The sequence below is a fragment of the Cupriavidus sp. DB3 genome (assembly GCF_020418465.1).
Taxonomy (GTDB): Bacteria; Pseudomonadota; Gammaproteobacteria; order Burkholderiales; family Burkholderiaceae; genus Cupriavidus; species Cupriavidus cauae.
Genome location: NZ_JAIZPL010000011.1, coordinates 1 through 40,507 on the forward strand (window position 1 = coordinate 1; position 40,507 = coordinate 40,507).

Consider the following 40,507-nt stretch of genomic DNA (forward strand, 5'->3'; position numbering starts at 1 on the left):
CTACCCGTGTGAAAGTAGGTCATCGCCAGGCTCTCCATCCCCAGAACACCCCAGATCTCCCAAGGTCTGGGGTGTTTTGCTTTGCGGCGGCGGCGACGGCTCCAACGAAATTCACTCCGGGCCGACTTAAAAAGCCATAAAAAAAGCGGCCACACGGGCCGCTTTCATGCCATCTACCGCCTGATCAAGCGCCGCAGCCGTGCTCAGCTGCCTTGGCCAGCTCTTCGGGCGGTACGTCGCGCACATGCGTGGCCACCGACCAGCGATGGCCGTACGGATCTTCGAGCTGGCCGTAGCGGTCGCCCCAGAACATGTCCTGCACCGGCATCGTGACCTTGGCGCCGGCGTCGACGGCCCGGGCCACCGCCGCGTCAACATCCTCGACGTACAGGTGCAGCACCACCGGCGTTCCCTTCAATGCCTTCGGTCCCAGGCTCTGCCATTCGGGCATTTCCTCGGCCATCATCACCGGCGAATTGCCGATGCGCAGCATCGCGTGCATCAGTTGGCCTTGCGGCGTGGTGAGCCGGAATTCCTCGACCGCGCGGAACGCGCGCTTGTAGAACTCGATCGCTTCCAGCGCGTTGGCGCAGACGATATGCGGCGTCAGCGTGGGCATCCCATCGGGAATCGGCTTGACTTGCGTTTGTGCCATCTTGGTTCTCCTGTCTAATCGTATTGCTCGTACTGTTTGAACTCTTCGAACTGTTCCAACTGTCTTCGACCGTCTTTTTGCGCGTGATCGCGTCGTTATTGCATCGTTATTGCATCGTTATTGCGTTTGGGACTGCTGTCGCTGCTGGATGGGTTCCAATTCGCGGAAGCGCTCGATGCCCTCGCTCGGCGGAAAGTCCTCGAGGTCGTACAGCTGCCGCACCTCGATCTCGCAGTGGTTATCGTCGGTTTGCGGATTCGGAAAGCGCCGGGTCCATTCGAGCGCTTCCTCGCGCGACTTGACCTGGATGATCGTGTAACCGGCGATCAGCTCCTTGGTCTCCGCGAACGGCCCGTCGGTGACGGTCCGTTGCTGGCCCTGATAGCGAATTCGCCAGCCCTTGGCGCTGGGTTGCAGCCCGGACGCATCGACCAGGACGCCGGCCTTGGCCAGCTCCTCGTGATAGGCGGCCATCTCGCTGATGAGCGCCTCCTCCGGCATCACGCCGCTCTCGGTCTTTTGCGTGGCTCGGACCAGAATCATGAAGCGCATTGCGGTATCTCCTGTCGGTAGATCAGTCTAGGCATTGCGACGCCGCTCAGGGCTGCAGTTCGAACAGCGCCTTGCCGCTCTCCACGTCGAAGGGCGCCGAGAAATGTTCGTGGGCGATCTTCCAGCCGTCGCCGGTATTGCGCAGCCCGACGGTGACTCGCATCCACGAGCTCTTTTCGGTGCCGTTTTCTTCATGCCCGCAGCGCAGCAGATAGTGGCCGTAGCCAAACTGCTGATCGACGAACAATCGCAGCTGGTTCATCTCGAACACCATCGGCCCGGGGCACATCTCCATGCATGCGGCCCAGTGCTTGCCGTAGGCGTCGACGCCCTTGAACTGCAGCTGCATCACGGCATCGAAGGCGACGATGTCCGGCGTGTAGTGCGACACGATGCGCGGCACGTCGCGGGCGACCGCGGCGTCTCGCCAGGCCGACAGCATGGCGCGGATCTGGGTCTCGGCGGCGGTCTGGGATTGCGGGGCATTGCTCATCTTGAGTCTCCTGAAAGGAAAGGCGGATAGCGGGTTGGAGATGCGAGGTCGTGGTCGGGTCCGGCCGTCACTGCGCGGGCGGCGTACTGCCGACCGCCAGCGACATCACCGGCCGCACTTCGATGCTGCCCAGCCGTGCGGCGGGAATCCCCGCCGCCGCGTGCAGCGCCTCGTGCAGGCCTTCGGCCTCGATCAGATAGAAGCCCGCCAGCTGTTCCTTGGTTTCCGCGAACGGCCCGTCGGTGAACGATACCTTGCCGGCGCGGACCCGCAGCGTGGTGGCCGTCGTCGCGCTTTCCAGCGCTTCGCCGGCCAGGTACATGCCGTCGCGCTCGAGCGTGGCGCGCAAGCGCAGGCACTGTTCCACCAGGCTGCGCCATTCCGGCTCGGGCATCGCTTGCAGGACACGCTCGTCGGTATAGATCAGGCACAGGTATTTCATCGTCGCCGCTCCTCGGATTCGGTGGCTGTTCGGACTTCCTGTTACCTAGTCGTACGGCGAACGCGCCGATCGACAATGCCCCGCAAAAAAATTTACGTCCCGCTTGCGCCAGGCAATTCGCGGATCGGCCGGATCTCGACGCTGCCATGCCGCGCCGGCGGGATCTTCGAGGCGACCTGGATCGCCTCGTTCAGGTCGGCGGCCTCCATCAGATAGAAGCCGGCCAGCTGCTCCTTGGTCTCGGCGAACGGCCCGTCGGTGACGGTCACCTTGCCGTCGCGCACGCGCAGCGTCTTGGCGGTCTCGACCGGCTGCAGCGCCTCGCCGCCGATGTAGTGGCCGCTGCTGCGCACCTTGTCGCCGAAGCGCAGGCATTCGCCGACCAGCGAATCCCATTCTTCGGGCGGCATGCTGTAGACCTGCTTCTCCTGGTAATAGATCAGGCAGAGATATTTCATCTGGGGCTCCTCGGTAGGGTGGTGTTGGCGGGCCAGCAAGCGGCGCGGCAACGAAACAGCAACGAAACAGCAACGAAACAGCAACGAAACAGCAACGAAACGGCACGGAAAATCAGCATAGACGGCGCCGGCGACGACGCCATGACGCCGGCAGGGCCATGGCCCTGTCAGTGGATAGTCGTTCGGGATCGGGCGAAATCGACAGAGGCGTCCGACAGAGGGAATCGAAAGAAACCATCGGCAGAGGCCATCGACGGCAGACGAGCCTGCCGCAGTCGCGCTCGCCCCCTCTATTGCGGCAGCGCAGCAAGCCGGCGTTCGATGAAGCGCCGCTCCGGGCCCTGGCGGACCAGTTCGAGCACGGTCCGATACGCGTCCCGGGCATCGGCGTAGCGGCCCAGGCGCCGGCACAGATCCGCCCGGGCGGCATGGGCCAGGTGGTAATCGCCCAGATCGCCACGGGCCAGGATCGCGTCGACCAGCTGCAGTCCCGCCTCGGGACCGTCCCGCATCGCCACGGCGACCGCACGGTTCAGTTCGACCACGGGCGAGGGTTGCAGCGCCAGCAACACGTCATAGAGCGCGACGATCTGCGGCCAGTCGGTCGACGCAGCGCTGTCCGCTTCGGCGTGTACCGCCGAAATCGCGGCCTGCAGCGAATACGGCCCGAAGCGGCGCGACGACAGCGCCCGCTCGACCAGCGCGGTGCCCTCGGCGATCAGCGCGCGATCCCAGCGGCTGCGGTCCTGCTCGTCGAGCAGCACCAGTTCGCCGTCGGGCGAGGTGCGCGCGGCCCGGCGCGACTCGTGCAGCAGCATCAGCGCCAGCAGTCCCATGACCTCGGGCTCGGGCAGCAGCTCGAGCAGCAGCCGCGCCAGCCGGATCGCCTCGCCGGACAGGTCGTGGCGGGTCAGCTGATCGCCGGAGCTGGCCGAATAGCCCTCGTTGAAGACCAGGTAGACCACGCGCAGCACGCTGTCGAGGCGCTCCGGCAGGTCCTGGCGGTCGGGCACCTGATAGGGAATGCGCGCGTCACGGATCTTGGCCTTGGCGCGCACGATGCGCTGGGCCAGCGTCGACGGCGCGGTCAGGAAGGCGTGGGCGATATCCTCGGTGGTCAGGCCGCAGACCTCGCGCAGCGTCAGGGCGACCTGGGCGTCGGGCGCCAGCGCGGGGTGGCAGCAGGTAAAGATCAGGCGCAGCCGGTCGTCTTCCAGACAGGTGTCGTCGAAGAGCTCGTCGAAGGCGCGCGTCGCGCTCTCGTCGACGATCGCTTCGACCTGTTCGGTGACGTCGTCGAGCGGGCGAAAGCGCGCGTGGCGGCGGATGCCGTCGATGGCCTTGAAGCGGCCCGCCGAGATCAGCCATGCGCAGGGATTGGCGGGCACGCCGTCGCGCGGCCATTGTTCGAGGGCTGCCTTGAAGGCGTCGTGCAGGGCTTCCTCGGCCAGATCGAAGTCGCCCAGCAGGCGGATCAGCGTGGCCAGCACGCGGCGCGATTCGGCGCGATAGATCTCGCCGACGGTGGCCTCCGACGCCGCAGGGGCGTGTTTTTCCGACGGTGTGGCGGGAGTTTCGGACGGTGCGGCGATGGGATCTGGCATCGGTCGTTGTCGGCGAAGCCGCCGCGGACCGCGGCCGGCAGGCGTGCGCTGGCGCACGGGCATGCCGATTCTGCGGCGGATGAGTGCCGATGGCAAGGCGAGCCGGGCCGTTGTAACAAAGTGCCACAGGGCAGGGCGGTGCGCCGGAGAAGCGCCAGTCGAACAAGGCGTGCCGGTGACCCGAATGGAACCGCAATCGGGCTCCATTCGGACGCCTGTCGTGTTCAAACCGCGCGGGCATGGCTCGTGCTTGATATGGCGGCCGCGCGCCGAGCCGAGCGCGCGCGAAAACGAGGAGACGCGAAGCCATGGAACGAATCCGGCGCGACTGGCGTGACCATCCTGTCCGGCTGCTGCTCGGCCTGACCATCAACGGCGGCGGCCTGGCGGTGCTGCTGACCCGGCTGCTCGCCGATGTCTGAACGGCGGCTCCGGCGCGGCCGGCATGGGAGGCGCCATGCCGCCTGACACGACCCCGCCGCCGGACGCCGGCGCGCAGGCCGCGGGGCCGGTCGGCACCTGGCGCCGCCCGCCTGGCGGCAAGCTGCATTGGCGCCGTCTGCTGGCCTTCCTGGGGCCCGGCTACCTCGTCGCGGTCGGCTATATGGACCCAGGCAACTGGGCCACCGACCTTGCCGCCGGTTCGGGCTACGGCTACGCGCTGCTGTGGATCGTGCTGATGTCCAGCCTGATCGCGATGCTGCTGCAGACGCTGGCGGCGCGGCTCGGCGTGGTGTCCGGCATGGACCTGGCGCAGGCCTGCCGGCAGCATTCGAGCAAGCGCTCGGCGCTGGCGCAATGGCTGCTGTGCGAGCTGGCGATCTGCGCCACCGACCTGGCCGAGGTCATCGGCACCGCGATCGCGCTGAACCTGCTGTTCGGCATTCCGCTGACCTGGGGCGTGGCCGCGACGGTGCTCGACGTGCTGCTGATCCTCGCGCTGCAGCAGCGCGGCTACCGGCAATTGGAAGCGGTGGTCATCGCGCTGCTCGCGGTGGTGTTCCTCTGCTTTGCGATCAACCTGGTACTGGTGCAGCCGCAATGGGGCGACGTCGCGCGCGGCTTCGTGCCGAGCACGCGGGTGCTGACCGACACCAACATGCTGTACATCGCGATCGGCATCGTCGGCGCGACCGTGATGCCGCACAACCTGTATCTGCATTCGTCGATGGTCGGACCGCAGCGGATCCGGCGCGGACACGAGAGTATCGCCACCACGCTCGCCTATTACACGGTCGACATCATGCTGGCGCTGGTGATCGCCTTCTTCATCAACGCCGCCATCCTGGTGACCGCCGGCGCCGTGTTCCATACCGGCGGCATGCACGAGGTCAACGACCTGCGCGCCGCCTACCAGCTGCTCGGGCCGCTGACTGGCACCGCGATCGCCAGCGTGCTGTTCGGGGTCGCGCTGCTCGCGTCGGGACAAAGCTCCGCGGTGACGGCGACGCTGGCCGGGCAGATCGTGATGGAGGGCTTCGTCAAGCTGCGGCTGCCGGCGTGGGCGCGGCGGCTGCTGACGCGGGGCATCGCGGTGGTGCCGGCGATGTTCGTCGCGCTGGCCTACGGCGAAGCGGGCATCGGCCAGTTGCTGGTGCTCAGCCAGGTCATCCTGAGCCTGCAATTGCCGTTCGCGGTGGTGCCGCTGATCTGGCTGACCAGCCGCCGCTCCGTGATGGGCGCCTACGTCAACAAGCCGTGGGTCACGGTATTGGCGGTGATTGCGGTGACGCTGATCATCGGCATGAACGTGACGCTGCTGGCGACGACCGTGTTGCCATAGCCGGCGGGACCAGACCCGCGCGGTAGCGCCCGCCGCAGCGTCCATAAAAAGAGGCGGCCATTGCGGCCGCCTCGTTCTTCATCACCACACATCCGCGGCAGACGGCCGATCAGGCCTTGCCCGGCGGCACCTTTGGCGACCCGGATGCTGCGCCGCCCGCACCGCCCGCGCCGGGCGCGCCGGTGTCGGTCGGCAGCTCGGCCTCATCGACGCTGCCCAGGTCCGCGCCCGTCACCGGATCGCTGTTGACGTCCGATTCGGTGCGCATCGCCGCCGCTTCCACCGCGCTGGCCTGGTTGGGCTCGAGCTGGACTTCGGGCATGCCGCTGCCGCCATCGACCGCCGGCGTCGGACTCTCGACGAACTCGAAGGTCGAATCCGAATTCCACGGACCGCGCAGCGCGTCGCCCTGCGACATCTTGTAGTAGACGCTGGCGAACTCGGGCATTGGCGGCGCCTTGCCCGGGGGGAAGCTGGGCTGGATCGAATACAGCGCCTTCTCGAACGACTTCTGGTGCGACACCTCGCGCGTCATCAGAAAGCCCAGGGCTTCCTGCACGCCGGGGTCATCGGTAACGTTGATCAGCCGCTCGTAGATGATCTTGGCGCGCGCCTCGGCGGCGATATTGGAGCGCAGGTCCGCGGTGGGCTCGCCGATCGTGTCGATATAGGCCGCGGTCCAGGGCACGCCGCCCGAATTGGTCAGCGGCGGGCCGCCGCCATACAGCAGTTGGGTTACGTGGCTGTCGTTGCCGGGGCCGGATAGCGAGCGATACAGCTCGGCTTCCTGTTCGATGCCCTCGGCAAGCTGGCCCTTGGCCCCCTTGTTGAGCATCGCGACGATCGAGCCGATTACCTCCAGATGGCTCAGTTCCTCGGTTGCGATATCCAGCAGCATGTCCTTGCGGCCCGGATCGTCCTCGGCCAGCGCCTGCGTGAAATAGCGCAGTGCGGCCGCCAATTCGCCCTGCGGACCGCCGAACTGCTCCAGCAACAGATTGGCCAGACCGGGATCGGGCCGTGATACGCGTACGGTGTACTGCAATCGTTTGTTGTGCATGAACATGGGGATCCTCCGATCTCGGTCAACGGAACTCAAGCAGGGACTCAAGCGGTACTTCACTCCGCATGGGCGTGGGTTGCGCTGCAATGCCCATGCCCGGAGCAAGGATCGGTGGGACGAAACGCGGTCGTGAGTGCCTGCCGCCGGAAGAGGCGGCGCGAGAGCGGGGAAGGAGACGGGGTCCTATCGTAGTCGGCGTGCGGTGAAATTAGGCAAACGTGTAAAACTTTCGCTTATGGCGCCGGACCGGTCGGAGGAATGTCGCAGGCGTGCAACGCGCATCGGGGAACCGCACGCCGCGCATCGGGCATCGGGCAGTGCCGACCACCGCAACGCCAACCCGCTCACCGCGCGGCCTGCGTCACCGGCAACGCCTTCAGATGGAGATAGAGCGCGGTCAGGTCGGTGTCGCTCATCTTGCGCAGGCTTTCGAACGGCATCACCTTGCTGACCTCGGTGCCGTCCGGCCGCACGCCGTTGCGCATCATCTCGATAAAGCGCTCCGGCGTGCGGTAGCGCAGCATCACGGCGCCCGGGCGCAGGTCGGCGGCCGGGGGCCAGTCCGGCGGCGCGCCGGGAATCTTGCCGCCGGCCAGATCGGCGCCGTGGCAGCCGATGCAGGCATTGGCGACATAGGCGCCATAGGCGGCGGTCGGCGCCGGCTGCAGCGGCGGCGACGGCGGGCGGGCGTGGTCGATCTTGGCCGCCGCGTCCTGGATCATGCCGAAGCCGTAGAGCACGCGCGCCATCAGCGGCAGGCGGATCTCGGTCATCCCGCTGAGCAGCGGCGGCAGGCTGCGCATATAGGCGACCAGCGCGGACAGGTCTTCGTCGCTGAGCTGGTTGTAGTCCTCGCTCGGCATGATCATCAGCGGCCGGCCCGATGGCGCGACGCCGTGACGGATCGCCAGGACCCAGTCCCGTTCGCGGTAGCGCGCGATATCGGGATTGCCGGCCGTCACGTTCGGCGTGCGCACGAACATGCCGGACGGGTCGTTGATCATCACGCGGCCGCGGCCGTCGGCGCCGTGGCATTCCATGCAGCCGCGCGACTCGTAGAGATACTTGCCGCGCGCGAGGGCTTGCGCGTCATCGCGATAGGCGACGGGAACCGCGGGCACGTGCACCTGCCGTTGGGCCTTGCGTTCGGCGAGCAGGATGCCGGTCGCCAGGACCAGGCCGGCGGCGACGATCAGCCCGGCGATCGTCCAACCCGCAATACGGATCACGCGCTTCATCGTCGCCCCTGTCGATGCGGAAAAGGCGATTTTGCGGCGATGCCGATGGTGGCGGTATGTGCGTGAGCGCACCGAGAGCGATGCGGGCACGATAGGCCGTGCGGCGCGTGACGTGATGCAAAAGCGAAAACCAGTTGGTTTCAGCGGTAGCGGCTTTGCGGTCAGCGGGCAAAGATGGCAGCCCCCATGACCTCAAGGAGTTGCCATGCCGTTCGTTTCTTTCGTCCCCGCCCAGCGGCCCATCGACATCCCGCCGCCAATGCCGCAGGCGAAGTCCCCCGACCAGCGGTTGTCGATGTCGCCGGAGGATGCCGCCAATGCGCTGCTGATGAACCTGCTGCTCGCCAACCTGAACGCCAACGCCTTCGCGCCGCGGAGATCGGCGCCGCTGCAGATCAATGCGATCGTGCTGGTCGACCAGGCCGGCAGGCTGTCGGCGGCGATCGTGGTGCTGTGGCCGGCGCGCAATCCCGAGCCCGAACCGACGCATCGCGATGATCGGCAAAGCGAGCGCGCCAAACAGCAGCATCATCGGCCCGAGCCGGCGTACAGCGCGCCGCCGCGGCAACGGCCAGAACCCGCGCACAGCGCGCCGCCGCGGCACCGGCCCGAACCCGCGTACAGCGCGCCGCCGCAGGGGCCCGAACCCACGTACGGCGCGCCCCCGCCGCCGCGGCCCGAACCGACGTATAGCGCGCCCCCGCCGCATGGCCCGGAATCCACGCACAGCGCGCCGCCGCCGCAGAAACCCGCCGCTTCAGCAAACCCTTACGCGCCCGACGGATGGAGCTATGACCGTCTGCCGCACGAAATCCTGGGGCTGAATGCCGGCGAGACGGATCTGGCGAAGATCGGCAAGGCGTTCCGGGCGGCATCGCTGAAGGCCCATCCCGACAAGGGCGGCAGTCAGGAGGCGATGCAGGCCGTCGGCGCTGCCCGGGAGTTCATGCAGGCTCAGGCCGAACAGGCCACCGCCGGGTCGGCTGCCCACTGAGCTGCCCAGAATGCTGCCCAATAAGTTGCCCAATAAGCAGCCCAATAAGCAGCCCAATAAGCAGCCCACCAGGCGGTAGAGACCGCAGGCGCCCAGAGGCGCCACCAACTGGCCCGTCCAGCGCGATATGCGGGGCGGGCCGGTTTCCTTTCTGTCCACCTGCGTTTAATGCCCCCGTTTAATCCACCCGTCTAATCCACCCGCTTTAACGTACCGGCTTTAATCCACCCGCTTTAATCCACCCGCTTTAATCCACCTGCGCGCCGGACGACTTGACGATGCGCGCCCACTTGTCGATATCGCCCTTGAGCTGCGTGGCGAACTGCTGCGGCGTGGCCGACAGCGCTTCGGCACCTTGCGCACCGAGCTTCTCGCGCAGCGCAGGGTCGGCCAGCGCGGCCTGCATGGTCTGGGCAAGCTTCTGCGTGATCTCCTTCGGCGTGCCCTTGACCGCGAACAGGCCGACCCACAGATCGCCGCTATAACCCGGCACCGTCTCGCCGATGGCCGGAATGTCCGGCGCGAACGGCGAGCGCCTGGCCGAGCTGACGCCCAGCGCGCGGACCTTGCCCGCCTTGATGTGCGGCAGCACCAAGGGCAGGCTGGCGAACGCCATCGGCACCTGGTTGCCGAGCACGTCATTGAGGGCCGGCGCCACGCCCTTGTACGGGACATGCTCCAGCTGGATGCCGGCCATGCTGTTCAGCATTTCGCCCAGCAGATGGTTCAGCGTGCCGTTGCCGGCCGAGGCAAAGCGATACTGGCCGGGCTTGGCCTTCGCCATTGCGATCAGTTCGGGCAGCGTCTTCGCCGGGAAGGCGGGATTGACCACCAGCACGTTCGGCACGGTCGCGACCAGTGCGATCGGCTCGAAGTCCTTGATCGGATCGAACGGAACCTGGCGGTACAGCGACGGGTTGATCGCCTGCGTGCTGCTGATGGTCATCAGCAGCGTGTAGCCGTTCGGCGTCGCGCGCGCCGCGAACTGCGTGCCGATATTGCCGCCGGCGCCGGGCCGATTCTCGACCACGACCTGCTGGCCGAGCCGTTGCGACAGGTCGGCCGCCACCAGCCGGGCCACGATATCGTTGGTCCCGCCCGGTGCCTGCGGCACGATCATCTGAATCGGCTTGCTGGGCCAGTTGTCGGCCTTGGCCGGCGTGGCGCCGAGCAATGCCACCGCGGATACGGCGCAGGCCAGGGCCTGGCGAATGCCTTGCATGAGATCTCCTCCTTGTTGTCGCGTTGCTGTCACGCAGGCGGGGCGCGGCGGCAACTGCCATCGGCCCCGTCCAATGCGCGAGCGACTTTACCGAAGGAGAACCCCGGCGGGAAATTCAATCTGCGACTACGGCCATAAGCGCCGCTTATCGCAGCATGGCGCAGCATTGGCCGCCGACCTTATTGCTCCAGGAACGGCAGCGCCCGCGCCAACAGAGCGTCAGGCGCTTCCTCGGCAATGTAGTGCCCGCACGGCAACGGCCCGCCATCGACATCCTCCGCCACCCGCTGCCATTCCTGCAGCGGCTGGAAGCAGCGATGGACCACGCCCTGTTCGCCCCACAGCACCAGCAGCGGCATCGTCAGCTGCTTGCCGGCCTCGCGGTCGGCGCGGTCGTGTTCGAGATCGATGCCGGCCGCGGCGCGATAGTCCTCGCAGACGCCATGCGCGGCGCCGGGCAGGGCGGCGCAGCGTTCGTACTCGCGCAGCGCGCGCGGATCGAAGGGGCTCAGACCCGCGCTGCGGCCGCCCATCAGGTCACGGATATAGCGCGACGGATCGGCCTCGATCAGCCGCTCGGGCAGGGGCGCCGGCTGGATCAGGAAGAACCAGTGCCAGTACGCGCGGGCGAAGGCCTCGGTGGTCTGCTCGTACATGGCCAGCGTCGGCGCGATATCGAGCAGCACCATCCGCTCGACCGCGGCGGGATGGTCCATGCCGAGCCGATGGGCCACGCGCGCGCCACGGTCGTGCGCCAGCACGCGAAAGCGATCGAAGCCCAGCGACTGCATCACGCGCAGCGTGTCGCGCGCCATCGTCCGCTTGCTGTAGTTGCCGTGGTCGCCGGTGCCGGCCGGCTTGGACGAATCGCCATAGCCGCGCAGGTCGCAGGCCACCACGGTGAACCGCTGCGCCAGTGCCGGCGCGACCTTGTGCCAGATCGCATGGGTCTGCGGATGGCCATGCAGCAGCAACAGCGGCGGCCCGTCGCCGCCGACGACGGCATGGATCGTGACCTCGCTGTCGGTCTCGACGTCGATGCTGCGGAATTGCGGAAAGAGGGAAAGGTCCACGGCGCGATCTCCGAACGGGAATCGCGCCATTCTAGTGCGTCGGCACCGGGGCATTGGGCGCCTGCCAGGCAACACAAGGCTAACTGGCAGGAAATAACGGCCGACCCCCGCCGGCATAACGGCGCCGCCGCCCCCCGCCCGGCCGCAGCCGAGCCACAGGCTCAGCCTCAGCGTCAGTCGCAGCCACTGCCGAGCCGCAGCTGCAGCCCTAGCCGCGGGAGCAGCCGCCGCTGCCGCGCGCCAGCCGCCGCAGCCGCGCCATCAGGCCGCCAGCACCTCCGAATTGACCAGCCGCAGCGTCTGCGGATGCGTCAGCGGAATCTCCGCCGCGCGCAGCCGCTTCAGGATGTCGAACAGCAGATCGCTCTTGGTGCCGCCGGCAATGCGCGGGCTGGAGACGAAGCCCGTCACCGTCAGCGTGATGCCGTTCGGCGCCAGTTGGCTGAAGGTCACCGACGGCGCGGGATGGTCGAGGATGGCCTGGTTGTCCGCGTAGGCGGCCAGCAGCATGTCGCGCACTTCCTCCGGGTCGATGTTCAGCGGGAAGGTCAGCGTCAGCGAGGCCACGCCGAGCGTGCTGTTGTTCATCGTGACATTGCGCACGCTCTGCGAGATCAGCTGCGAGTTCGGCACGATCATCGTCGAGCGGTCGCCCAGCTGGATCTCGGTGGCGCGCACGCTGATGCGGCGGATATCGCCCTCGACGCCGCCGATATTGACCATGTCGCCGACCTTGACCGGCCGCTCGGTCAGCAGGATCAGCCCCGAGATGAAGTTCTTGACGATCTCCTGCAGGCCGAAGCCGATGCCGACCGACAGCGCGCTGACGATCCAGGCCAGGTTGTCCCAGCGCACGCCCAGCAGCGACAGCGTCATCAGCACCAGCAGCACGTAGCCGATATTGCTGAACAGCGTCACCAGGGAGGCGCGCATGCCCGGCTCCATGCCGGTCTTGGGCAGCAGGTCCGCATCGAGCCAGCGGCGCACCGAGCGCAGGATATAGACGCCCACGCCGGTGGCGATCACGGCATTCAGGATGCGCTCCGGCATGATGTTCATCGCCCGCAGCCGCTCGCCGCCCAGCACCATCAGCAGGCTGTCGAGCAGGTCCTTGGGCGTGGTGCCGAAGCCGCCGGTCAGCAGCGCGATCACGGCCAGCAGCAACAGCAGGCTCGAGCCCAGCCCCGACAGCACGGTCGACACCTGATCGAGATGGCTGTCGCCGAGCCCGAACAGCTGCTTGATGATGCGGCCGCTCGAATAGTGCACCGAGAACAGGCTCTCGCAGGCATCGCGCGTCAGCTTGGTCAGCAGATACAGGCTGCATAGCACGATGTCGAACCAGACGATCTCGTAGGTCAGGAAGCGCGCGAAGGTGATATAGCCGGTCACCAGGGCCACCAGCGTCACCACGATGGTGGCGGTCAGGCCGGCCAGCACGATGCCGGTCAGCGTCGAGCCGCTGCCCGGCCGCTCGCCGGCGGCGACCAGCGCGGCGCGCACGCGGTTGGCCCGCAGCAGCCCGGCGCCGATCGTCAGCGTGACCACCAGCGAGACCAGGCCGCGCCCGAACAGCGTGACCTGGACGCTGGTATCGATGGTCCGGTTCAGCTGCTCGACGGTGCCGGCCAGCAACAGCAGGCCAGCCAGCACGATGGGGAAGGGCCGCAGCGCGCGGGCGATGTCGTCGTGCAGCGACGGCAGGCGCCAGGTCGGATGGCGCGTGCACAGCAGCGCCCGGCCCAGGCCCGCGATCAGCGCGCTGGTCATCGTCAGCTTGATCAGCTCGTCCGCCAGGTCGCGCATCGGCTCGGACAGCTCGTAGTCGCGCGTGAAGGCGAACAGCACGATGCGCACGGCCAGCGCGGTGGTCAGCACCGTGGCCAGCGCGGTCGACAACGCCAGCGCGCTGCGCCGCAGCCGGTGCTCCGGCAGCCGGTGCAGGCAAACCCAGGCCATGCCGCGCTCGATCAGCCGGCGGCCCAGCGACCAGATGGCAAAGGCCAGCGCCAGCAGCATCACCGTGCCGGTCCGGTGCTCGGCGTCCCAGGCCTGTTTCGCCATCGGCGTGACCAGCGAGCGCAGCGATTCGAAGCGCTGGCGGTCCTGCGGGCTCGGGTCGAATGCCGGCATCCAGAAGTCGCCGCTGAGGATGCTGTTGGAGCGCAGGGCGACCTGGTCCTTCAGATGGCCGCGCTGCAGCTTGCCGATCTGATCGGCCAGATTGCCGAGGCTTTCCTTGTCTTCCTCGGCCTTCTTCAACTGCTCGTCGAGCGCCTTGGCGCGTCCGTTCAAGTCTGCGCGCTGGCGGGCGACGGCGGGCGCCTCCGACGCGCTGCCGTCGGCCGGCGGCGGGCCCAGCAGATCGATCTGTGCCTGCACTTTGGCGCGCTCGGCCACCAGCGTGCCGGTCAGCGTGTCGACGTCCGCCAGCAGCCGGTGCACGGCATCGTCGAGCTCGGTCAGCTGGTTGCCGGTGGTGTCCTTGGAGGCCTGCTGCTTGATGCGGTCCTGCTCGGTCTGCAGCCGTTTCAACTCCGCGCTGGCCGCGGCGGCGGAGAACGGGGCGGCGGGCTTGTCCGCGGTCTGGGACGGTTCGTCCGCGCCAAAGGCCGCGGGTGCCGCGGCGGGTAACAGATGCAAAAAGACGATCAGCAGCAGGCTGAACGCCATTCCGGGAAATCGACGCATGAGGGGAGCACCTTTCGAGCCGGCGCCTGCGGGCGCCGGACGTTGCCGTGGAGTCATCCGATGCGTGCCGGGCGTCGCGCCATGCCGCGGGGAAGTGGGCAGGGCCATGACGGGGCGTCGCAGCCAACGCGAGTGGACACCGCCGGCACCGGAAAGCCCGGAATTATACATACGTCGGCGAACACGATTTCAAAAGTGGCTAATTAGCCGCTATCGTGTCGCGACATCGGGCTTGGCAGCCGTCGCCAAATCGCCGTCGCCAATGGCCGTCGCCAATTCGCCGTCGCCGGGTCGCCGTCGCACTATCTCGGCCGGAAGCGCTCCACGACCTCGAGCAGGCGATCGCAGGACGCCGCCACCTGCATCGGCGGCGCGGTCGCAATGCCGAGCAACAATCCGGACTTCGCGCCCGCGGCGGACGCATACCAGACCGACAGCGGCGAGGGCGCTATGCCGAAGCTCGCCGTTTCCTTCACGATCGACACGTCGTCGGTGCCGTCCGGCAGCCGCAGCAGCACCGCCAGCCCGGTCGGATCCGCCGCCGCGCCGACGCGCGGACGCAGGCAGGCCAGCAGCCCATCGCGCTGCGACGCATAGAGCCGCTTGGTGCGTCGCAGGTGCCGCAGGTAATGGCCATCGTGCATGAACTCGGCGGTGGCGAGCTGGATCGACGGCGCCGGGGCGGGCGCGAGGCACGCCGCCATCTCGGCAAACCGGGACACCAGCGATGGGGGCACGACCACGAAGCCCAGGCGCAGCGCCGGGCTGATGGTCTTGCTGAAGGAGCCGATATGGATCACGCGTCCGGCGCGGTCCAGCGAGGCGAGGGCGGGCGCCGCCCGGCCCTCGAGCCGCAGCTCGCTGAGGTAGTCGTCTTCGATGACCCAGGCGCCTTGTGCCGCGGCCCAATCGAGCAGCTGCAGGCGCCGCGGCAGCGACAGCGTGCCGCCGAGCGGAGCCTGTTGCCCGGGCGTCAGCACCACCAGTGCCGCATCGGGGGCGTGCCTCAGGCCGTAGTCGACATCGAGACCGTCGGCGTCCACCGGCACCGGCACCGGCGCCAACCCCGCCAGTTCCAGCCCGCGCCGCGTGTACGGAAAGCCGGGGTCCTCGGTCCATACCTTGCGCCCGTCCGGGCCGAGCGCCCGCAAGGCCAGCCCAAGCCCGCCGGCGAATCCGCCGGTGATCAGGATCTGCGACGGCGAACACTGGATGCCACGCGCGATGGCGAGGTAGGCAGCGATTTCGCGCCGCAGCGCCGGCTCGCCGCGCGGGTCGGGATAGAGCGAGGCGGCGCCGAGTTCCGCGCGGGCCGCGTGGGCGCGCACCCGCGAGAACAGCCTGGCGGGCAGGCTATCCTGCGCGGGCACGCCCATCTGGAAGATGGCCGGCCCAGCCATGAATTCGAGATACCGGTCCATGAACGAGCCGGGATCGGGCCGCTCGTCGGCGCCGGCGCGCAGCGCGGGACGTTCTGCGACCCGGGTGCCGTTGGCGCGCGATGCCACGACCAGCTGCGCATCGGCCAGCTTTTCATAGGCCGTCTTGACGGTGCCGCGCGCGACGCCGAGCTGGGTGGCAAGGTCCTGCCAGGACGGCAGCCGCGCGCCGGGTGCCAGCACGCCGTTTTCGATGGCGGTGGTGATGCCGCAGCGGATCTGTTCGGCCAGCGGCGTCCGGGCGGTCCGGTCCAGGGAGAGTTGCAGGCGCTGCGTCATGGCTGGGTCATGGTGCGGTCATCGGGCACGGGCACCGGCACGTTAACGCCGGCCGGCCTGGTACATAAAAATCGATGATTCTTGGTTCTTTTATTTGTACCAGCGCAAGACCAGAATGGGAACACCCATCTGGAGAGCCTCATGAACATTCGATCCGTGATTGGCGTCGCCTGCGCCGCCACTTATGCCGCCGCCGCCATCGCCTGGGCCATGCCGGCCTTCGGCCACGCCGCCGGGGAGAAGGTCACCCCCAATTTCAATCAACCGATCCCCAACATTCCGGGGAAGTCGCTGGTTGCCGTCGTGGTCGACTACGCGCCCGGCGCCGCCTCGCCCTCGCATGTGCATGCGAAATCCGCCTTCATCTACGGCTACGTCGTCTCGGGCGCCATCGAGTCGCAAGTCAACGACGGACCGAAACGCGTCTACCGTGCCGGCGAGAGCTTCAGCGAGTCGCCGGGCTCGCGCCATCCGGTCAGCCGCAATGCCAGCACCACCAAGCCGGCCAAGCTGCTGGCCGTGTTCGTCGTCGACACCGACGACAAGGAACTGACCACCCCTGTCCATTCCTCCGCGAAGAAGGAGTCCATGCAATGAGCAAACGTCTCGACTACAACCAGATTGCGCCCGCCGGCATGAAGGCCCTGGGCGGCGCCTATGGCTACGTGATGCAGTCCAACCTGTCGCCGGTGCTGGTCGACCTGGTCTACCTGCGCGTGTCGCAGATCAACAATTGCGCCTACTGCCTCGACATGCATACCCGCGACCTGCTGAAGAAGGGCGTGAAGGTCGAAAAGCTCGCGCTGGTCCAGGCCTGGGCCGAGGCCGGCGATCTGTTCGACGAGCGCGAGCGCGCCGCGCTGGCATGGGCCGAATCGGTGACACGCGTGGCGCAGACCGGCGTGCCGGACGCCGACTACCAGGCGGCGAGGGCGGTGTTCGACGAACGGGAGTTGGTCGACCTGACCATCGCGATCGGCGTGATGAACCTGTACAACCGCATGGCGATCAGCTTCCGCAATACGCCGCAGGCCGCGCTGGCGCAGTAATTGTTTTATCGAGCCACTTCTGGCCTATCCCCGAGGAGTACCGCCATGGCCACCGACGTCATTGCAGGCATCACGATTCCCGACAGCAAGCTGGCCCGCGAGGCCACCGAGCTGATCCGCGATACCGAGAGCGACCTGCTGTATCACCACTCCGTTCGCGTCTATTTCTGGGGCAGTCTGCTCGGACGCCGGCGGCAGCTGCGTTTCGATCCGGAGCTGCTGTACATCGCGTCGATGTTCCACGATCTGGGGCTGACTTCCCGCTATCAGCAGAGTCAGCTGCGCTTCGAGGTCGACGGCGCCAATGCCGCGCGCGACTTCCTGCGCAGCTGCGGCGTGGCCGAGAGCGATATCGCGACGGTGTGGGCCGCCATTGCCTTGCATACGACGCCGGGCATTCCGGAACACATGCATCCGGAGATCGCGCTGATCCAGGCCGGGGCGGGAATGGACGTGGCCGGGCGCGGCTATCAGGACCTCGGCGACGACGAGCGCCAAGCCGTGATCGCCGCCCATCCGCGCGGCCACGACTTCAAGCACGGCATCATCGATGCGTTCTACGAGGGCATGAAGCACCGGCCCGACACCACCTTCGGCACCTTCAACGACGATGTGCTCGCGTTCAAGGATCCGAACTTCAAGCGCGCCGACCTCTGCAGCATCATCCTCGCCTCGCGCTGGCCGGACTGAAACAGGTACCGACACCCCGCATGACGAGCGGCGCGGCCCCAAGGCGCGGCGGCCCGGCCGGGACCGCGCCGCCTCTATTCGACCTCGCCGTCGTCGGTGTCGCCGACCTTGGCGTCCTGCTCGTGGCGCATTGCCGCGGCGGTCAGCGTCGTCGCTACCGGCGGCGCGGACTCCTTGCGCTCGCTGTAGCGGTCGGTCAGGTAGTCCGAGCGGTCGCGCGTCAGCAGCGTGAACTTGACCAGTTCCTCCATCACGTCGACCACGCGGTCGTAATACGACGACGGCTTCATGCGGCCATTCGCGTCGAATTCCTGATACGCCTTCGGTACCGACGACTGGTTCGGGATCGTGATCATCCGCATCCAGCGGCCCAGCACGCGCAGCGCATTGACCGCGTTGAACGACTGCGAGCCGCCGCAGACCTGCATCACCGCCAGCGTGCGTCCCTGGGTCGGGCGAATGCCGCCGCTTTCCAGTGGCAGCCAGTCGATCTGGTTCTTGAAGACCGCGGTGAGCGTGCCATGGCGCTCGGGGCTGCACCAGACCTGTCCCTCGGACCATTCGGACAGCTTGCGCAGCTCGGCGACCTTGGGATGGTTCGCCGGCACGCTGTCGGCGATCGGCAGCGCGTGCGGATCGAACACGCGCGTTTCGGCGCCAAGGCGCTGGAGGATGCGTTCGGCCTCCAGCGTCAGCAGCCGGCTGTACGAGGTCGGGCGCAGCGAGCCGTAGAGCAGCAGGATGCGCGGGGCGTGGGTGCTGGTCTTCGCCGGTTCCAGTTTGCGCAGATCGGGGATGTCGAGCAGCGACGGCACGACGTTGGGCAGCTCGGCGCTCATTGGCCAACCCTCCGGCCGTCGGCATCGATGACCAGCTTGCCGTCTTCCTTGGCAAACGGACCTTGTTGCGGCGACGGCAGGATGTCGAGCACCACCTCGGAGGGCCGGCAAAGCCGAACGCCGAGCGCGGTGACCACGAAGGGGCGATTGATCAGGATCGGGTGCGCCATCATCGCGTCGAGCAGCTGGTCATCGGTCAACGATGGGTCGTCAAGGCCCAGCTCGGCATAGGGCGTGCCGTTTTCGCGAATCGCTTCGCGTACGCGCAAGCCGGCCTGCCGGATCATGCCTTGGAGTTCGCCGCGCGTCGGCGGCGTCTTCAGGTATTCGATCACCGTCGGTTCGATGCCGGCGTTACGGATCATTGCCAGTGTGTTGCGGGACGTGCCGCAGGCGGGGTTGTGATAGATCGTGACAGTGGACATGACAGCGGACATGACGTTTCTCAGCGGGCTTCGTACCAGCGTTGCGAGCGATTGACCACGCCCACCACCAGCAGCATGATCGGCACCTCGATCAGCACGCCGACCACGGTGGCCAGCGCCGCGCCGGATTCGAAGCCGAACAGGCTGATCGCGGTGGCGACGGCCAGCTCGAAGAAGTTGCTGGCGCCGATCAGCGCGGACGGGCCGGCAACGCAATGGGCCACGCCCAGCTTGCGGTTCAGGAAATAGGCCAGGCCCGAGTTCAGCACGACCTGGATCAGGATCGGCACCGCCAGCAGCAGGATGATCAGCGGCTGCTCGACGATCGCATTGCCCTGGAAGCCGAACAGCAGCACCAGCGTCGCCAGCAGCGCGGCGATCGAATACGGGCCCAGCGCGCCGGTTACGCGCCGATACGTCGCTTCGCCGCGCGCCAGCAACAACTTGCGGATGGCCTGGGCGATCACAACCGGGATGACGATGTACAGCACCACCGAGACGATCAGCGTGTCCCATGGCACCGTGATCGACGACAGCCCGAGCAGCAGCCCGACCACCGGCGCGAACGCTACCACCATGATGGCGTCGTTGACAGCGACCTGGGACAGCGTGAAATACGGATCGCCCTTGCACAGCTGCGACCAGACGAAAACCATCGCGGTGCAGGGCGCCGCCGCCAGCAGGATCAGGCCCGCCACATAGCTGTCCAGCTGTTCGGCCGGCAACCAGGGCGCAAAGACATGCCGAACGAAGATCCACGCCAGCAGCGCCATCGAGAACGGCTTGACCAGCCAGTTGACGAACAGCGTCACGCCGATGCCGCGCCAGTGGCCCGCGACCTGGCCCATCGCGCCAAAGTCGATCTTGATCAGCATCGGGATGATCATCACCCAGATCAGCAGCCCGACCGGCAGATTGACCTGCGCGACTTCCATCGCGCCGATTGCCTGGAAGACGCCAGGAAACCACTGGCCGAGCAGGATCCCGGCCACGATGCACAACGCGACCCACAGGGTCAGATAGCGCTCGAAAAAACCGATGCCACTGGCCGGCGATACCGTCGCGGTCTGTTGCGTAGTCCGCTCCGCCGCCGTCATGCCTTCGGCTCCACCGCCTGCCCGCCGATTGCGCGCATTTCCTTCTGAATCGCGTTGCGGTCCAGCACGTGGAGCGGCAGGTTCACGAACTGGCCGACGCGGCCCATGATCTGGCGGAAGACCTTGTCGAACAGCTTGCGTTTCTCCTCGTCCGTTCCTTCGAAGGCGGCCGGGTCCTGGAATCCCCAATGGGCCGTGATGGGCGTGCCCGGCCAGATCGGGCAGACCTCGCCAGCGGCCTGGTCGCACACGGTGATGACGAAGTCCATCTTGGGCGCATCCGCCGCTGCGAATTCGTCCCAGCTCTTGCTGCGCAGCGCCGACACGTCGTAGCCGATCGACTGGCATCGCTCCGCGGCGAACGGGTTGACCTTGCCCGAGGGATGGCTGCCGGCGCTATAGGCCCGGAAGCGGCCCTTGCCGAGCACGTTGAACAGGGCTTCGGCCATGACGCTGCGTGCCGAATTGCCGGTGCACAGCACCAGCACGTTGAAGGTCTTGTCGGACATGGGGAGACTCGGGAAGGAGTGGGGCGCCGGAGCGCAGCCGGCCCGGCGCAAGGTGGAAACGATCAGGTTCGGTCGGGTCGGTCGGGTCGGGTGTCCGCCAGCTCGGCGACGCCGCCGTGGATAAGCACGCGCCTCATCGCGACGACTCCGACACGGTCGAGCAGCCGGACACAGGGGAGCACGGATTGCCGCCGCAGCAGTTCTCCGTCAGATAGCCGAGCAAGGCGTTCATGGTCTCGAAGCGGGCCATGTAGATGATCGAGCGGCCATCCTGGCGGCTGCGCAACAGGCCGGCGCGATGCAGCTCCTTCAGGTGGAAGGACAGCGACGAGGCCGGCATTTCCATCGATTCGGCGATCCGTCCCGCCGGCAGGCCTTCCGGGCCGGCCTGGACCAGCATGCGGAAGACGGCCAGCCGCACGGAATGGGCGAGGGCGGAGAGCGCTTCGAGGGCGGTATCGGTTTCCATGTTTCGAATATAGTCGAAACATGGAAAGGGCGCAAGCCCGGTCGGGAGCGCGCGCTTCAACCCCCGCGGCGCTGTGCCATCCGTTGCCCGATGGCCCGCAAGGTCGGTTTGGGCAGCCGCGCGGCGAAGGGGAAGACCTCCCGCTCCTCGCGCTCGATATGCCGCAGGTAGCGCGCGGCGAACTGCGCGAGGGCTGCCGGCGCAGCGCCGGCCGAGCCTTGCTGCACGGCCTCCAGCCAAGGCCGGGCCTGCTCCCACAGCGCATCGAGCGCCTCGTGGTCGTCCTCCAGGGCCTGCATCGTGGCCGTCAACACGTCCTCGCCAAGCCCTCGCAGGGCAGGGAACAAGTCCGCTTCCTCGTCCGCATGGTGCAAGGGCGCGGCAACCGTGAAATACCGGACGATGCCAGCCGCAGCGGTGCGCGCCTGACCGTCCGCGCCATGCCTGGCGGTGTGCTCGGCAAGCCGGCCGCACAGCGAGGCAAAACGCCGGACCTTGTCGTGGCAGGCGGTCAACAATTCGATCGGGGATTCGAACGAGGGAAGGGTCGGGGTATTGGGCAGCATGGCTCGTCCATTATCGCGCCGTCCGGGGGCCCCGCGATCGAGCGCCATTTTTTCGGGGTGGCTGGCAATCTTTACCGCCCGGTTCAGCTCGCACAACGGATGTCACGGGACTCCAGCGGTGGCGCAAGGCTTGCTTGGCGTCATTGGATTCCGCTCATTCGGCTGCCTTCGACACCTTCACTGGAGACCAATATGTCCGACGGAAAACTCGGTATCGCCGGCACGACCTTTATCGCCTTTGCCGTGGCCGGACTGGCCCTCGCCGCCTCGCTGTACCTGGCGTATCTGGCGGCGCCGCCGAAAGGGCGTGCCTTGATCCGGGACGCGCTGGATCACGATTCGGGGTCGGGTCCGCAAGGCTGATCGGGCCGGCTGGAAGCCCGGCCTCGAACTTCGGCGACACCTGCAAGGTCTACCTCCGACATTGCGGCACGCCCACACCGAGTTTTTGCGCCCGCAGCGCATCAGCGTGGGGGGCCGCGTTTCCCAAGGCTTGCCGTATTACCGCATTTCCCCGATGAAGGCGTTGCGCAACCCCAGGTGCCTGCTGCTGGAAAGCCGCTGGCTCGTTCCACGGCATTTCGACGGCATCAGTCTCGGCCCGATCGTGCTGCTTCGACCCGGTGTATCGGCCGGGCTGATCGCGCATGAACTGGTTCACGTGCGCCAGTTCTGGCGCCGGCCGTTCACGCACGGGCCGCGATATCTGCTGTCGAAGGCCTATCGGCAGGCCTGCGAGGTGGAGGCCTACCGGGCGCAACTCCAAGCCGCGGAAAGCACGCCCGCGCGCATTGCCCATCTGGCGCGCTACCTCGCGACGAAGTATCGCCTCGACATCGACCAGGAGACGGCGGTGCGGCTGCTTTCCGCAGTCTCCACCGACGATTCCCCACGCTGATCCGGTGTGGTCGCCGCAGTCATCAATGCCAGGACGTGCGCTGCGTCATCGTCATCACCATCCGAATCCGCACGTCGCCCGATTTCATTCGCCGATACGCCTGCATCGCATTCTCCAGCGGCATCACCTCGAGCGACGCAGTCGGGATGACGGCCTGGATTGCACCCGCCATCAGTTGCCGAAGTAGTTCAGCCCCAGCGCGCCCTTGACCTCGCTCAGCGTCGCGCCCGCGGTTTCCCGCGCGCGCATCGTTCCTTGCCGGAGAATCTCCAGCACGCCGGCGCGGTCGCGGTCGAATTCGAGGCGCCGTTCACGAATCGGTGCGATCAGCGCCTGCAAGCGCTCGTTGAGCCGGCGCTTGACGATGCTGTCTCCCAGGCCGCCACGGCGATAGTGGGCCTTGAGCTCGTCCACGGCCGCCGTGTCCGGTTCGAAGGCATCGAGGAACATGAACACGACATTACCCTCCACCTGGCCCGGGTCGCTGACGCGCAGATGGTTCGGGTCGGTGTACATCTCGTGGACCGCCTTCGAGATCTCGTCCGGCGTGGCGCCGAGCGAGATCGCGTTGCCGAGCGACTTGCTCATCTTCGCCTTGCCGTCGATGCCAGGCAGGCGCGGCACGTGTGACAGCACCGCTTCGCATTCGACCAGCACCTCGCGCCCGACCGTCAGGTTGAAGCGGCGCACCAGCTCGTTGGTCTGCTCGATCATCGGCTGCTGGTCGTCCCCGACCGGCACCAGCGTCGCCTTGAACGCCGTGATATCGGCGGCCTGGCTCACCGGATAGGTCAGAAAGCCAGCCGGGATGTCGCGCTCGAATCCGCGCAGCCGGATTTCTTCCTTGATGGTCGGATTGCGCTCCAGGCGCGAGACCGTCACCAGGTTCAGCAGGTATTGCGTCAGTTCCGCCAGCTCGGGCACCTGCGACTGGATGAAGATCGTCGACTTGTCCGGGTCGATACCGACGGCGAGATAGTCGAGCGCGACCTCGAGGACGTTCTCGGTGACCTTCTGATGGCGGCCGACGTTGTCGGTCATGGCCTGCGTATCGGCCAGCAGCAGGAATTGCTTCGCTTCGTGTTGCAGCTGCACGCGCGAGCGCAGCGAGCCGATGTAGTGGCCGAGGTGAAGGGGACCGGTGGTGCGGTCGCCGGTCAGGATGATGGGTTGGGTGGCGTGCGTCATGGGATGGTGTTCCGGTGATCTGTTCCGGTTATCGACACCACCAGCCACTGTGCGCAGAAACGAAAATGCCGCCAGGAGGCTGGCGGCATCGCGTTTTCGAGGTGCGTGTGGAAACGGGCCGCCTGGGTCAGGCGCGCCACCAATATTGCCGGGTCGGCGAGTTGGGCTTCGTATCCATGGGGGCGAGTATAGCGCATGGGCTCGGGGTGCATTGCGCCTGAACATGCCGCAGAGCGGACGCGCCGGACCGGGGCGATCCGCCGGCGATACATTCCACGCTGGAATACATCGCCGAAAAATCTTCACGCCGCGCGCGGCGCGGTCCTCCATACTGGCTTCATCATTGAACCGCAGCGATGGGGAGGAGCACCGTGAAACAGGCATTGGCATGGATATTGGTGGCGGGCGCGATCGGCATGGCCATGCCGTCGGCACAGGCGGCGTGGCCGGAAAAGCCGATCAAGCTGATCGTGCCCACGGCGGCCGGAGGCGCGCCCGACATCGTGGCGCGGCTGTTCGGCGATGCGTTGTCCAAACGGCTGGGCCAGGCCATCGTGGTGGAGAACCGGCCCGGCGCCGGCGGCAACATCGGCATGCAGGCATTGCTGCAGGCACCCGCCGATGGCTACACGATCGCCTATGGCAACAACGCGACGCTGGCGACCAACCGGTTCCTCTATAGCCGGCTGCCGTACGACCCGGACAAGCTGGTACCCATCGTGGGGCTGGTGACCACCTTCAATATCCTCGCGGTCAACAACGCGCTGCCGGTCAAATCCGTGCGCGAACTGATCGCCTACGCGCAGGCCAATCCCGGCAAGCTGTCGATGGGCTCGGCCGGCAACGGCACGACCAGCCATCTGGGCGGCGAGCTGTTCAAGACGCTGGCCCATCTGAACATCGAGCACGTGCCGTACAAGGGCAGTACCCCGGCGCTGCAGGACTTGGTCGGCAACAACGTGCAGCTGATGTTCGACAACGTGCCGTCGATCGGGCCCTACGTCAGCAGCAACAAAGTCCGCGCGCTGGCCGTGACATCGACCCGGCGCTCGCCGCATTTCCCGCAGGTGCCGACCATGGATGAAGCCGGGATCAAGGGCTACGAATTGACCGCGTGGGCCGGGCTGGTCGGCGCACCCGGCATGCCGGCGGAGGTGGTGGACCGGCTCAATCGCGAGGTCAACGCGGTGATCCGCGACCCCGGCTTCCGTGCGCAGCTGGACCGGCTTTCCTTTGAGCCGCTGGGCGGATCGCCGCGCGATTTCCAGGCGCTGGTGACGTCCGAAACCGTGAAGTTCGGCGAGCTGGTGCGCAAGAGCGGCGCCAAGGTCGATTGAGGGCGAAGCGCATGCCATCTCATTTCGATCTGATCATCCGCCACGGCGACCTGATCGACGGCAGCGGCGCGCCGCGGCGCGCTGCCGACGTGGCGGTGCGCGATGGCGTGATCGCCGCCATCGGCATCGGTCCGGATGCCACGGCCGATGAGGTCGTCGATGCCACCGGCATGGTTGTCACGCCAGGATTCATCGACACCCATACGCACGACGACTGGATGGTGTTCCAGTCCCCGCAGATGCTGCCCAAGGTGACGCAGGGGGTCACCACCATCATCGCGGGCAACTGCGGCATCAGCCTGTTCCCGCTCGTGACCGATACCATCCCGCCCGCGCCGCTCGACATCATGCGCGGCGGCTTCGTGTTCGAGTCCGTGCGGGCCTACCGCGACGCATTCGCCGCCAGGCCCGCCACCGTGAACGTATCGGTGCTCGTCGGGCAATCGACGCTGCGCGCGCGCCGCGTCGCGCAGCTCGGACGCCCGGCCAGCGACGGCGAGATCGACAGCATGCGGCGCGACGTGGAGCAGGCCCTGCTGGAAGGCGCCATCGGCGTCTCCACCGGTACCTTCTATCCTCCCTCGGCAGCAGCACCGGAGGAGGAAATCCTGCGCATGTGCGAGCCGATGCAGCGGCTGGGGGGCGTGCTGGTCTCGCATATGCGCGATGAAAGCGACAAGGTCGCCGAGGCGATCGACGAGACTGCGCGCCTGGGCAAGGCGCTCAATGTGCCGACTGTGATTTCGCACCACAAGCTGGTCGGCAAGCGCAACCACGGCCGCAGCCGGGAGACGCTGGCGCAGGTGCGGGAGCTCTCGCGCACCATGCCGCTTTGCATGGACTGCTATCCGTATGCGGCGTCGTCCACCATGCTGCGTCCGGAACGGGTGGACCAGTGCGACCGGATCCTGATCACGTGGTCGGCCTCGCATCCGGAAGCGGCCGGCCGCTATCTGGAAGATCTGGCGCAGGAATGGCAGCGCTCGCGGCGCGAGGTGGCGCAGGCCTTGCTGCCGGGCGGCGCGGTGTACTTCATCATGGACGAGGACGATGTGCGGGACATCCTCGGCTACCCGGACACGATGATCGGCTCCGACGGCATTCCGTCGGACGAAACGCCGCATCCTCGCCTGTGGGGCACTTTTCCGCGCGTGCTGGGCCTGTACTCGCGCGAGCTGGGCCTGTTCCCGCTCGAGCGGGCTGTCCACAAGATGACGGGCCTGCCGGCGCAGCGCTTCGGGCTCGAGGGAAGAGGGCATCTGGCCGTGGGCAAGGTCGCCGACATCACGGTGTTCGACCCGGCGACCATCCGCGATTGCGCCACCTTCGATGCGCCAACACAGCCCTCGGTCGGCGTGCGCGACGTGTTCGTTGCCGGACAGGCTACGCTGCGCGGCGGCACGCCGACGGGCAACCGGCCCGGACGCTTCGTGACGTCGACCCTCGTCAGGTCACGCACGCCGGCATGAGCCCATGCCAGTCAGCCTGCGTCGGCATTGGCGGTTTGCAGCAGCCAGTCGACGAAGGTCACCAGCGTCGGGTTGGCGCGCTTCTCTTCGAGGCAGACGAAGTAATACGACTTCGGCGACAGATAGCTCGTGTCGGACAGCCGCACCAGCCGGCCGGCCCGAAGATCGTCGCCGGCGACATAGTCGGGCAGCAGCGCCACGCCCATGCCGCTGATGGCGGCCTGCAGGCCCATGGTCAGCAGGCCGTAGCGTGGCCCGTCGCCGGGCCTTGCCACCTTGGCGCCAATCTGTGCGAGATAGGCCGGCCACGCGTCCAGCGCCGTCTGTTGATGGAGCAGGGGCAGGTGCCGCAGCGCCTGGGACAGCGTACCGCGGCGCGGCAGCCTGTCCGGGGCGCATACGGGGAACAGCTCGAGCGGCATGACTTCGACGCCGAAGTGTCCCGGCGGCGGCCCGCCGCAGTACATGATGGCGGCGTCCAGGCCGCTGTGGAGCAGGTCGACCGGACCGACTTTGGTCGTGATGTTGAGCTGGATCTGCGGATGCTGCTTGGCAAATTGCAGCATGCGTGGCAGCAGCCAGATATTCCCCAGCGAGACCGGCACCGACACATCGAGGCGGCCGCCGGATGCGCGGCCGGTGAGGACTTCCAGCGTGGCTTCCTCGAGGAGATTCAGTGCCTGCCTGACGCGCTTCAGGTATTCCACGCCGGTCGCCGTCGCGACGACGCCCCCCTTGCGCCGATCCAGCAGCCGCACGCCGAGAAAGGTCTCCAGTTCCGTCAATTGCTTGCTGACGGCGCTCTGCGTCAGGCACAGTTCCTCGGCCGCCTCGGTCAGGCTTCCCTTGCGCACGGTGGCTTCGAGCGCCACCAGGTTGGCAAGGGCGGGCAGGTTCCGGCTGGTGGTGCTTTTCATCGGGACATCCTCGGGCGGTCGGCGGGACTCGGTGCGGTGGCCGCGGGCACTGCGTGCGCCATTGTCGTTCATGTATTCCGTGAGCGAAAGTAACACGATGACTGACGACACGAACCCGCTGGCTGCGCCGGCGTCCCCTGGCAAGCTCGCGCCGGCATGCGATGTGTTCGAACTGCCGATCGCCGAACTGGCGCGCCGCATGGATGCCGGCACGTTGACGGCTGAAGCGCTGGTGGCGGGGCATCTGGCGCGCATCGAGGCGTTCGACCGTTCCGGGCCGTCGATCAACGCGGTCAGCCAGTTGCATCCCGATGCGCTGCATGACGCGGTGCGGCTCGACCGCGAACGCCGGCTGCGGGGGGCGAGGGGCCCGCTGCACGGCATCCCGATGGTGGTCAAGGACAATATCGACACGGTCGGATTGCCGACCACGGCCGGTTGCGCCGCGCTGCGCGACGCGATGCCCGCCGCCGACGCGCCGGTCGTGACGCGGTTGCGCGCCGCGGGTGCGATCGTGCTGGCCAAGGCCAATATGTCGGAGCTCGCCGCGTCCAATGGGCGCTTCGGCTACAGCTCGGCCAGCGGCCTGACCTTGAATCCTTACCGGCTCTCCCGCAATGCCAGCGGGTCCAGCAGCGGCACGGGGGCGGCGGTGGCGGCCGGTTTCGCGGTGTTCGGACTCGGCACCGATTCATTCGGCTCGGTGCGCGGCCCCGCCTGTGTGCATGCCCTGGTCGGGCTCAGGCCGACCCACGGCTTGCTCGAGGCGGACGGCGTGCTGCCCCTGGCGCAGTCCTTCGATACCGTCGGGCCGCTGGCGCGCACGGTGGACGACGCGGCGCTGGTGCTCGCGGCGCTGGCGCCGGGGGCGGGCATCGATAGCCCGATGGAAGGTGTTGCCGGTCGCCGCCTTGGCATCGTGATGGACTTCAACGGTGGCAATGACGAGATCGATGCGCTGTTTTCGCGAGCGTGCATGGATCTGGCCGACGCCGGTGCGCAGACCGTGCCGGTCGCGCTGCCCGCCGATGCGCGGCATCTGTACGAGCGGGTGCTGGGCGATATCGCGCGCAGCGAATGGGCGGTGCAGCTCGACCGCTATCTGGCGGCGATGCCGTCGTCTTGCCCGAGGGATGCCGCAGCGCTATTGGCGCGCATCGATGCGCAAATTGGCGATGGATTGGGCGATGGATTGGGCGATGGAGCAGGGCGCTCGCCGAACCCGCTGACGATCGCCGCGCTGCGCCATGCGGTGGAAACTCGCGACGAGCCCGCACGCCCGGGCCTGTCCGCGGCCCGCGCGTTCGGCGCCGCGCTTGCCGGCCTGATGCAGGCCAACGGCTGCGCCGCGCTGATTTTTCCCACGCTGGCGTGCCCGGCGTCGCCGCGCTTCGATCTGGACGACCCCAGCTACCGCTGCCGGGTTTCCAATCCTCTGGCGCCGATGCACATGGCGAGCGCCGCCGGTTTTCCGGAGATCAGTGTGCCGATGGGCTGGACCGAGTCCGGCGTGCCTGCGGGACTGTCCTTGCTGGGCCGCCCTGGCGACGAACGCCTATTGCTCGGCATCGCGCGCGACTACGAGGCGGCGACGGGGCATCGTCGTGCGCCGGGGTTGGGGTAGCGGCCGACTGGGTCAGGGCTCCTGCGAACAACAACGGCTGGAGGAACGCGTTTGCGCCTCGCCGCGCGGCGCCAACCCGCGCATCCTGTTTGAAGCGCCGTTCCTGAAGGCGGGAATCCAGGATCTCACTGGTTGTATCGGCGCGGACCGCTACCTGGGCGGTCCTTCACGCGGCCGCTTGGTCGTCAATCGTCACGGATGCCAGGTCGAAGGCCGCTCCATGCGTGCCTCCGGCCACTGACTTCCTGCCATGGCATAGGACAGCCGGTTCGCTGCTTCCACAACCGTCTGCGCCAACTCGAGAAGGCGGGCTTCTCCAAGGCGAGCGGTTGGACCCGATATGCACATCGAGCCCAGCAAGCGCCAATGCAGCCCAAAAACGGGCGCTGCCACACTCGAGACTTCCGGCTCGCGCTCGCCCATGGACAGATGAAAGCCGCGTTGGCGGATCAGTTCGTACGGCTCTCCCGATGCGCCGGAAAAAGCCAGGATGACGCGACCCGGCGCGCCACTGTCCAGCGGCAGCGTCGCACCTATCCGCACATGATGACGGATGGCTTGCGGACCTTCGACGCGCAGCAGACACGTTCTCTCCTGACCCTCGCGCACATAGAAGGACGCGCTTTCGCCAGTCTTGATGGAAAGCTCGCGCAACGTGGGTTCCACGACTTCCTGCACGTTGAAGGTGGCCTGATAGCAGGCGCCCAGCCAACCCGCGGCCCGTCCGAGCCGCCAGTTTCCGTCTTCCTTCTGCACCAGGTAGTTGAACGTGGCGAGCGTCCTCGCAAGACGCAGCACGGTGGTCTTGTGGATGCCTGTGCGCCGGCTGATGTCCGCGAGCGAGAGTTCGGGGTCGGTCACATCGAATGCGCCCAACACCTGGAGTGCCCGTTTGACGGCGATGACGCCCCCACTGCCTTCGTCGCCGCGCGAGCGGGCGGATGTTGGGCCGTTTTCCTGGTTCATGCTTTGAAACGAGTTGCGTGGTGTGAAACGGCATTGTACGGCTTGAAACGATGCACAACAATCCGCTCCACAACAACACTGTGGAGACACCCATGCATCCCCTACGCCGTTTGTCAGCCGTCATCTGCATGGCGGCTGCACCCCTCGCCTTTGCCGCTTCCCCATACCCGGCCAAGCCCATCCGCGTCCTGGTTCCGTTCCCCGCCGGCGGCGGTACCGACATCATTGCGCGGGAAGTCACCAATCGGGTGGCACTGTCGACGGGATGGACCTTCGTCATCGAGAACAAGCCGGGCTCCGGCGGCAATCTCGGTATCGACGCGGTCGCAAAGGCCACCCCTGACGGCTACACGATCGGCATGGGCCAGACGAGCAATCTGGCCATCAATCCCACGCTGTACCCACGTCTGCCGTACGACCCGCTCAAGCATCTGGTCCCCGTCGGCATGGTGGCGAGCGCGCCGCTCGTTCTCGCGACGTCAGTGTCGTCGCCCTACAAATCGCTCGCGGACGTCATCACAGCCGGCCGTGCCAAGCCCGGGACCATCAACTTCGCCTCGCCGGGGAACGGCACCGTCGCGCATTTGGCTGGCGAGCAATTTCAGCGCACGGCTGCGCTCCAGCTGACCCACATTCCTTACAAGGGCGCCGCGCAGGCGGTCAATGACCTTATCGGGGGACAGGTCGACCTCTATATGGCGTCCGTCCCCAGCCTGCTCGGCCATATCCGCAGCGGCAAGTTGCGGGCTCTGGCGGTGTCCTCTGCTGCCCGGGTGTCGGACCTGCCTCAGGTGCCCACCTTCGCCGAATCCGGCGTCAAGGGCTTTGACGCCGCGACATGGTTCGGCTTTGTCGCGCCCGCCGGCACGCCCACGGACATCGTGATGCGCTTGAACGCCGAGTTCAACAAGGCCCTGAAGGTGCCGGAACTGGCCAAAAAACTGAACGACCAGGGCGCCACCGTACTGGCGGGTACGCCCGATCAATTCGGCGCGTTGATCAGACAGGACATCACGCGCTGGTCGGCGGTCATCAAGGCGTCCGGCACCAAGCTGGACTGACTCCACTCCATTCCTTCCCGTCTTTCTGAGCCACATCATGAGCTTGCCCAATATCGTCAAATCGTTCGAACGTGTGCCCGCTGACCTCGTCGCCCGCGCCGCCAAATTCCAGCCTGCCATCCTGGCCGACGTTGCCGGCCGTCGTGGTGCCTTGCATGGCCGTATCAAGGCCCTGCGGCCAAACATGAAGGTGGCTGGACCGGCCTTCACCGTGGAAGTCCGCCCGGGCGACAACCTGATGATCCATGCCGCGCTGGCACTGGCGCAGCCGGGCGATGTGCTGGTCATCGACGGGAAGGGCGATCAAACGTCGGCCCTGATGGGGGCCATCATGATGAATGCGGCGCGACAGCGTGGCCTGGCGGGCGTGGTGATGGACGGGGCCGTGCGCGACAGCCTCGAGATTGAAGAACTCGGCTTTCCCGTGTTCTCCGTCGGTACCAACCCGAACGGTCCCACCAAGGAAGCGGGCGGCCGCCTCGGCCACCCGGTTTCGGTAGGGGGCGTGACGATCAAGCCAGGCGACTATATCTGCGGCGACGCCGATGGCGTGGTCGCGGTCGAGCGCGAGAAGATCGAAGCGTTGTTGCCGCTGGCTGCCCACAAGGAGGAGGCCGAGGCGCGCCGCATCGCCCAGATTCGCGAGGGCAATACCAACGCGCCGTGGCTGCTTGCCTCGCTTGTCACCGCCGGCGTGATCAAAGACGGTGAGGTGCTCTGATGTCCCGGCCCAGCATTCTGGTTACGGCTGCCGACCTCGCACCCCAGGCCGTGGCGCTGCTGCGCGACTATGAAGTGATCTTTGCCGGCAAGACGCCGCAGCCCGATGACCTCATTGCCCTGGCAAAGCAGCACAATCCCGTGGCGATCATTGTTCGATACGGCAAGGTCGGCCCGGAGATCATGGATGCTGCCCCGGCGTTGAAGGTCATCTCCAAGCACGGCAGCGGTATCGACGTCATTGACCAGAAGGCCGCCGCAGCGCGCGGTATCGCCGTCAAGGCGGCAGTGGGCGCAAATGCGGCGGCTGTGGCGGAACACGCGTGGGCCCTGATTCTGGCCTGCGCCAAATCGGTCCCGCAACTGGACGACCGCATGCGGGCCGGCCACTGGGACAAGGCCACTCACAAGGCCATCGAACTGTCAGGCCGCACGCTGGGCGTCGTTGGCCTGGGCGAGATCGGCCGGCGCGTTGCCGTCATCGGCCGGGCAATGGGCATGCGCGTCCTGGGCTTCGATCCGTTTGCCAGCGCCGTCCCCGAGGGAGTTCAGCTGGTGGAGCTGACGCAACTGTTCCGCGACGCGGACGTGGTGTCCCTGCATTGCCCGCTGACCGACGAGAACCGGCGCCTGCTGAACCGCGAAACGATTGCATCCTTCAAGGACGGCGCCATCCTGGTGAACACGGCCCGGGGGGGCCTCATCGACGAAGCTGCTCTCGTCGACGCCATGCGCAGCGGAAAGCTGTATGCCGCTGGCCTGGACAGCTTCGAGAACGAACCGCTCCCTTCGCCTCATCCGTTCCGCGACGTGCCGAACCTGATCCTGTCGCCGCACATTGGCGGTGTCAGTGACGCAGCCTACGTGAACATGGGCTTGGGCGCCGCGAGGAACGTACTGGCCGTGCTGGAGAGCGCGAGCGTCGCCTGAGCCGCCGCCCTCCGATATGCGCGCTGTGCTCTGCATAGACGCGCTTCCGAATTGCCTTCGAATCAATTGCCGCGGCGCGCATGCTGCCCCCGCATGCAGCCCCGTTTACGAGGGGCAGTGAGCCGACCGCTGCCATAGGAGACCGCAGTGAACACCGTTCAATCCCTTGTTGCGACGATGGTCGGCGCACTGGCGTTTGCGATGACGAGCCAGTCGGCCGTTGCAGCCTATCCTGACAAGCCTGTCCGCATCGTCGTGCCGAACCCGCCGGGCGGTGCGGTAGACGTGGTGACGCGCAAGGTCGCGCAACAGCTGTCTATCCAGTTGGGCCAGAGCTTCGTCGTCGAAAACAAGCCCGGTGCGTCGGGAACCATTGGCACGAGTGTGGTCGTCAATGCGCCAGCCGACGGCTATACCTTGCTTGCGAACGATAATTCCTACACGACGCTGCCCTATGTCTTCAAGAAGCTCAACTGGGACCATGCGTCGGCGCTGATTCCCATCGCTCCCTTCGCCTTTTCACCGGTCGTTCTGGGCGTCAAGGCCGACTCGCGTTTCAAGGACCTGGCTTCGCTGGTTGCCTATGCCAAGTCCAATCCCGGCAAGGTCACGTTCGGGACCGGTGGACCCGGCAGCGCGCCTCACTTCGCCACGGAGGCGTTCCAGCAAGCAGCGGGCATCGAGTTGATGCATGTTCCTTACAAGGGGGCAGGCGATGCCGTTGTGGGCTTGCTGTCGGGCAGCGTCGACCTGCTGGTGCTGTCGACGCCCAGTGTGCTGTCACAGGTCAAGGGCAAGCAAATGCGTTTGCTTGGCATCAGCGGCAAGGAGCGGGTTGCGGCGCTGCCGGACGCACCGACATTCGCGGAAGGCGGCGTTCCCAACTTCTCTCTCTTCAACTGGTCCGGACTCGCGGCGCCGAAGGGAACGCCACCGGACGTGGTCCAGAAGCTCCAGCAAGCCGTCAAGAAGGCGTTGGAGTCGCCCGATGTGAAAGCCTTCCTCGAGAACATGGGATCGCAGCCAGGGAAGCTGGACAGCCATGGCTTTGCGCAACTGATCCAGCGTGAAACGGCACAGTGGGCATCGGTGGCACAGAAGGCCAACATCGAAAAGCAATAGTCCAAGCAAGATCCAGGCGCATCCAAACCAGGAGTCGAACCCATGTATCTGTTGCAACCGCCCGCGCTGCGGGACGCCGAAGTCTTCACGATGATGCCGGATGCCTTGCGCCGTCGTCATGTGGATACGGACTGGGCGCGCGCCAATCGCGGTGGCGCGCGTATCGATGCGTTCCTTGAGGGGCCGGTATGGGCAGATGGCCACCTATGGGTGTCCGACATTCCTTTCGGACGGATATTCCGCATCTCTGCTACAGGAGAATGGGAGCTGGTTGCCGAGTATGACGGAGAACCCAACGGCATGAAGCGGCTGTCCGGCGACCAATTCCTGATCACCGACTACCGCAACGGGTTGATGGTGCTGGACGCGCGGACCGGTACGGTGCGGCCTTGGCTGGAGCGCCGGAACAGCGAGCGGTTTCGCGGACTGAACGACCTGACCTTCGACGCCCGCGGCAACCTTTACTTCACCGACCAGGGGCAGACCGGCATGCACGATCCCACCGGGCGGGTTTACCGGCTGACACCGGATGGCCGCCTCGATGTGCTGATCGCAAACGCTCCGAGCCCGAACGGCTTGGTACTGTCGCCGGACGAGAAGGTGCTCTTCGTGGCCATGACCCGGGGCAATTGCGTCTGGCGGGTGCCGCTGCAGGACGATGGCTCCGTCAGCAAGGTAGGGCAGTTCTTTACGAGCTACGGGCCGAGCGGGCCCGACGGCCTGGCCATGCGCGCCGATGGTCATCTCCTTGTCGCCAACCCGGGCCTCGGCTATGTCTGGGTGTTGAACGCGCGCGCCGAACCGATCGAGATCATCCGCGGCCCTGCTGGAGCCTCGGTGACCAACCTCTGTTTCGGTGGGGAGGATGGGAAGACGCTGTTCATCACGGAATCCACCGGCAGCAGCATATTGCGTATCGACATGCCGGAATCGGGCGCTCCGGTTCATGGCGGCAGGGCAGGGGAATACCGTGCGTGAGCCGGACGCGGTGTTCGCCAACGCGTGTGACTGCCATATGCATGTCTATGACAGCCGCTATCCGGCAGCGCCGGGCGCGACGCTGCTGCCGCCCGATGCCACCGTATCGGCGTACCGTGCCGTGCAGCGGCGCCAGGGAACCACGCGCACCGTGGTGGTAACGCCGTCCACCTACGGGCTCGACAATGCCTGCACGCTCGATGCAATCGCGCAATTGGGCGGTGAGGCGCGTGGCGTTGCAGTCGTTGGTCCAGATGTTGGCGAGACGGAGCTCGACACACTTCATCGTGCCGGCATTCGCGGCATCCGCTTCAACCTCACCATGCCGGGCCCGCTCGACCTTTCTGCGCTGCCCGGACTTGCCGCCCGCATCGCTCCGCTGGGCTGGCACGTTCAACTCAATATCCCCGCCGGCTGGCTTACCGACATCGCGGCGACCCTCCGCGCCCTCCCTGTCGCCGTGGTTTTCGACCACTACGGACATCTTCCATTCGGCAGGCCCGAAGGAGAGAAGGGGTATGCCGTGATCGCGGACCTAGTTCAGTGCGGCAAGGCATGGGTCAAGCTGTCCGCACCCTACATCGAAACCCTCGACGGGCCGCCGGCATACCGGGACGCGGCGCGACTGGCATCGCGATACACGCGCCTGGCGCCCGATCGCATGGTGTGGGGCTCCGACTGGCCGCATCCCACCGTGCAGGCTGCGGGTGGCGATCCCATCGATGATCGCAGCATGCTCGCGCTTTTTCGCGAATGGTGCGCCAGCGATGCGGTGGCCCGGCAGGTGCTGGTCCACAACCCCAAGGCGCTTTACGGCTTCGACGACGGATAGTCCTCGGGCGCTCGCACCGCGGCGCGACGAGCCAAGGCCAGTCTGCAAATCGACAACATAAACATATGGAGATACCTGATGCCCCAACTGTTTTCCCACTTCCGTGGTAACCCCTTGTGCGCCCTCATCGTGGCGCTGACCGCCGTCGCCGCCGGGGCGCCTGTCGCAGCGACGGCGCAGTCGGACTGGCCGAACAGGCCCATCACCTACGTCGTCCCGTATCCCCCCGGTGGCACTACCGATATCGTGGCCCGGCTGATCGCCCAGAAGCTGGGACAAGCCCTGCATACAACAGTGGTGGTCGAAAACAAGCCAGGCGCTACCGGCGCCATCGGTTCCGCATTCGTCGCCCGGGCTGCGCCCGATGGATACACGCTGCTCGGCGCGTCCACGGCATCCCACGCCATCAACCCTGCATTGAATCCCAAGCCGACCTACGACGCGGTCAAATCGTTTGCGCCGGTGGTTCTGGTTGGAACCATTCCGAGTGTTCTGGTCGTCGGGGCAAATAGTCCCTATCGCGACGTCCGTGGTCTGCTGGCGGCGGCAAAGCGCGAGCCGGGCAAACTGAGCTACGGCTCCGGTGGTACCGGCACCATCCTTCAGATGTCTGCGGAATTGCTGCAGCAGCAGCAAGGCATACGCATGACCCACGTACCTTACAAAGGGGACGTTCCCGCGATTCAGGACGTCATGGCGGGCCATGTCGACTTCATGTTTGCGCCCACCGCGCCGATCCTGCCGCTCGTAAAAGCCGGCAAGCTGCGGGCGCTTGCCGTCGCCACGAAGGCACGGGTTCCGGGCTTTCCGAACGTTCCAACGATGGCAGAGGCCGGTGTGCCTGGCTTCGAGGCCGAACAGTGGCAGGGCATTTTTGCCCCCGCGGGTACCCCGACAGCGGTGATCCAGAAACTCAATGCCGAGATCAACCGCGCGTTGAACGACCCGGAGGTACGGGCTCAGTTCGACGGCTTGGGGATCAAACCGGCGGGTGGTGCGGCCCAGGCGCTTGCCGATTTACAGAAAGAAGACATTGCGAAGTGGACGCGCGTCGGTAAAGCAGGGGGCATCGTGCTGGAGTAGGGCGAAAAGAGGCCCCCGGCTTCATCGTTACGCCCCGAGCGTTTGGCCTGGCAAGGCGCTTCATGCATCGTTTCGACGAGATGTGCCTGTCGATCTAAGCCCTCGCTCGAAACACCGGTTGGTGCCTTACGCTGTCGCGCTCGAGCATTCGCCGGTACCAGGCTGCAAGGGCCGCGCATTCCGCGGGCACCGGCAGCTTCACCAGCGACGCAAAGATCAATCCCCCGATGACTGTGATATCGGCCATCGAAAACGATTCGCCGGCGACATGCGGTTGTTGACGCAGAACGGCATCGAAGTACCGCATGCCTCGCAGTGCCTTGTCGCGTTGCCGCGCTCCCCACTCCGGGTTCTGATAGATCTCAACCTTGGGACCCAATCCCGGCGTGCCGTGGTGGAAATAGACACTGATGGGATCGAGCAGCTCCAGTTCGGCGCGCTTGCTCATCATGTGGATCACGCCTTTTTCCCGCGCGGTGCGACCGGTGAGTATCGGCGCGCCGTCCAGCGCGTCGAGATACTCGGTAATGGCCGTGCATTCCGCAATGCAGGTTCCATCCTCCAATTCGAGCACCGGCAGCGTGCCGGAATAGTTCTTGTTGGCGAGAAATTCGGGGTCCTTGTGCTCGCCCTTGTAGAGATCGACCGTGACGAATCGCACGCGCGATTGCAGGTTCTTTTCCGCCAGCGCGATGCGGACGCGGGTTGGATAGGGCCCGGTCGGAAAGTCATGGATCGTCATGGTGGGCGGCTGGATTGTCTGGACACTGCCATTGGCGTTCATTCGTGTAGTTCCTCGGTCGGTGGAAGTGGAACGGAACCAGGGCGATCGTCATGTACGGTTATTTGATTCGTTAGCCTACCTAACGTTCGTTAGGGTAAACGTACAAGGTACAATACGGGGTGTCAACATCCATTCCGGTCCCAGAGGTGGAAGCCATGACCAGTGACGCGAGACAGAACTCCAGAGAGAAAATCCTTGCGGCAGCCACCTCCATTGCGCAGGCCCATGGCTACGGCGGACTGAATTTTCGCGATCTGGCCGAGGCGGTCGGCATCCGGGCTGCCAGCATCTACCACCATTTCGACAGCAAGGCCGATCTCGGCGCGGCGGTAGCCCGGCGCTATTGGGAAACCGCGGCGGCGCACCTGGACGCCTCGCTGGCCAAATCGAAGAGCCCGCTGGACAGCCTGCATCGTTATCCCGACATGTTCCGCAAGGCGCTACAGAGCAGCAATCGCATCTGCCTGTGCAGCTTCATGGCCGCGGAAACCGACGATCTTCCTGAAGTGGTAAGGAAGGAGGTCCGGACCTTTGTCGACGTCAATATTGCCTGGCTGGCCAAGGTACTGGCCGCGGCAGGCGTGGTCTCTGGCAAGGAAGGGCGAGCGCGGGCTCGCGCCATCTTTGCCGCGATCGCCGGCGCCCAGCTCATTGCCAGGAGCCAGTCCGACATCTCGGTCTACGACTCGCTGATCGAAAGCTATCGGAAGACCGGTCTTTTGCCCGCCTAGCAAGCCGCCAAGTCGGACGAACCCCGATCCGCTGCAGACACTGGCCACGCTGCATTACGTGGAAGGCGGAACGGAGGCAAAGGGCGATCCGATCCTTCTCATTCCGGGATGGCCACAGAGTTGGTACGCCTGACAATTTCCGGCGCTGGTCACTTCGTGCTCGAAGAGAGTCTGTCGGAGGTAGCGCAGGCCGTACTGAAATTCGTGCGAGCGGAGCCACCGGCCGGCCGATAGCGCGTCGGCCACGTCGCGGACCTCCTGTCGTTGGCGTTGAGGCGCCGCGACAGGCGCGCCAGGCGCCGACCGCCGGGCGGTCACTGCCGGACCCGCTGGTACCTTGCCATCAGCGGTGTAGCGGTCGAACCATGCAGCACGATGGACACCACGACCGTGCACAGGGTGATCTGAAGCAGCAGGTCGGCATGGGCCATATCGGGTGCATGTGCCAGCGAATAGGCCAGGTAGTACAGGGAGCCGATGCCGCGAATGCCGAACCATGCGGTGAGCCGGCGTTGCGCCGGCCGCAAGCGCATGCCGATCGTGGACAAATAGACGGAGAGCGGGCGGATCAGCAGGATGAGCAGCAGGGCAGTGCCCAAAGCTGGAACGCTGAACGTTGCCCGCGTCAGCATGGTGCCGATCAGCAGGGTGACGCACAGTTCGGCCAGCCGCTCCACATCGAAGGAGAACTCGGAAACGGTCTGCGTCAGATACGCGGCAGCCTTGTTCTCGTGCGTGGCGATCTGTTCGAGTCCCTTTGCGGGAAGGGCGCCGAGCACTTCTTCCGGCGACCTGTTCGGGTTCTCCTCGCGTTCGACCTGGCGCATTGCCACGCCCGCCGCGAACACCGCCAGGAAGCCATAGGTGCTGGCCAACAAGGCGGCGCCATAGGCCACGCCGATCAGGCCCAGCGTGAAATGGCTCTCCAGCCCGACAGCCTCATGGAAACGCATGCGCAAGGCGAGGATGGTCTTGCTGGCCAGCAAGCCAAGCGCGGCGCCGATTCCAAGCCCGCCCAGCGTTGCCCAGACGAGGTCGACGGCGATCCATCGCGTCAGCCCGGGACCCAGTTCGTGATAGCCGAGCAGGCCCAGGCCAAGCATCGCAAACGGGAACGCCGTGCCATCGTTGAGGCCGCCTTCCCCGGTCAGGCCAAAACGAACGATGTCCCGGTCTTCGGTGTTCGCCATTTGCACATCGGACGCCAGCACGGGGTCCGTCGGCGCAAGAATGGCGCCGGCCAGTATCGCGGCACCGAGCGGCAGACCCAGCCACCCGACCCCGACCGCGCATAGCCCCGCGATGGTGAGCACCATCGCCACGCTGGCAAGCTGGATCGGCATCCGCCATATCGACAGCGCCATGCGGACACGCAAACGCAGCCCAACGCCGAACAGGGAGATCAGCACGGCCACTTCGGTGACGATCTCCAGCAGCCGGACATGGCCAGGGTCGTGGAGATCCAGCGTGATCATCCCGGCGCCAATGGGTCCGAGCGCCACGCCAAACAGCAGGTATAGCGCGGAGGGCGAGATCGGCAGGCGTTTCACCACCGAGCCGATCAGCCCCATCGTCACCATCAGGCCGCCGATCACCAACGCCCAGATCGCGAGCACAGTCATCTCCCCATCAAGGCGGTTTTCCAGGCGGATGAAACCGGGCGGCACCGATCCCACACGGGGCGGCTGTGGGCCAGTTCCTGCTTACCGGCGATCCGCGCTGCACTGTCCGGCCCCAAGCCGCCAAGCTGGCGACCGCTTCCGGCTAGCGATTTGCCGCGGAGACAAAGCCCGCCAGATCGCGGGTGAATCGCTGCGGCTCTTCGAGAAAGGGCGCATGGCCTGAATTATCGTACAGGCTCACTCGAACGCGCGGGTTGAGCGCCCGGGCACGTGCAATGGCCGGTTGGGGCATGACCAAGGCGTCCCTGGCCCCATACAACAGCAGGATCGGCACCTGCGCCTTGGGCAGTCCTTCCGCGACGGCCACCGTCATCGACGGCGTCGCGCGTGTCATCGTCCACGAAGCCATTGCCGCATTGGCCAGCAATCGCTCCATCGTTGGCGCATCCGGCTGCGTGTGAAAGCACAGCCGCAGGCCGGCGCGATGATCACGGAAGGCGGGCAGCATGACGCCTGAGCCGGCGTTGTTTTGCGTAATTTTGTTACTCACGCACTGACGGCGTGACGCTGCTTGTCGCTTGCCTAGTAACAAATTTAGTTGAACAAACGTTGCAG

The 40,507-nt window shown here is 66.4% G+C and carries 43 protein-coding genes; 18 read left to right on the forward strand and 25 right to left on the reverse strand.

Features of this window, described 5'->3' with window-relative positions; translation table 11 throughout:
- Positions 1-184: 184 nt before the first annotated feature.
- The 6 genes from K7G19_RS24480 to K7G19_RS24505 form a co-directional block, all read right to left on the reverse strand.
- The gene (locus K7G19_RS24480; protein WP_226109569.1) at positions 185-655 is read right to left on the reverse strand and encodes a VOC family protein; all 471 of its coding nucleotides are present in this window, start codon (positions 653-655) and stop codon (positions 185-187) included.
- Positions 656-772: 117 nt separating this feature from the next.
- Positions 773-1,207: a YciI family protein gene (locus tag K7G19_RS24485; protein ID WP_226109572.1), complete on the reverse strand. Its 435-nt coding sequence runs from the start codon at positions 1,205-1,207 to the stop codon at positions 773-775.
- 46 nt (positions 1,208-1,253) lie between these two features.
- A complete protein-coding gene (locus K7G19_RS24490; RefSeq protein ID WP_226109573.1) occupies positions 1,254-1,700 on the reverse strand; it encodes a nuclear transport factor 2 family protein in 447 nt (148 codons plus the stop codon).
- A 67-nt stretch (positions 1,701-1,767) separates the two neighbouring features.
- On the reverse strand, positions 1,768-2,142 hold the full coding sequence (locus K7G19_RS24495; protein ID WP_150084083.1) for a YciI family protein: 375 nt from the start codon (positions 2,140-2,142) through the stop codon (positions 1,768-1,770).
- A gap of 92 nt (positions 2,143-2,234) precedes the next feature.
- Positions 2,235-2,600 (reverse strand): YciI family protein, encoded by a 366-nt coding sequence (locus tag K7G19_RS24500; protein ID WP_226109574.1) that lies wholly within the window; start codon positions 2,598-2,600, stop codon positions 2,235-2,237.
- A 290-nt stretch (positions 2,601-2,890) separates the two neighbouring features.
- Complete coding sequence (locus K7G19_RS24505) at positions 2,891-4,204, reverse strand: RNA polymerase sigma factor (RefSeq protein ID WP_149320219.1); 1,314 nt, start codon at positions 4,202-4,204, stop codon at positions 2,891-2,893.
- 457 nt (positions 4,205-4,661) lie between these two features.
- On the opposite strand from K7G19_RS24505, the gene K7G19_RS24510 reads away from it, so the two are divergent.
- Positions 4,662-5,987, forward strand: a complete 1,326-nt coding sequence (locus tag K7G19_RS24510; protein ID WP_226109575.1) for an Nramp family divalent metal transporter — start codon at positions 4,662-4,664, stop codon at positions 5,985-5,987.
- Between the two features lie 109 nt (positions 5,988-6,096).
- Here the strand turns inward: K7G19_RS24510 and K7G19_RS24515 are convergent, their stop codons facing one another.
- Together K7G19_RS24515 and K7G19_RS24520 are read right to left on the reverse strand one after the other, a co-directional pair.
- Entirely contained in the window at positions 6,097-7,053 is a 957-nt protein-coding gene (locus K7G19_RS24515; RefSeq protein WP_226109576.1) for a manganese catalase family protein, read from the reverse strand.
- Positions 7,054-7,394: 341 nt separating this feature from the next.
- A complete protein-coding gene (locus tag K7G19_RS24520) occupies positions 7,395-8,288 on the reverse strand; it encodes a cytochrome c (RefSeq protein ID WP_150084079.1) in 894 nt (297 codons plus the stop codon).
- Between the two features lie 328 nt (positions 8,289-8,616).
- Here K7G19_RS24520 and K7G19_RS24525 point away from each other — a divergent pair, with 328 nt between their 5' ends.
- A complete protein-coding gene (locus K7G19_RS24525; RefSeq protein ID WP_226109577.1) occupies positions 8,617-9,282 on the forward strand; it encodes a hypothetical protein in 666 nt (221 codons plus the stop codon).
- 247 nt (positions 9,283-9,529) lie between these two features.
- Here K7G19_RS24525 and K7G19_RS24530 read toward each other — a convergent pair whose 3' ends face one another.
- The 4 genes from K7G19_RS24530 to K7G19_RS24545 form a co-directional block, all read right to left on the reverse strand.
- The gene (locus tag K7G19_RS24530) at positions 9,530-10,504 is read right to left on the reverse strand and encodes a tripartite tricarboxylate transporter substrate binding protein (protein WP_226109578.1); all 975 of its coding nucleotides are present in this window, start codon (positions 10,502-10,504) and stop codon (positions 9,530-9,532) included.
- Positions 10,505-10,683: 179 nt separating this feature from the next.
- Positions 10,684-11,607, reverse strand: coding sequence for an alpha/beta fold hydrolase (locus K7G19_RS24535; RefSeq protein ID WP_226109579.1), 924 nt, complete (start codon positions 11,605-11,607; stop codon positions 10,684-10,686).
- Positions 11,608-11,838: 231 nt separating this feature from the next.
- The gene (locus tag K7G19_RS24540; protein ID WP_265632471.1) at positions 11,839-14,268 is read right to left on the reverse strand and encodes a DUF3772 domain-containing protein; all 2,430 of its coding nucleotides are present in this window, start codon (positions 14,266-14,268) and stop codon (positions 11,839-11,841) included.
- Positions 14,269-14,570: 302 nt separating this feature from the next.
- Positions 14,571-15,986, reverse strand: a complete 1,416-nt coding sequence (locus K7G19_RS24545; protein WP_226109581.1) for a PLP-dependent aminotransferase family protein — start codon at positions 15,984-15,986, stop codon at positions 14,571-14,573.
- A gap of 141 nt (positions 15,987-16,127) precedes the next feature.
- On the opposite strand from K7G19_RS24545, the gene K7G19_RS24550 reads away from it, so the two are divergent.
- From K7G19_RS24550 to K7G19_RS24560, 3 genes are read left to right on the forward strand one after another with little or no spacing between them, the layout of a single operon-like run.
- Positions 16,128-16,583, forward strand: a complete 456-nt coding sequence (locus tag K7G19_RS24550) for a cupin domain-containing protein (RefSeq protein WP_226109582.1) — start codon at positions 16,128-16,130, stop codon at positions 16,581-16,583.
- Entirely contained in the window at positions 16,580-17,035 is a 456-nt protein-coding gene (locus K7G19_RS24555; RefSeq protein WP_149320229.1) for a carboxymuconolactone decarboxylase family protein, read from the forward strand. The genes K7G19_RS24550 and K7G19_RS24555 overlap by 4 nt, the downstream gene beginning before the upstream one ends.
- Before the next feature lie 45 nt (positions 17,036-17,080).
- Entirely contained in the window at positions 17,081-17,725 is a 645-nt protein-coding gene (locus K7G19_RS24560; protein WP_226109584.1) for an HD domain-containing protein, read from the forward strand.
- Between the two features lie 74 nt (positions 17,726-17,799).
- Here the strand turns inward: K7G19_RS24560 and arsH are convergent, their stop codons facing one another.
- From arsH to K7G19_RS24590, 6 genes are all read right to left on the reverse strand, one after another.
- Positions 17,800-18,564, reverse strand: a complete 765-nt coding sequence (gene arsH, locus K7G19_RS24565; RefSeq protein ID WP_226109586.1) for an arsenical resistance protein ArsH — start codon at positions 18,562-18,564, stop codon at positions 17,800-17,802.
- Complete coding sequence (arsC, locus tag K7G19_RS24570; protein ID WP_226109633.1) at positions 18,561-18,989, reverse strand: arsenate reductase (glutaredoxin); 429 nt, start codon at positions 18,987-18,989, stop codon at positions 18,561-18,563. The genes arsH and arsC overlap by 4 nt, the downstream gene beginning before the upstream one ends.
- Before the next feature lie 20 nt (positions 18,990-19,009).
- Positions 19,010-20,086, reverse strand: coding sequence for an ACR3 family arsenite efflux transporter (gene arsB, locus K7G19_RS24575; protein WP_226109588.1), 1,077 nt, complete (start codon positions 20,084-20,086; stop codon positions 19,010-19,012).
- A complete protein-coding gene (locus K7G19_RS24580; protein WP_226109591.1) occupies positions 20,083-20,595 on the reverse strand; it encodes an arsenate reductase ArsC in 513 nt (170 codons plus the stop codon). Before K7G19_RS24580 ends, arsB begins: the two co-directional genes overlap by 4 nt.
- Before the next feature lie 133 nt (positions 20,596-20,728).
- Positions 20,729-21,064: a helix-turn-helix transcriptional regulator gene (locus K7G19_RS24585; protein ID WP_226109593.1), complete on the reverse strand. Its 336-nt coding sequence runs from the start codon at positions 21,062-21,064 to the stop codon at positions 20,729-20,731.
- A gap of 56 nt (positions 21,065-21,120) precedes the next feature.
- Positions 21,121-21,726 carry a hemerythrin domain-containing protein gene (locus K7G19_RS24590; protein ID WP_226109597.1) on the reverse strand — a complete coding sequence of 202 codons (606 nt, stop codon included), beginning with the start codon at positions 21,724-21,726 and terminating at the stop codon, positions 21,121-21,123.
- A 96-nt stretch (positions 21,727-21,822) separates the two neighbouring features.
- Here K7G19_RS24590 and K7G19_RS24595 point away from each other — a divergent pair, with 96 nt between their 5' ends.
- A complete protein-coding gene (locus K7G19_RS24595) occupies positions 21,823-21,993 on the forward strand; it encodes a hypothetical protein (protein WP_226109599.1) in 171 nt (56 codons plus the stop codon).
- 154 nt (positions 21,994-22,147) lie between these two features.
- Entirely contained in the window at positions 22,148-22,528 is a 381-nt protein-coding gene (locus K7G19_RS24600) for a hypothetical protein (RefSeq protein WP_226109601.1), read from the forward strand.
- 22 nt (positions 22,529-22,550) lie between these two features.
- Here K7G19_RS24600 and K7G19_RS24605 read toward each other — a convergent pair whose 3' ends face one another.
- Complete coding sequence (locus tag K7G19_RS24605) at positions 22,551-22,700, reverse strand: hypothetical protein (protein WP_226109604.1); 150 nt, start codon at positions 22,698-22,700, stop codon at positions 22,551-22,553.
- Positions 22,700-23,716 carry a tryptophan--tRNA ligase gene (gene trpS / locus K7G19_RS24610; protein WP_226109608.1) on the reverse strand — a complete coding sequence of 339 codons (1,017 nt, stop codon included), beginning with the start codon at positions 23,714-23,716 and terminating at the stop codon, positions 22,700-22,702. Before trpS ends, K7G19_RS24605 begins: the two co-directional genes overlap by 1 nt.
- A 371-nt stretch (positions 23,717-24,087) precedes the next feature.
- Here trpS and K7G19_RS24615 point away from each other — a divergent pair, with 371 nt between their 5' ends.
- Both K7G19_RS24615 and K7G19_RS24620 read left to right on the forward strand, forming a co-directional pair.
- Positions 24,088-25,053 carry a tripartite tricarboxylate transporter substrate binding protein gene (locus K7G19_RS24615; protein WP_226109611.1) on the forward strand — a complete coding sequence of 322 codons (966 nt, stop codon included), beginning with the start codon at positions 24,088-24,090 and terminating at the stop codon, positions 25,051-25,053.
- An 11-nt stretch (positions 25,054-25,064) separates the two neighbouring features.
- Positions 25,065-26,522 carry an amidohydrolase family protein gene (locus K7G19_RS24620; RefSeq protein ID WP_226109614.1) on the forward strand — a complete coding sequence of 486 codons (1,458 nt, stop codon included), beginning with the start codon at positions 25,065-25,067 and terminating at the stop codon, positions 26,520-26,522.
- Between the two features lie 11 nt (positions 26,523-26,533).
- Here K7G19_RS24620 and K7G19_RS24625 read toward each other — a convergent pair whose 3' ends face one another.
- Complete coding sequence (locus tag K7G19_RS24625; protein ID WP_226109615.1) at positions 26,534-27,439, reverse strand: LysR substrate-binding domain-containing protein; 906 nt, start codon at positions 27,437-27,439, stop codon at positions 26,534-26,536.
- A gap of 97 nt (positions 27,440-27,536) precedes the next feature.
- Here K7G19_RS24625 and K7G19_RS24630 point away from each other — a divergent pair, with 97 nt between their 5' ends.
- The gene (locus tag K7G19_RS24630) at positions 27,537-29,063 is read left to right on the forward strand and encodes an amidase family protein (protein ID WP_226109616.1); all 1,527 of its coding nucleotides are present in this window, start codon (positions 27,537-27,539) and stop codon (positions 29,061-29,063) included.
- A gap of 192 nt (positions 29,064-29,255) precedes the next feature.
- Here K7G19_RS24630 and K7G19_RS24635 read toward each other — a convergent pair whose 3' ends face one another.
- Complete coding sequence (locus K7G19_RS24635) at positions 29,256-30,029, reverse strand: IclR family transcriptional regulator (protein WP_226109617.1); 774 nt, start codon at positions 30,027-30,029, stop codon at positions 29,256-29,258.
- Positions 30,030-30,121: 92 nt separating this feature from the next.
- On the opposite strand from K7G19_RS24635, the gene K7G19_RS24640 reads away from it, so the two are divergent.
- From K7G19_RS24640 to K7G19_RS24670, 7 genes are all read left to right on the forward strand, one after another.
- Entirely contained in the window at positions 30,122-31,090 is a 969-nt protein-coding gene (locus tag K7G19_RS24640; protein ID WP_226109619.1) for a tripartite tricarboxylate transporter substrate binding protein, read from the forward strand.
- Positions 31,091-31,127: 37 nt separating this feature from the next.
- Complete coding sequence (locus K7G19_RS24645) at positions 31,128-31,811, forward strand: RraA family protein (protein ID WP_226109621.1); 684 nt, start codon at positions 31,128-31,130, stop codon at positions 31,809-31,811.
- Positions 31,811-32,740: a hydroxyacid dehydrogenase gene (locus K7G19_RS24650; protein WP_226109622.1), complete on the forward strand. Its 930-nt coding sequence runs from the start codon at positions 31,811-31,813 to the stop codon at positions 32,738-32,740. The genes K7G19_RS24645 and K7G19_RS24650 overlap by 1 nt, the downstream gene beginning before the upstream one ends.
- 177 nt (positions 32,741-32,917) lie before the next feature.
- Positions 32,918-33,862 (forward strand): tripartite tricarboxylate transporter substrate binding protein, encoded by a 945-nt coding sequence (locus tag K7G19_RS24655; RefSeq protein ID WP_226109634.1) that lies wholly within the window; start codon positions 32,918-32,920, stop codon positions 33,860-33,862.
- A 42-nt stretch (positions 33,863-33,904) separates the two neighbouring features.
- Positions 33,905-34,840 (forward strand): SMP-30/gluconolactonase/LRE family protein, encoded by a 936-nt coding sequence (locus K7G19_RS24660; protein ID WP_226109624.1) that lies wholly within the window; start codon positions 33,905-33,907, stop codon positions 34,838-34,840.
- A complete protein-coding gene (locus K7G19_RS24665; RefSeq protein ID WP_226109627.1) occupies positions 34,833-35,672 on the forward strand; it encodes an amidohydrolase in 840 nt (279 codons plus the stop codon). The genes K7G19_RS24660 and K7G19_RS24665 overlap by 8 nt, the downstream gene beginning before the upstream one ends.
- 78 nt (positions 35,673-35,750) lie before the next feature.
- On the forward strand, positions 35,751-36,755 hold the full coding sequence (locus K7G19_RS24670; RefSeq protein ID WP_226109629.1) for a tripartite tricarboxylate transporter substrate binding protein: 1,005 nt from the start codon (positions 35,751-35,753) through the stop codon (positions 36,753-36,755).
- 94 nt (positions 36,756-36,849) lie between these two features.
- Here K7G19_RS24670 and K7G19_RS24675 read toward each other — a convergent pair whose 3' ends face one another.
- Complete coding sequence (locus K7G19_RS24675) at positions 36,850-37,497, reverse strand: glutathione S-transferase (RefSeq protein ID WP_226109635.1); 648 nt, start codon at positions 37,495-37,497, stop codon at positions 36,850-36,852.
- Positions 37,498-37,694: 197 nt separating this feature from the next.
- On the opposite strand from K7G19_RS24675, the gene K7G19_RS24680 reads away from it, so the two are divergent.
- Positions 37,695-38,270, forward strand: coding sequence for a TetR/AcrR family transcriptional regulator (locus tag K7G19_RS24680; protein ID WP_226109630.1), 576 nt, complete (start codon positions 37,695-37,697; stop codon positions 38,268-38,270).
- 314 nt (positions 38,271-38,584) lie between these two features.
- On the opposite strand, the gene K7G19_RS24685 is transcribed toward K7G19_RS24680, so the two are convergent.
- The gene (locus K7G19_RS24685; RefSeq protein ID WP_226109631.1) at positions 38,585-39,892 is read right to left on the reverse strand and encodes a sodium:proton antiporter; all 1,308 of its coding nucleotides are present in this window, start codon (positions 39,890-39,892) and stop codon (positions 38,585-38,587) included.
- A 142-nt stretch (positions 39,893-40,034) separates the two neighbouring features.
- The coding region (locus K7G19_RS24690) for an alpha/beta fold hydrolase (RefSeq protein ID WP_226109632.1) at positions 40,035-40,507 on the reverse strand (473 nt) is incomplete at its 5' end.

Coding starts and splice junctions, on each gene's coding strand:
- K7G19_RS24480 (WP_226109569.1), bottom strand. CDS start 655: ATGGCACAAACGCAAGTCAAGCCGATTCCCGATGGGATGCCCACGCTG.
- K7G19_RS24485 (WP_226109572.1), bottom strand. CDS start 1,207: ATGCGCTTCATGATTCTGGTCCGAGCCACGCAAAAGACCGAGAGCGGC.
- K7G19_RS24490 (WP_226109573.1), bottom strand. CDS start 1,700: ATGAGCAATGCCCCGCAATCCCAGACCGCCGCCGAGACCCAGATCCGC.
- K7G19_RS24495 (WP_150084083.1), bottom strand. CDS start 2,142: ATGAAATACCTGTGCCTGATCTATACCGACGAGCGTGTCCTGCAAGCG.
- K7G19_RS24500 (WP_226109574.1), bottom strand. CDS start 2,600: ATGAAATATCTCTGCCTGATCTATTACCAGGAGAAGCAGGTCTACAGC.
- K7G19_RS24505 (WP_149320219.1), bottom strand. CDS start 4,204: ATGCCAGATCCCATCGCCGCACCGTCCGAAACTCCCGCCACACCGTCG.
- K7G19_RS24510 (WP_226109575.1), top strand. CDS start 4,662: ATGCCGCCTGACACGACCCCGCCGCCGGACGCCGGCGCGCAGGCCGCG.
- K7G19_RS24515 (WP_226109576.1), bottom strand. CDS start 7,053: ATGTTCATGCACAACAAACGATTGCAGTACACCGTACGCGTATCACGG.
- K7G19_RS24520 (WP_150084079.1), bottom strand. CDS start 8,288: ATGAAGCGCGTGATCCGTATTGCGGGTTGGACGATCGCCGGGCTGATC.
- K7G19_RS24525 (WP_226109577.1), top strand. CDS start 8,617: ATGAACCTGCTGCTCGCCAACCTGAACGCCAACGCCTTCGCGCCGCGG.
- K7G19_RS24530 (WP_226109578.1), bottom strand. CDS start 10,504: ATGCAAGGCATTCGCCAGGCCCTGGCCTGCGCCGTATCCGCGGTGGCA.
- K7G19_RS24535 (WP_226109579.1), bottom strand. CDS start 11,607: ATGGCGCGATTCCCGTTCGGAGATCGCGCCGTGGACCTTTCCCTCTTT.
- K7G19_RS24540 (WP_265632471.1), bottom strand. CDS start 14,268: ATGCGTCGATTTCCCGGAATGGCGTTCAGCCTGCTGCTGATCGTCTTT.
- K7G19_RS24545 (WP_226109581.1), bottom strand. CDS start 15,986: ATGACGCAGCGCCTGCAACTCTCCCTGGACCGGACCGCCCGGACGCCG.
- K7G19_RS24550 (WP_226109582.1), top strand. CDS start 16,128: ATGAACATTCGATCCGTGATTGGCGTCGCCTGCGCCGCCACTTATGCC.
- K7G19_RS24555 (WP_149320229.1), top strand. CDS start 16,580: ATGAGCAAACGTCTCGACTACAACCAGATTGCGCCCGCCGGCATGAAG.
- K7G19_RS24560 (WP_226109584.1), top strand. CDS start 17,081: ATGGCCACCGACGTCATTGCAGGCATCACGATTCCCGACAGCAAGCTG.
- arsH (WP_226109586.1), bottom strand. CDS start 18,564: ATGAGCGCCGAGCTGCCCAACGTCGTGCCGTCGCTGCTCGACATCCCC.
- arsC (WP_226109633.1), bottom strand. CDS start 18,989: ATGTCCACTGTCACGATCTATCACAACCCCGCCTGCGGCACGTCCCGC.
- arsB (WP_226109588.1), bottom strand. CDS start 20,086: ATGACGGCGGCGGAGCGGACTACGCAACAGACCGCGACGGTATCGCCG.
- K7G19_RS24580 (WP_226109591.1), bottom strand. CDS start 20,595: ATGTCCGACAAGACCTTCAACGTGCTGGTGCTGTGCACCGGCAATTCG.
- K7G19_RS24585 (WP_226109593.1), bottom strand. CDS start 21,064: ATGGAAACCGATACCGCCCTCGAAGCGCTCTCCGCCCTCGCCCATTCC.
- K7G19_RS24595 (WP_226109599.1), top strand. CDS start 21,823: ATGTCCGACGGAAAACTCGGTATCGCCGGCACGACCTTTATCGCCTTT.
- K7G19_RS24600 (WP_226109601.1), top strand. CDS start 22,148: ATGAAGGCGTTGCGCAACCCCAGGTGCCTGCTGCTGGAAAGCCGCTGG.
- K7G19_RS24605 (WP_226109604.1), bottom strand. CDS start 22,700: ATGGCGGGTGCAATCCAGGCCGTCATCCCGACTGCGTCGCTCGAGGTG.
- trpS (WP_226109608.1), bottom strand. CDS start 23,716: ATGACGCACGCCACCCAACCCATCATCCTGACCGGCGACCGCACCACC.
- K7G19_RS24620 (WP_226109614.1), top strand. CDS start 25,065: ATGCCATCTCATTTCGATCTGATCATCCGCCACGGCGACCTGATCGAC.
- K7G19_RS24625 (WP_226109615.1), bottom strand. CDS start 27,439: ATGAAAAGCACCACCAGCCGGAACCTGCCCGCCCTTGCCAACCTGGTG.
- K7G19_RS24630 (WP_226109616.1), top strand. CDS start 27,537: ATGACTGACGACACGAACCCGCTGGCTGCGCCGGCGTCCCCTGGCAAG.
- K7G19_RS24635 (WP_226109617.1), bottom strand. CDS start 30,029: ATGAACCAGGAAAACGGCCCAACATCCGCCCGCTCGCGCGGCGACGAA.
- K7G19_RS24640 (WP_226109619.1), top strand. CDS start 30,122: ATGCATCCCCTACGCCGTTTGTCAGCCGTCATCTGCATGGCGGCTGCA.
- K7G19_RS24645 (WP_226109621.1), top strand. CDS start 31,128: ATGAGCTTGCCCAATATCGTCAAATCGTTCGAACGTGTGCCCGCTGAC.
- K7G19_RS24650 (WP_226109622.1), top strand. CDS start 31,811: ATGTCCCGGCCCAGCATTCTGGTTACGGCTGCCGACCTCGCACCCCAG.
- K7G19_RS24655 (WP_226109634.1), top strand. CDS start 32,918: ATGGTCGGCGCACTGGCGTTTGCGATGACGAGCCAGTCGGCCGTTGCA.
- K7G19_RS24660 (WP_226109624.1), top strand. CDS start 33,905: ATGTATCTGTTGCAACCGCCCGCGCTGCGGGACGCCGAAGTCTTCACG.
- K7G19_RS24670 (WP_226109629.1), top strand. CDS start 35,751: ATGCCCCAACTGTTTTCCCACTTCCGTGGTAACCCCTTGTGCGCCCTC.
- K7G19_RS24675 (WP_226109635.1), bottom strand. CDS start 37,497: ATGACGATCCATGACTTTCCGACCGGGCCCTATCCAACCCGCGTCCGC.
- K7G19_RS24680 (WP_226109630.1), top strand. CDS start 37,695: ATGACCAGTGACGCGAGACAGAACTCCAGAGAGAAAATCCTTGCGGCA.
- K7G19_RS24685 (WP_226109631.1), bottom strand. CDS start 39,892: ATGACTGTGCTCGCGATCTGGGCGTTGGTGATCGGCGGCCTGATGGTG.